The sequence below is a fragment of the Sphingomonas sp. genome, from assembly GCF_036388435.1.
Classification (GTDB): Bacteria; Pseudomonadota; Alphaproteobacteria; order Sphingomonadales; family Sphingomonadaceae; genus Sphingomonas.
This window is the reverse complement of sequence record NZ_DASVRV010000048.1, coordinates 55,530-102,981: the sequence shown is the minus strand read 5'-3', so window position 1 is coordinate 102,981 and position 47,452 is coordinate 55,530. Positions and strand designations below refer to the sequence as shown.

Below are 47,452 nucleotides of genomic sequence, written 5' to 3'. Positions count from 1 at the left end.
GAGCCGACCCGCCGGGAGCGCGGATCGCGCGCTCCCGGCGTGACGGCGCCCCGTTGCCTCCCCCTGGCTCCCGGCCTATCTATCGGGAAAGCAACGAGGGAAAATCCGCGCATGACCATCTTCGACGACCGCGAGCGTGCCCATGAGGCGGAGTTCGCGCGGACGGGGGAGATGGCGTTCCGCGTCGCCGCGCGCCGGAACAAGCTGGTGGCGCACTGGGCCGCCGGGCTGATGGGGCTCACCCCGGCCGAGACGGACAGCTATGCCAAATCGGTCGTCCAGGCCGATTTCGAGGAGGCGGGGGACGACGATGTCGCGCGCAAGCTGATCGGCGATCTCGCCGCCGCCGGCGTTGAAGTGGACGACGCCGAAGTCCGCCGCGCGCTGGACGAGCAGATGGTCGAGGCGCGTCGCCAGTTGATGGAGGCCCGTTGATCCCATGCCCATGGCCGCATCCGACATCGAACTGATGATCCGCACCGCCATTCCCGACGCCCAGGTCGAGATCACCGACCTGGCCGGGGACGGCGACCATTATGCCGCGCGCGTCACCGCGGCGAGCTTTGCCGGGCTGTCGCGCGTCCAGCAGACGCGCGCCGTCTATGCCGCCCTTGGCGATCGCATGGGGACGACCCTACATGCGCTGCAACTGACCACCTCCGTCCCCAAGGACCGATGACCATGACCGACGAAGCCCAGACCCGTATCGACTCGCTCGTCAAGGCGAATCCGGTCGTCCTGTTCATGAAGGGCACCGCGTTGTTCCCCCAATGCGGCTTTTCCAGCCGCGCCGTCGCGATCCTCCAGCATCTGAACGTCGATTTCGAGACGGTCGACGTGCTCCAGGACCAGGGCATTCGCCAAGGCATCAAAAGCTACAGCGACTGGCCGACCATCCCCCAGCTCTATGTCGGCGGGGAGTTTGTCGGCGGGTCGGACATCATGATGGAGATGTACGAATCGGGCGAGCTGAAGACCCTTTTCGAGCAGCGGGGGTTCGAGCAGCAGGGCGCCGCGACGGCCTGAGCGCCGGGTGAGGGTGGGTCGACGCGAGACCGGAAAAAAGCGGTCGACCCACCCTGCTGAGGCTGCAAGCGCTCGGCTTCCCCCAACGATGCACCCACCGTGCCAGCGCCGGCGATGCGTGCTTTTCCGCCCCATGCGACAGTTAATGGTCCGCCTGGGCCAGTCGCCGGTGTAAAGCCTGGCGACAGATCCTCGACCCCCCTTGACTACATACGTGATCGGCGGCAATTACGGCCGTAGTCACTATGGGAGCGAGTTTGTGGCCGAACGGATCAGCGATGCCGAGCACGCGGTCATGGAGGTGCTCTGGGACGAGTCGCCGCTGACCGCGCAGGAAGTGGTTGAGCGTGTCGATCCGGGGCGTGGCTGGAGCGCGAACACCGTCAAGACGCTGCTCGGGCGGCTGCTGACCAAGACCGCCATCTCCGCGCAGGAGGATGGCCGCCGCTATCTCTACCGCCCTCAGGTCGAACGCGGCGACTATGTCGCGGGCGAGTCGAAGCGGCTGATGGACCGGCTGTTCGGGGGCAAGCTCACCCCGCTCGTCGCGCATCTCGCCGAGCGTGACCAGTTGAGCGACGCCGACATCGCGGAAATCGAGGCGCTTCTCCGGGATCTGAAGAAGTGACCGGCTGGGCGATCGACGCGGTGCTCGCCTCCGCGGTGCTGATGGCCGCGGTGCTGCTGCTCCGCGCGCCGGTCCGCCGGCTGTTCGGCCCCACCGTCGCCTATGCGCTCTGGGCGCTGCCCGTGCTGCGCCTGGCGCTGCCGCCCTTGCCCGAGCGGAATGAGGCGACGCCGATCAGCCAGGCGGGCGAACTCGTCGTTCAGCTGGTCGCCGCGCCCGTCGCGACAACGGAAAGCGCAGTCGGCGGGAGCATCGCCCTGTTGCTGTGGATCGCCGGGTCGGTCGCGTTCCTGCTCTGGCATCTCGTCCGCTATGCGAGCTTTCGCGCGCATATCCTGCGCGGTCACCAAGGTCTGGCGCGCATCGGCCGGGTGCGGGTGGTGTCGAGCGGCGCCGCGCCCGGTCCGCTCGCCTTCGGCGTGCTCCACCCGCATGTCGCCATGCCCGCCGATCTGGCGCACCGGTTCGACGCCGACGAGCAGGCGATGGCGCTGGCGCATGAGCTGGGCCATCATGCGCGCGGCGACCTGCTCGCCAACTGGGTCGCGCTGGTCGTGCTGGCGGTGCATTGGTGGAACCCGGTCGCCTGGATCGCCCACCGCGCCTTTCGCGCCGACCAGGAGCTGGCGAACGACGCCCGTGTTCTCGGGCGGAGCGGGCCCGACGCCGCCCATGCCTATGCCCGCGCGATCCTGAAGGCGGCGGGCGGTCGCGATCATCCGGTCGCCTGTCACCTCCATTCCGTCGCCGACCTGAAAGGACGCATCCGCATGTTGAAAGCCGGACCCACCTCGCCGCGTCGCCTGATGACCGGGATCGCCACGGTCGCGCTGGTCGCCACGGCCACGCTGGCCATGACGGCCTCGGGCACCCGCGCCGCCGCCGCCGTCAAGGAGCGGGTCGGCGACACGATCGGCGTCGACCTAGCAGCCGCCGAGCTCGACTTGGCGGCGCTCCGCATGCCGGTCCCGCCCGCGCCGCCGCTGCCCGCCATCGCGCCCGCGCCGCTCGCGCCGGCGATTCCGCCGTCGGCGCCCATCCCGGTCGCGCCCGCCGCTCCGGCCATGCCCGCCGTCGCGGCGATCCCGCCCATGCCGCCGCTCCCGGCCGTCGCACCCGTGCCACCCGTTCCGCCGACCCCTCTGGTGCCACCCGTCGCGAGCGATCGGCAGTTCGTCGTCGTTCGTGACCGGGACGGCCGCGCCGCGCGCCGGGTGATCACCGTCCATAACGGTCATGTGACCGACCTGTCCTCGCTCACCACGGTACGCGGGGCGCGCTGCGGCGGCGGCGATCGCCCGGTGGTCCGCCACGAGACCCGGGGCGGGCACCGCGTGACCGTCATCTGCAACGACCGGATCAGACGCGTCGCCGAAGCGGCCGCCGAGCGCGCGGAAGCGGCCGCCGAGGCCGCGGCCGAAGCGGCGGTCGACGCGCGGAGCATCGAGCGCGACGCCCTGCGCGGGGCACTGGAAGGCCTGCGCGGTGCGCGCGCCTCGATCGCGGGCAACCCCCATCTGAGCGGCGAGCAGCGCCGCCGCGCGCTGGCGGGGCTTGAGCAGGGTCTGCGCGAACTCCAGAAAGGCCTGGACAAGACCCGCTGACCGAAGGCGCGCGCGGGAAGGGGAGTTGCGCGGGCGGGCATATCCCGCCACATCGCCGCCCATGCCCGCTCCCCCGACCGGCCCCGACATCGGCCCGCCCACGGGTCGGGCGATCCAGCTCGAACCGCTGGTGGTGCGGGTGCTCGCGCCCAATCCATCGCCCTTCACTCACACGGGCACACAGACGCACATCGTCGGCACCCGTGACCTGGCGGTGATCGACCCCGGCCCCGATGACCCGGATCACCTGGCCGCGCTGCTCCGCGCGATCGACGGTCGGCCGGTGGCGGCGATCGTCGTCACCCATCATCACCGCGACCACAGCCCCGCCACCCGGCCGCTCGCGGCGGCGACCGGTGCCCCGATCGTCGGCGCCGCGCCGGTGCACGTCACCGACGACGGCCCGCGCGCCGATGCGGCGTTCGACCTGGATTACGCCCCGTCGCGGGTGATTCCGGATGGGGAGACGGTGGCTGGGGAGGGGTGGACGCTGCGCGCGCTGGCGACGCCCGGCCACACCTCCAATCACCTCGCCTTCGCGCTGGCGGAAACGGGCGCGTTGTTTTCCGGCGATCACGTCATGGGCTGGTCGACCAGCGTCGTCTCGCCGCCCGACGGGAACATGACCGATTATATGCGCAGCCTGGAGCTGCTGCTCGCGCGCGAGGACCGGGTCTATTATCCCGGCCATGGCGAGCGGATCGACAATCCCCGGCGCTGGGTGCGCGGGCTGCTGGGCCACCGCAAGCAGCGCGAGGGGCAGATATTGCGGTTGCTGGGCGAGGCATCGCTCGACGTGCCCACGATGACCCGGCGCATGTATGTGGGTCTCGACGCCCGCCTGCTGCCGGCGGCCGAGCGGTCGGTGCTGGCCCATCTTCTGGACCTGCGGGACAGGAACATGGTGGCGAACGAACGCCCCGAGGTCGTGACTTGGCGCAGGGTCTGAACAGGGTCGGCGTGCAGAAGGCGCTGGCCGTCATCGGCGCCGTCGCGCTCCTGCTGCTCGGGGTGTCCGCCTATCGGTGGTGGTATCCGCGGGCCGTCCAGGTCGAGCGGAACGACGGCCTGGCGATCGCGCGTGTCGTCGACGCCAAGCTGAGCGACACCACGGACCTGCGGGTCTCCGTGCTTGCCGGCACGATCGCGACCGATATCCGCGACGTGCGGGTCGGCGGTGTCCTCCAGTCGCGGCGCACGGCCAAGCTGCCGTTCACGGCGGATTATTTCGTCGACCTGTCGAAGCTGGAGCGACGCGATTTCCTGTGGAACGGGAAGGACCGTCTGCTCACGATCGTGGTGCCCGACGTGCGGGTGGCCGCCCCCAATATCGACGAGACCAGGGCGTTCGACGTGCGCACCACCGGCGTGTTCGTGACCCGCGGGGCGATGGAGACGATGGCGCGGCGGGCGTCGAATTCGGCGCAGCGGATCGCCCGTGCCGAGGCCGGCAAGCCAGTTCATATCCGACGCGCCCGCGACCAGGGACGCCGCGCCATCGCCGGCCTATTCGAGCGTCCGCTCCGGGTCGCGGGCATCGACGCGACGGTTCGGGTCCGGTACGCAGGCGAGGCCACTCGAAACGACGACCAGTGGGACCTAAGTAGGTCGCTTGAAGAGATTTTCGCCGAAGGACGCGAATGACCGCCATCGACCTGAACCTGACCGGCCTCGACCTGCGCGCCGAGATCGACCGCCTGCGCCGCGAGCGCAACGCGGTGATCCTGGCGCATTACTACCAGAAGCCCGAGCTTCAGGACCTGGCGAACTATGTGGGCGACAGCCTGGACCTCAGCCGCCGCGCGGCGGAGACCGACGCGGACGTGATCGCGTTCTGCGGGGTGCGCTTCATGGCGCAGACGGCCAAGATCCTGTCGCCCGACAAGATCGTCGTCCTGCCCGACATGGATGCGGGCTGCTCGCTGGAGGACAGCTGCCCGCCCGAGCAGTTCGCGGCGTTCCGGGCTAAGCACCCCGACCACATCGCGCTCACCTATATCAATTGCTCGACCGAGGTGAAGGCGCTGTCCGACGTCATCGTCACCTCCTCCTCGGCCGAGAAGATCCTGTCGCAGATTCCCGCCGACCAGCCGATCATCTTCGGCCCCGACCGCAATCTGGGCGGCTATCTGGTCCGCAAGACCGGACGCGAGATGCTGCTCTGGCCGGGCGTGTGCATCGTCCACGAGGCGTTCAGCGAGACCGAGCTGATGAAGCTCCAGGCGGAGTATCCGGGCGCCCCGGTCGCGGCCCATCCCGAATGCCCGGCGGTTATCCTGGACCATGCCGATTATGTCGGATCGACGCGCGGTATCCTGGAATATGCCAATGCCATGCCGGGCGACACGCTGATCGTCGCGACCGAGCCGCACATCATCCACCAGATGCAAAAGACGATGCCGGGCAAGCATTTCATCGGGGCGCCGGGCGCGGACGGCAACTGCAACTGCAATATCTGTCCCTACATGGCGCTCAACAACCTGGAGAAGCTCTACCTCGCGCTGCGCGACCTTTCGCCGCGCATCGAGATCGAGGAAGGGCTGCGGCTGCGCGCCAAGAAGAGCCTCGACGCGATGCTGGCCATGGCGAGCGGGACGGTCGGGCAGGGCGATCTCGGCCCGGTCCGCGTGACCGGCGACTGAGACCGGGGACCGCCGATGATCCCCGATTTCGATCTCGATCGCTTCGTCCGTGCTGCCCTCGCCGAGGATCTGGGCGATGCGGGCGACATCACTTCCGCCGCGGTGATCCCGGCCGATGCGATGTTTGACGGCGTGATGGACAGCCGTGACCCGATCACGGTCGCGGGGCTGTTCCTGGCCGAGGCGTTCTTTCGCCACCTCGATCCCGAGGTGCGCATCGAGCGGCTGGTCGAGGACGGCGCCCGAGTGCCGGCGGGGTGCGACCTGCTCCGCCTGCGGGGCCGGGCCCGCGCGCTACTGACGGCCGAGCGGTCCGCGCTCAACAGCGTCCAGCACCTGTCGGGGATCGCCACGCTGACCGCCGCGCATGTGGACGCGATCGCGGGGACTGGGGCGACCCTGCTCGACACGCGCAAGACGATCCCCGGCCTGCGGCTGCTGGAGAAATATGCGACCCGCACGGGTGGCGCCCGCAATCACCGCATGGGGCTGTGGGACGCGGCCATGATCAAGGACAATCACGTCGCGGTCGCGGGCGGCGTCGCCGAGGCCGTGCGGCGCGCGAAAGCGGCGGGAATCGCCGACATCATCGTCGAGGTCGACCGGCTGGACCAGATCGCGCCCGCGCTGGAAGCCGGCGCGACGCACCTGCTGCTCGACAACATGCCGCCGGCGGTGCTGGTCGAGGCGGTCGCGCGCGTGGACGGTCGCGTCCCGACCGAGGCGTCCGGGGGCGTGACGCTGGCGACGATCCGCGCCATCGCCGAGACGGGGGTGACCTTCATCTCGGTCGGGCGGCTGACCCAGTCGGCGCCGGCCGCCGATATCGGTCTCGACTTCACGGTCTGACCGCGTCACCACGACCGCAGGGAAGGGTTTAATGAACAAGCCGCCGTCGATCACACGCTTTGAGCAATTCTGGTTCGCATCGACCCTGTTCTGGCTCGTCGGCACGCGCCTGGCCTGGGACCGGACGCAGCATGCGCTGCAACTCGACCAGCGAACGATCCCGGTCGCGGGCTGGGCGCAGTGGTTCATCATCGGGCTGGTGGCGGTGACGACGCTCATGCTCTGGTATCTGGTGGCCCGCCGGGGGAGCAGGGTGGCCAAATGGCTCGTCGTGCTGCTCGCGGTGATCGGCGCCGGCCGGCTGCTGCTGACGCTGTTCACGCTCCTCGCGTCGGCCAACCCGCATCCCTTGTCGCAGGGCAGCTTCATCCTCTCCGCCGCGCTGACAATCGCGTCCGCGGCGATGCTGTTCCGCGATGACGCGCGGATCTGGTTCGGCGAGGCGTTGTTCGAGGAGGACCCCGCATGATCCGTCTCGCCCTGGCCGCGGCGGCTTCGCTCACGCCGGCAGCCGTCGGTGCGCAGGCCTATAGCTGCGCGGTCCCGGCGGGCATCCAGCCCGTACGCGCCGACCTGCCGAGCCGCGACCAGCCGCGCCGGGTGCTGCCCATCGCGAGCTATACGCTGGCCATTACCTGGGCCCCGCAATATTGCCGGGAGCGCGGCCGCGACACATCGTTCCAATGCGGTCGGGGTAACCGGTTCGGCTTCACCCTCCATGGGCTGTGGCCCGACGGGGCGGACAAGGAATGGCCGCAATATTGCAGATCCACCGCGCTCGTTCCGCAGCCGGTGATACGCCGGAACCTGTGCGCGACGCCGTCCGCGCAGCTCATCCAGCATGAATGGGCCAAGCACGGCACCTGCATAGCCGGGTACGACCCGGCGCGCTATTTCGGCCGGGCGACCGCGCTCTACGGTCGCCTGCGCTATCCCGACATGGAGACGCTCTCCCGCCGGACATCGACCGCCGGCGCATTCGCGGCGGCGATGGCGCGCGCCAATCCGGGCCTGCGCCCGGACATGATGCGCGTGACGGCGACGCGGCAGGGCTGGCTCGACGAGGTCTGGGTCTGCCTCGACAGGGCGTTCCGCTATCGCCGTTGCCCCGCACACCAGGGTGGCCTCGCGGCGAACGCGGCGCTCAGGGTGTGGCGCGGCCCTCGATGATCGCGGTCGCGGGGTGATGCTTGTCCAGATGCCGTTTCAGCATCCGCAGGTTGCGGGTGTTGGAGCGGAACAGGAAATCGGCGACGTCGCCCACGAACGGCACCAGTCCGATCATCGTGTCCAGGCCGACATTGCCCGCCATCCGCGCGATCTTGAACTTGGACAGCCCCAGATTGCGCGCTTCCCACACCATCCAGGCGCCTAGCCCCGCGCCGGCGAGATCGCCGACGAGGGGCACGAAGCCAATCAGCGTGTCCAGCCCGACCGGGCGATTGATGCCGGGCACGACGAACAGCCGCTCGAGCAGTTTCTCCATCGCCTCGATCCGCATCCGCACCGAGGCGGGGTCGCGACCGAGCTTCAGCCGGTCGAAAAAGGCGGGATCGATGCGGCGTTCCATCTCGCCTATCTGGGATCGGTACGCAGCCGGTTCAACGGATGCCAAGCCCGACCATTGGGGCGCCATTGTCCCAGCCGGGGCCCCACCAGCGACCAGCGGAGCGGGCGGGCGATCGGAATGAATGCGACATCGGCGTCCAGCAGTCGATCGGCCGCCGCGATCTCCCGTCCACGGGCGGCGACGTCCGGGGCGTCGCGCGCAGCGGCCAAGGCCGCGCTCGCATCGGGGCTGCAGGGGGTGCAGGCATTGGCGAGATACCAGCGCGCGCTGTCATAGGGCGCGACCCGATCGACCAGCCGCAGTTCGGCGGGCGACGTCCAGCCGGCCCGTTCGGGTATGATGCCGATCGCAAGGAGCGACGCAGCGATCCGGCCGTACAGGATCGTCGCGCCGGGCCCGTCCGGAAGGGCAATCCGCAGCCGCACGGGTCGGGCATGGTTCCGCACCAGCGCCCGCGCGGCGCCGCGGCGCTGATCGAGCGTCAACAGGGTCCAGGCCGGTACGGTCGGCGGCGTAGCGCTGTCCAGCCGTTCCGGCAGGATGCGATCGACCGGCTCCCAGGCCGGCGCGACCGCGGCGGTGATCGCGGATCGATCCAGGGCCTGCGAGATCGCCGCCCGGTTCTCCGCCTCGGCAAGGAAGCCGTCCCGCGAGATCACCGCCATCCCGAACAGCCCGACCGCCGGATCGACGCGGATATCGGCCGGGCGAATCTCGGCGGCCGACACCAGCGGCCATGACGCAAAGGTCCCGCCGCTCACCAGATCGGCGCGGCGCCGGCTGAAGCGCGCCACCGCCAGCGCGGCACGCTCCGATATCAGGCGGACATGGTCCGCCGGCCGGGTGGCCGCTGGAGCGTCCGGGTCGACGCGCGCCGGGTCGGCCGCCGGGCGGAGCAGCGGATGCGGCTTGTCGGCGATCAGCCGCAGCGGCCCCGTCCCGCCGATCCGCGATCGGACCACGGCCATTTCCGGCTGGGCGAACAATTTGAGCAGGTCGGGCCGTTGCCGGTCGAGCCGGACCTCCAGCACCTGCGGGGTCATCGCCACCACCTCGTCGACCGCGGTCAGATAGGGGCGCAGCGGGTTGGACCGCGCGGTCAGGCGGCGGGTGAGGGCGGTCGCCACCTGGCCGGCGGTGACGGGGGTGGCGTCCGGCCACTCGGCCGGGCGGAGACGAAAGATATAGCTCCTGCCCTCGTCGATGACGATCCAGCGTTCCGCGAGGCCCGGCTCGATCTGTCCCGCGGCATCGAAGCGAACCAGCCCCTGCTCGGTCGCGTCGGCGAGGAGGCGGATCGACAGGTCGGCGGTGCCGGGGGCGGACTGGCCCGTGATGGCGCTGACGATGACGGGGCCGGTGTCGGCGGACCGGTCGCAGGCCGCGAGTGCCAGGGCCAGAAGCGTGGTGCGGACGGCGGGAGTATATCCCCAGTCCCCTAAAACCCGCAGAAAACCGTGCTTTACCTTTTCCTCACCATCAATGTTCGTCCCTCCGTCTTGTACCTCTTTTCCTGCCATGCAATCAAGGGGCGGCAGGGCGGGGGGTCCGTCAGAGGCAAGAGGAAGAGACATGGTGCAGGCGGTAAGCGTTCCGGGTGAGGCGAGCAACGAGCTGGAGCTGGAGCTGGAGGACGGGGTGACCTTCGTCGACTATATGGGTTGCGGGGTGTTCGTGGTGGATCAAGTCGACAGCTTCACTCAGGCGGCCCAGCAGGTCGTCCTGACGCGGGCGGACCTGGAGCGCATGCTGGCCTGGAAGGGCTGAGCGTCCTCCGATGGAAAAAGAACCCCCAGGACCCCAGGCTACCTTGCGGCGGCGTGGAGAACTGGGGGTAGGCGTAGGGCGGCTAGAAGGGACGGCGGCGGTACAGCGGGGCCTGGTCGGCCGCGTCGGGGACGGCCTGGGGCTCCAGGTCCGCAATGTCGATCGGGGGGAGCGGGTCAGTGCTAAGTCCGGCGGCCTGGAGGATGCCCACCTTGGCCACGTTCCCGGCTCCCCGGTCGATGGTGCCCCGTAGAGCCGTGTCGGAGCGGGTCCGGCTGGAGAGGGCTCCCATCGCGGCCCGAACGTCCTGAGGGGCCGTAGGGGTCAACAGCTCCGCCATGCGGTCCTGGACGTCACCACGGAAGGCGAGGGTGCCGCGCGGGTTGCCTTTCAACAGCACGGAACTGAGGGCCCCAAGGATGCGGCCCTGAGACAGCTTGCGGGTCACATCGACCGCCGTGCCAGCATGATCCATAAGGGAGTCCTGAGCGTCCGTTTGGTGCCCTGGGGATCGCACAGCGGCAAAGGTGCGCCATGCTTGGTCTTCACCTTCCAAGCGATCGTCTAGGCGGCTGAGGACGCCGGGGCGGCCCGACACGGCCTCGATGGCCTGGAGCTTGGCCGTATCGCCAGAGCCGGATGCCAGCCCGGCCCCGGAGAGGCCCAGCGGTTGGCGGACGGCCTGGGCCACGTTGGCGGCGGGCTTGAGGCTCGCTTGGGTAGCGGCGTCCGCCAAGGCGGTACGGGCCCCGGCCATCCATCCCTCCTGGGCATGGTTGGGCATGGCGCGGCGCTGGGCGTCGATCTCGGGCCCGCTGAGCTTCCCGATGCTCGCGCCACGCTCCAGGGCATCGCGTAGAGCCATCTCGTCCGCATAGTTCGCGGTGACATCCCGGTAGGCCGGGTTCTGAGCTGAGAGGGCACCCTGGAGGTCCTGAGCGCGGGCGTTAATGTGAAGCGAGTTGCTGTTGTTCGTCACCCGGCCGGTGATCGGGTTGACCTCCGCAGCAGCCCGGCCGCTATCCCGCATGGCCCGCACGACCTGGTCGAAACCCTCAGTCGAGAGCGTGTCCAGGCCGCTGATGTTGCCTTGCGGGTCGAGCTGGAACCCAAGAGCGTTCGGGTCCCGCTGGGCATTGCGGATATTCTTCACGGCCTGGGGAAGGGCGTCCTGGAACGCCGGAGTTCCCATGATGGCCCGGATGTCAGGCGTCACCACCATGGGCTGAGCGTAGGCGGCGGCGTAGCCTGGGCCTGAGGCATTGGAGGCGCGGCGGCGGATGGCGTCCACCTCCGCTACTGGGTCGATGATGGGGCCCAGCGCCTGGGCAACGTGGCCGCGTATGCGGGAGCCTGCCTGGGCCTGCCGGGCCGCTAGTTCACCACGGGCGCGGGTTGCCATCGTGCCCTGCCCTTGAAGGGCCCAGGCAGCGGTGTCCCGGAGCCGGTCGGTGACATCGGCGGGCATGGCGGGGACGCTCAGGGCACCACGTCGGGCCACCTCCGTAGCGATCGTGTCAGGTGTGGCGGGAACCGTTCCGCGCCCCATTCCCGTCGCGATTACGGCGTCCTGGAGTTCCCCATTGATGATGCGTTCCGCCTGGGCGTGGGCGGCAACGCTGGGCTCCAGAAGCGGCTTGCGGGTGATGTGGCGCGGCAGGTTCTCCACGCCAGTCAGAAAGCCGTTCACGCCGGGGATGTTGCGCCGGGCGGCCGATACGCTGTCGCCAGCCTTCTGGGCCACCGGGGCCGCCGCGCCCCCCAGGACACCACCGACAAGGGCCGCGCGTCCGGCGTTGGCTAGCCGCCCCTCCCCGGTATCGTTCAAGGCCCCGGAGAGGGCACCGTATCCGGCCCCGTTGGCGGCACCGTTCAGGACTCCGGCTTCCCAGGTTGCCCCTTTGGCCACGCGGGCCATGGGCAGGGCGAAGCTGGAACCGAACCCTAGCCAATCGGCGACGCTAGCTATCTGGGGATGATCGATCTCCAGACGGGCCTGGTCCTGTTCATAAGCCGCCGCCTCTTCGCTGTAGGCCTGAGACGGGTCCCAGGAGGTCATTCCAAACCTGGCGGCTATCGTGTTGCCCAAGGCCCCGCCAGCGCCTGCTAGGGCCTTCCCCGAGCCGGGAATGAGTCCATCCATGAACTCGCCAGCGGTGGCGCTGATCGACTCCAGGGCGGTGTTAGGAGGCGGTGTGGGGGACGGCGGGGCCGGGGAGTCGGGGGCTTCGCCGTAGCGGACGGACGCGGCGACCTGGGGTTCGCGGGCCCGGTTGGCGATAAAGGCCTGAGCTTCCGCGTCCGTGATGTCGAACCCGCGCGACCGCACGAAGCCCTGAAGAGACGCGGCGGTGGATCGGGGGTCCCTCGCCAGTTCGATATACGTGGCTTCGTCCTCAGGGGACATGCGGGCACCCTGGAGGTCCTGGACGGTGACGCCTTCGGAGCCCAGGTAGGTGGCGATCTCGCGTTCGGTCGCGCGGGCGACGATCATGCGGCCCACGTTGGCCTTCACCCTAGTGAGGTCGGGCATGGTCGGTTCGGAGGCACTCACGCGGCAGCCTCCAGGCCCCATCGCGCCCGGAAGGATGCCTGGTCCCCTTCGGGGTCATGCGGCGGGAGCGCCGGGTCGTCATCGAACAACGCCGGGTCGGTGAGGTCCACCGCATTGCGGTAGACGGTAGGGTGATGGCGGCTGAGTTCCTGCCACGGAAAGTAGGAGTTCCAGTGGGTGAGTGGCCGCACGGGGAGCGTATTGTCTGCCAACAGCGTCAGCTCTAGGCGCGGGAAGCCGTGAAGGTCGGCGAGCTGGTTGGCTTCCCGCCGGACCCAGGCGTCCAGCATCCGGTCCAACGGAGCCGGGAGCTCCTTCGCGATCGTCGCGACCCCAAGGGGTGACACGGCGGTGAGACGGACGGGGCCGGTAGGGGACGGGAAGGTCTTCAGGTCCAGGTGGGCACAGTCGATACGGGAGAGGGAGGCCCGATCGGTGCGGCGGTGGTTTGCGGCGAAGATGTCGGTGGCGGCGAACCACGCGGTATCGGGGGATAGGAGGACGCGAACGGGCGTCTTTCGGTAGCGCAACGAGATGTTCAGGGGGGATTGCTCCGGTCGGGCGTTGCAAGCGCCGGATGGGGAGGCTCCACCCGTGTAGCTTTAAGCCCCGGCATGAAGGCTTGCAACACTTCAAGACCGGGGCGGCGGGACGGGCAGGTAGGCCGTGGAAGGCCTATAGGTCGCACTAAGGGGGCAGGCGCTGGCGAGCCGGACTCTGCTATAGGGAGCACTCATCGGGTCCAGTTGCCGGAGCCCAGCGCGGGCTACATGAGACCCGGCGGAGCCCGGAGGGCCCCCTGGAAGGCCGGTATGGGACCCGAGCGGCTGGGGAGGCGCATGGGACCCTGGAGGCGCACATGGGACCCGTCGAAAGGCGGGAGGGGACCCGCGCGGGACGGCATGGGACCCAAGATAATCGGGCGGTGTTCCGGCGTTCTCCAGGGAACCGTTGCGGCACTCAGGGTCCGATTGGCGGCGGCATTGTTCGAGCGAAGCCGCCAGTTTTGAGCGCGATCGGCGAAGGCGCTTTGGGTCCCCCGGCGGGGTGGGGAGGGGACCCAACGGGGGCCCATCGACAAAGGTCATGGGATTTTAAAGGGATAGGGAAAGGGGCGGCCGACGGGCCGTGCCGCGCTGGGGATGGGCAGTACGGCCTGGCAGGGCGGTCGGGGCGTCTAGGCCATTCAGGTCCGGCCGGGCGCGTGATGGGCAGGCGGGGACATTCAGGGCCATTCGGGAGTGTGTCGGCCCGATAATACACCTCTGCCGTTGTAAGGGCGGCGTGGGACCTAGGCCCCTCCAGTCCCCGTGCCGTCCACAGTCATTTGAGGTTCCGCAGGGCGCGACCTGGGCCTGCCTGGCTCCAGCGGGGCCGCTATCACGACCACCTGGTCCGGGGAGGCCACATAGTACCGGCCGCCCGTGCCGTCCTCCAGAGCAACCCAAGCGCCGCAGTGGCCCGCGTCCTCCACGATGACCGGATGCGCCGCGCCGGGGAGCGAGACGCGCACTAGGTGGCCCGTGTCGATCCCCATTCGGATCACGGACACCATCGTGTCCTGCCAACCGCCTTGCGGTGCGCTGGGGTGTCTGTCGTTCGCCATGCGGCAGAACGTAAGCGGGAGCGGCTCCCGGCGTCTATGGGCGCGGCAGGATTTTACCGTCCCACCTTGGCCCAGGCTGTCCCGAAAGTTGTACGTTGTGAGTCAGGCGGCGGCGGGGCCCGCAAGATGCCTCACAAGATATGTTGACACGGTTGTGAGATGGTCTCATAAGGACAGCATACCTTGTGAGGCGAAAGGGCCAGAGCGATGAGCCGGATTTCCTATTACCGTGTCAGCACCGGGGACCAGAGCGTGGAAGCTCAACGTCATGCGCTGGGCGGCGGGTTCGACCGGGAGTTTGAGGACGTAGGTGTCAGCGGGGCCGTGCGGGCTGAGGACCGGCCGGGCTTCGCTAAGCTCCTCCAGTTCGTCAGGGAGGGGGACACCCTCTATCTCTACTCAATCGACCGGCTGGGCCGTGATGCCCTGGACGTCCAAGCGATGGTCCGCCATTTGCTTGACATGGGCGTCACCCTGGACGTGCGAGGCCTTGGCGTGATCGGTCGGGGCGTGGGGGAGCTGGTCGTGGCCGTACTGGCCCAGATGGCTGATATGGAACGGCAGCGGATCAAAGAGCGGTGCGAGAGTGGCCGGGCGGCGGCGCGGGCGTCCCTGGCGGTTACCGGCAGGACCCATAAGGGCAAGGCGAGCCTGGGGCGGCCCACGGCGGCCGATGCCACTGAGGTTGCCGCGTGGCGCAAGGCGAACGCCGCCAGCATCCGGCAGACCGGGGAGCACTTCGGTATCAGCAAGGCCACGGTGGCGCGATACTGCGGAGCGTAGGGGGCTTCACAGGGTCTCAGGGTATGCATATTGCATAGGCGAATTGCATAAGGATCGTCCGTGTACGTCATCGACCCGCCGAACCGGTCCGCCATCCGGTGGGAAGCCGCCCAGCTTGCGGCCCAGGATGCGGGCGGGTCTCTCGACAGCTCGCCAGACCAGCTTGACCGGGAGGACATCCACGAAGCTCCGAACCTCTTCCAGCCGCGTTTCGATAGCATCGCCTATGCGCCGGGGCGGAGCGGTGCGCACGTTGCGGAGCTGGCCCGCATAGCGAAGCGCGGAACGCCTCTCGACCCGGTCACAGTGGTGGCTTTCGGGGACCGCTGGTATCTGGTCGACGGTCACCACAGACTAGCTGCATATGGTGAGGCAGGCTGGGCTAAGCCGGTGCCCGTCCGCGCTGTCGGGTCCGCTCTCCGGGGACAAGAGCGAGTCGACTGGGCTATCGCGCTCAGCATCGCGGATAACGCGAAGAACCGGCTGAATATCAGCACGGCTGACAAGGCCGACGCCGCGTGGCTTGCCATCGCCCGGAAGGCCGACAGGTCTAAGGCGGACATGGTCGCAACCTACGGCATCTCGGATGGGCTGGTAGCGGACATGCGCCGCGTCCGGGGGGACCTGGAAGCGGCCGGGATGCCCCCGGCGGCCTGCACGGGCTGGCGGGCAGCCAAGCGGGAGCGGGACCGCCTTAGGGACGATGCAGGCCCAGGGGCACCGGGCGACTTCGGAGAGATGCGGAGACGGCAGGCCGCCAAGCGGCTTCAGCCCGTCATGGAAATGCGCCTCCCCCCGGATCAACTGGCAGAAGCTCTGGAGCAATTCTCCCCAGGCATCGTGGAGGCCATGGCGGCGGCGCGAAGGTTGGCTGGCGTCGGGGCCGAATGACTGGAGCCGCGAGCGTCACGCCGACCGCGAAACTCTAGAATGGAACATCGTCGTCTTCCAGATCAACGAACCCCGATGCGACCTCAAGTCCCCACCAAGGTACTGGCTTCCTGTAGAGGCGAGGGTCCGTTGAGCGGGCAACGACTAGTTGCATCGCTTTCACGTCCGTGTACGGCGTCCAGTCGTTGGTGCAGCACCTATCAGGTCCGGGATCATATTGCGGATACTTCGCTTTGATCCAAGAAGTAGTTGTATAGAGACCGATATTCACCAAGCTCAGCGCCTGTAAATGAGCCATGAGCGCGCCCGAGAGAACAAGCTTTTGACTGAGCGTCAACTTTCCCGGCCGTTCATAATAGTTCCAGGGGGAGGGTAGTCGAGCCTCGATTGCCCCCACCAAATCGAGTATGGGCTGTAGCTCCGTTGGGTTGGGGTCCAGTTCGCAGTCGAGAACCGCTACTCCTGACGTTTCAAGCTCGTCTATAACCGCGCGAATACTCACTACACGCCGAAGCCCAATGGCCTCCTCAGAGTTTATCTCCTCGGGGTCAGAGACCAGGCTACTCAGCGGCATCTCCAGAGCGGAAGCAAAATCATTGAGAGTTTCAAGGCTCATATTCAGCCCTGCCTCCGCCCGTTGAACTGTTCTCTCGGACACGCTACTTAGAATTGCCAACTTCTCTTGCGTCATACCCATACTTTCCCGCACTTGGCGTAGTCGCTTTGGGTCGTGTTTCAAGATTGCATCCTCTCTGGTTTGCTAGCCCTGTATCGCTGAAACAATGCTGACATGGGGACGTCACCGGAGCGACAATAAGGCGACAAGCTTACGACAGGAAGACGACATTTTAGAGCTGACGCACGACAGCGAACCGCCGATCGCGACAGTTGGACGATACCGGGGCGACACCATTGTCTCGCTTAGAGGCTTCCACCCGTCTCGCTACGCCTTGGAAACTAGATATCGTGGAAGCTGGGCCACGGCTTCCGCTAAGGTCGCGATCGGGACCCTTCCGTAAGTCTGCCCTACCGTCTTCGCGGCGTGGCCCTGGAGGGCGTCGGCAACCCGTTCGGGCACCCCGGCCTGGAGGGCTTGCGTCTTGAACCGATGCCGCCACCCGTGGTTCGGGGAGACGTTCGGGTCCGTGATGCCCACAGTGCCGCGCACCCACTGGCCCAGGCGCTCGCCCACCTTCCTGACGTGGCGGTTGGTGTCCGCGTGTACACGCTGGCGGGAGGGATCGTAGAACAGCGGTCCGGCCCCCAGGCCCCCCACAAGCTCCAGGAATCCTTGTTCGATCAGGTGAGCATGTAGCGGGACAATGCGGGCCTCCTGGGCCTTCACGGTCCCGGCCTCAGGCGTGATACGGATGGTCCACACCCCCTCTATCTGGGCCACGTCTTCGCCCCTGAGCTGGCTTAACTCATTCACCCGCGCCCCGGTGTAGGCGCATAGCCAAGGTATCCACCGGCGGGCCCGTGCGTAGGTCTCAGCGACGTTGGCGTGAACGGGCGCGAAGGTGGCGGCAAGGATACGCTGAGCCTCTTCGTCGGTGAAGTCGCGCTCCCGCAGCTTGGGCCTCTTTGCTCCCCGGACCACGATGCCTAGCGCGACGTTGGTGGACAGCCTCCGTTCCTGGACGGCCCAGTTCAACATGGCCTTCACTGATCCGATATACTTCCCGCGAACGGTTCCGGCTTGCCGGACACTTCCGTCCCTCAGGGGCTCGACTAGTAGCAGGTCCCGCCACCGCAATAGGTCGTCGGCCGTTAGCCGTAGGGCGTCGTCATGGCCCAGAAAGGCCACAAGGTTCTCCACCGCCCGCCTCCAGTCCTGGGCCGTGATGGGTTTCAGAACGGCGGCGGCATAGGCATCGAACGTGGCCAGCAACGGGACGCGCAGGTCGGCCTTAGAGGGCCCTGAGGCGAGCGGCGGGGGCGGGGAGGGCGTCGGGACCACCTCCCCGGCAAGCCGGGCCTGGGCTACCTCGCTAACCCGAATGGCGGTATCGTTCAGCTCCCGGCATAGGGCCTGGAAAGCCGCGTGGTCGTTCGGGTCCACCGCTAGGCCCTGGGCCGCTAGCAGCTCCCGCGCCGAGTCGCCCCATTCCTCTTCGATCGCTTCCAGGTCGCCAGAGCCGCGCCAGAGCTTGAAGTCGGGGAGCTTCCACTCCCATCCCGCCTGGACCCGCCGGGCACCCTCAGGACCCTTCGCCCAGCGGTCCCGTTCGTCGTGCTCTAGCCATTCGATCTCGAATATCTTGCCCAGGTAGGCCACCGTCGGGGCGTCCAGGGCGTCATAGGTCCCGGACGCCAGCTTGCGGGCCTTGGCGGTGGTCGCATCGAACTGGGCAAGGGCGAGGCCGTAGCGGGCGTGGAAGTCGGGGGAGCTGGCGTCTCTGGTGCCCAGGGACACTTTCAGTTCCCGCGCCGCGCCGGGGATGAAAGCCCGAAGCTCAGGCGGGTAGGCACGGCGGAAGCTCAGGCGGCCTGTCTTCGGGTGCGACTGTACGTGCTTCACGACTATTCCCATCGGGGCTTTTGTACCTCCACCATGTGCCTTGGTGAGGTGGAAAGCCACGGAAAACTGCCGTTTCTGAGGGTTGTCAGGCCCTTAGAAGGGTGTGGGTGCGGACGGCGGGACTTGAACCCGCACTCCAGAGGAAACCGATTTTAAGTCGGCAGCGTCTACCGATTTCGCCACGTCCGCCCACCACCGAGGGACAAGCCCATCGGGACGGACAAATCAACTCACACGTTGAGCCGCGCGCGCATTTCCTTGCCGGGTTTGAAATAGGGAACGCGTTTGGCCTCGACCTCGACATGCTCGCCGGTGCGCGGATTTCGGCCCGTTCGGGCGTCGCGCGGACGGGTGGAGAAGGCGCCGAAGCCGCGCAATTCCACCCGGCCATTGGCCGCCAGCCGCGCGGAGATCGTGTCGAAGAAGCAGCCGACGATCGCCTCGATCTCGCGCGTCGACAGGTCGGGATGTTCTTCGCACAGGCGATCGACGAGTTCCGACCTGATCATCTTCGAGAGCCCCCTTCAGCCGAGTCGATGGCTACGTCGTTGCTATCGCGCAACTTGTCGGACGGAAAGGTCCGATACGATGCTCAAATAAGAAATGTAGATTAAAGTCATGGCGGGGCCGGAGCGTATGGTGCTCCGGCCCCGCCATCGCCTCAATTACCCTCGCGAGCCTTGAGCGCGGCGCCCAGGATGTCGCCCAGCGACGCGCCCGAGTCGGACGAGCCGTACTGCGCCACGGCCTGCTTCTCCTCGGAGATCTGCATCGCCTTGACGGAGAAGGTCGGCTTCTTGGACCGGTCGAAGCCCGTCACCATCGCGTCGAACTTCTGGCCGACCTGGAAGCGCTCGGGGCGCTGCTCGTCGCGGTCGCGGCCGAGATCGGTACGCTTGATGAAACCGGTGACCCCATCGTCGCCGACCTGCACCTCGAGACCCGCGTCGCGGACCTCGAGCACGGTGACCGTGGTGACCTGATTCTTGTTAACGCCCGCACCACCGGCCGCGGCGGCGCCGCCCACCACGGGGGCGCCGCGCTCGAGCTGCTTCATGCCGAGCGAGATGCGCTCCTTCTCGGCGTCGATGTCGAGCACCACGGCCTGAACGGTCTCGCCCTTACGATGGAGGTTGAGCGCGTCCTCGCCCGAGACGCCCCAGGCGATGTCGGACATGTGGACCATGCCGTCGACGTCGTTGTCGAGGCCGATGAACAGCCCGAATTCGGTCGCATTCTTGACCTCGCCCTCGACGGTCGAGCCGATCGGATGGGCCGCCATGAACGCGTCCCAGGGGTTGTTCTGCGCCTGCTTGAGGCCGAGCGAGATGCGACGCTTCTCGCCGTCGACCTCCAGCACGATCACGTCGACCTCCTGCGAGGTGGAGACGATCTTGCCCGGATGGACGTTCTTCTTGGTCCAGCTCATCTCGGAGACATGGACCAGCCCCTCGATGCCGGCCTCGAGCTCGACGAACGCGCCGTATTCGGTGATGTTGGTGACGCGGCCCGTCAGCTTGGCGCCGACCGGATATTTGACCGACGCGGCATCCCAGGGATCGCTTTCCAGCTGCTTCATGCCGAGCGAGATGCGCTGCGTGTCCTTGTTGATCCGGATGATCTGGACGCGAACGGTGTCGCCGATGTTGAGCACCTCGGACGGGTGCTGGACGCGCTTGTAGCTGAGATCGGTGACGTGGAGCAGACCGTCGATGCCGCCCAGGTCGACGAACGCGCCGTAATCGGTGATGTTCTTGACGATGCCCTCGATCACCTGGCCCTCGGCCAGCGACTGGATCAGGCCCGAACGCTGCTCGGCGCGGGTTTCCTCGAGGATGGCGCGGCGCGAGACGACGATGTTGCCGCGCTTGCGATCCATCTTCAGGATCTGGAAGGGCTGGGGCAGGTCCATCAGCGGGGTGACGTCGCGCACGGGGCGGATATCGACCTGGCTGCCCGGCAGAAAGGCGACGGCGCCCGACAGGTCGACGGTGAAGCCGCCCTTGACGCGGCCGAAGATCACGCCCTCGACACGGGCCTGCTTGGCGAATTCGGTTTCCAGCTTGTCCCAGGCGGCTTCGCGGCGGGCGCGGTCGCGGCTGAGCATGGCTTCGCCGTGCATGTTCTCGACCCGGTCGACATAGACCTCGACCTCGTCGCCGACCTTCAGATCGGCCTTCTGCCCGGGCGCGGCGAACTCGCGGAGGGGCACGCGGCCTTCCGACTTGAGGCCCACATCGATGACGGCGAGATCATTCTCGATCGCGGTCACGGTGCCATGGACGACGCGTCCCTCGAAGCTGTCGGCACCGCCGAACATGTCGTCGAGCATCGCGGAGAAATCGTCGCGGGTGGGCATAACCTGGGTCGGGGCTTGGGTTGCCATAAAGGTCTTCGAATCCTCAGTATATTTGTCCGGCCAACCGGTTGGGTCCGGTGGTCTTGGCCTGATAACCACCGCGACGACCCCATGCCGGCGCGGCGTCCGGGAAGGATGGTGCGGTTGGAGGAAGACCCGCATGGAATGCGAAAAGGGCGCGTGAGAACGAATTCTCCGCGCCGACCTCCGCGAGCACCTGCCCGCCGGACGGGGACCGCATAGCCGAACGGGGGCGAAGGGGCAAGGCGGGGCCGGTCGGATGGAAGCCGATCGCCGTCCGGCATCGGGAGCCGCCGATCGAGCGATCGGGCGGTCGTCGCTAGACCGGCTCGTGCTTCGGCATCGTGTGGACGGACCGGGCGACGCGCTCGGTCAGGCTCTCCGGCACCGCGCGAAGAATGGCGCGCATGATCGCCTGGACCGGCCTGGGGCCATGGGCGCCCATCCGTCCTTCGGCCGATCGCCGCACGATCGCGCGGACCCGCTCGAGCCTGAGCCGCTCGAACGCCGCGAGCATCCGATCGGGGGGCGTGTGCGCGGCGATCGCGCCCAGGGCCGCGGCGTCCTCCAGCGCCTGACACGCGCCTTGGCCCAGATTGGGCTCCATCGCGTGCGCGGCATCCCCCACGCCGACGATGCGCCCGCGCCCCAGCGCCTTCGGCGCTGGCCGGGCGCTGATCGCGAACGGGATGAGCCGATCGGGTGCGGTCGCCGCTATCGCCTCGATCACGCTTCGCGGCCAACCGATCGCTCTGCGACTGACATAGCCATGGTCGGGCGCCGCCTGATCGATCCGCTGGTCGTGCATGTAGAACCAGTAGCGGCGGCGCTCCGGCAGTTCGAACACGCCGAAGCGCTCGTTCGTCCTCCAATATTCGGACGCGGCGCCGTTCAGGCCGGGGCCGTAGGTCGGATCGGACAATGCCACGACGCCACCATAGCCCCTGAAGTCGGGCCGCGGCCGTCCCGGTACGCCCGCGAGGGTCGACCAGATGCCGCCCGCGTCGATCACCAGGTCGGCCGCGACCCGTCGGCCGTCGGCGAACCGTGCCACGGCTCCGGATCGGTCCTGATCCACACCGTCCACCGTGTCGTCGAGATGAAGCGGGATCGTGCCCAACGCGTCGGCCAGCCGGCCCTGCAGCGCCGAGCGCGTCACCATGAGCGCAGGCCCATGAACCGCTCGCGGCCCGATGATCGGCCTGCCCCGACGATCCGCCACCAGCATGGACCGGAGCGGCGCACCCGATGCTGCGACGGACGCGAGGACACCCAAGGCGTCGAGCGCCGCCGTCGCGTTCGGCCACAAGCTGAGCGCGGCGCCGAGCGGCTCCATCGACGATGCTCGTTCGTGGACCGACACGCTCCACCCGGCGCGCGCGAGCGCGACGGCCGAGGCGAGCCCGGCTATGCCTCCCCCAAGAACTAGCGCCCGTCGCATGGCCGACCCCCCGTGGAGCGATGTAACATAGGCCTGGCGAGCCGCATGATCATTTCCGCGTTCGGCGGCCGCGCGAGTCCGCCGATTATGCCGGCTGTGCCGAACCCGGAAGGCTGTCATGCGGCACTAGGCGCCCGCGGTCCGTCCCCGCACCCGCCCCTCCACCAGCGCGATCGCGCGGGCGATGGCGGCTTCGACCGTCAGATTGCTCGTGTCGAGCGAGGCGGCGTCGGCGGCCTGGGTCAGGGGCGCGGTCGCGCGCGCGCTGTCGCGGGCGTCGCGGGCGCGGATGTCGGCGAGCACCTGTTCATAGGTGAGCGACTGGCCGCGTTCCGCCAGCTCGGTGTGGCGGCGGCGGGCGCGGACGGCGGCGTTGGCCTTGACGAACAATTTCACGTCGGCGTCGGGGGCGATCACCGTACCGATATCGCGCCCGTCGAGCACGGCGCCGCCGGGCTGGTTGGCGAAGCGCTTCTGCCGCTGGAACAAGGCCGCGCGGACCAGCGGATGCGCCGAGACGATCGAGGCGAGCTGGCCGACCGCGTCGTCGCGCAGGGCGGGGTCGGCAAGCGTGCGGTCGTCGAAATCGCAGGCGGCGACGGCGTCGGCTTCCTTCGCCGGGTCGAGGTCCAGCCGGCGGACATGGTGGGCGACGGCGCGGTAGAGCAGGCCGGTGTCGAGATGCGGCAGGCCGAAATGACGCGCGAGCGCGCGCGCCACCGTGCCCTTGCCCGAGGCGGCGGGGCCGTCGACGGCGATGATCAAGCGGAACGCTCCTGCGCGGTTGCGGCTTCGAGAGTGGAAAAGAAGTCGGGATAGCTGGTCGCGACGGGCGCCACGTCGTCGAGCGAAACCGGTGCGCGGGCATGGAGCGCGGCGACGGCCATGCTCATCGCGATGCGGTGATCCAGCCGGGTCGCGACCGTGCCGCCGCCGGGGATGGCCGCGCCGCCGCTGCCCGCGACCGTCAGCCCGTCCTCATGCTCCTGGACGGCCACGCCGTTCGCGCCGAGCGCGGCGGCCATGGCGGCGATGCGGTCCGATTCCTTGACGCGCAGTTCGTGCGCGCCGCGCGCCACCGTGCGGCCATCGGCAAAGGCGGCGGCCACGAACAGGGCGGGATATTCGTCGATCATCGACGGGGCCAGATCGGCGGGCACCGCGATCGCGCGCAGCGGCGCATGGCGGACGCGGAGATCGGCGACGGGCTCGCCGCCGACGATGCGGGCATCGCTTTCGGTGATGTCCGCGCCCATCAGCCGCAGCGCGGTCAGAAGGCCGGTGCGGGTCGGATTCATGCCGACGCCGCGTACGAGCAGGTCGGAGCCGGGGACGATGCTGGCCGCGACGAGCCAGAAGGCGGCGGAGGACGGGTCACCCGGAACGACGATGTCCTGGGGGCGAAGCTCGGCCTCGCCGGTGAGCGAGATGACGCGCCCCTGCGGCGTTTCCTCGACCGTCACCTCCGCGCCGAAGCCGGCAAGCATCCGTTCGCTATGGTCGCGCGTCGGGATCGGCTCGACCACGCGGGTGATGCCGGGCGTGTTGAGCCCGGCCAGCAGGATCGCGGACTTCACCTGGGCCGAGGCGACGGGGAGCGTATAGGCGATCGGCACCGCCGGGCACAGGCCGCGCACCATCAGCGGCAGCGTCGTGCCCGGGCTGGCGGCGATGTCGGCGCCCATTCGCCCGAGCGGCTCGGCGACGCGCGCCATGGGGCGGCGCGACAGGCTGGCGTCGCCCACGAACGTCGCGGTGATCGGGTGGGTGGCGACCAGCCCCATGAGCAGCCGGGTCGAGGTGCCGCTATTGCCCATGTCGAGCGCGCGCTCCGGCTGGAGCAGCCCGCCGACGCCGACGCCGTGGACGGTCCAGCTACCCGGCCCGATACGGTCGATCGTCACGCCCATGGCGCGCAGCGCGGCGGCGGTGGCGAGCACGTCCTCGCCCTCCAGCAGGCCGGTGATGCGGCTTTGGCCCACCGCGAGCGCGGACAGGATCAGTGCGCGGTGGCTGATCGACTTGTCGCCGGGCACGGCGATCCCGCCCCGCAAGGGGCCGCTCGCGCGGATGGTTCGGGGGATGCAGACGTGGGGCATAGGGGGCGGGCGGCGCTTTGACAGTCAGGTTGCGCCATGGCAAGGCGCCCTCCATCTGGGCGGCCATCCTCCCGAAAACCCGATCCGAAAGGCACCCTGGCATGATCCAGCCGGAATGGGGCACGAAGCGTACGTGCCCGAAATGCGCGACGCGTTTCTATGATCTCGGCAAGGCCGACCCCGTCACCTGCATCGAATGCGCGAATACTTTCATGCCGGAGACGATCCTGAAATCGAAGCAGCCCATGGCGTTCGAGATCGTCAAGGCCGATCCCGCCAAGGACGCGGTGCTCGCCGGCGGTGAGGAGGATCCCGATATCCTGGCCGCGGACGAGGGCGAACCCTCGGCCGACGACGAGGTCGATCTGGGCGGCGACGACGATCTGGGCGTCGAGACGACCAGCGAGGACGACGACAGCTGAGCGGCGGGCGGGCGGTGACGTGCGCGTCACCGCTTGCCAAGGGGAAGCGGCCTCGCTAGGGGCGCTTCTCCCGGACCCGGATGCGCCCCTTCGCGGCGCGTCGCGGTACGATGTGGGGCCGTAGCTCAGCTGGGAGAGCGCTGCAATGGCATTGCAGAGGTCAGGGGTTCGATCCCCCTCGGCTCCACCACTTCGTCCTGAAATGTGGCCGGACGTCGGTCTTTCGACCTGGCGTTCGAGAGCGTCCCTAGTCGGCGCGAGCGATTCCTCCGACTTTTCTGGACCGGCCGATCGCGTCGTGCATAGTCGACGCATGGCGCAGCACCCCGGCATCTTTCCGACCTTTTTCCTGTCCGGCTTCGAATGCTCGACCTTCGTGTGGAAGGACCGGGGCCGCCGCGACCTGTCGGCCGAGATCGGGCATTATGCGAAAGCCGACGAGGATTATGCGATGCTCGCCGAACTCGGCATCGGCGTGGCGCGCGAAGGCCTGCCCTGGTCGCTGATCGACACGGGCGGGGGCGGGAGCGAGTACGACTTCGCGCCCGTCGAGCCGTTTCTCCAGGCGCAGCGCCGCCACGGCGTGCTGCCGATCTGGGATTTGTGCCATTACGGCTTTCCGGATGGGCTCGATCCCCTGTCCGATGCTTTTCCGGCGCGCTTCGCCGCGTTCGCGCGCGCCGCGGCCCGCCACGTCGCGGCGCGTGCGCATCATGGGCCTTTATGCTTCACCCCGATCAACGAGCCGACCTTCTGGGGCTATATGGGCGGGGAGTGGGGCTGGGCGGCGCCCTTCGGCCGTGACGCGGACTATCGGCGCCGGTTCACCGCCGCGCTCGCTCGCGCCGACATCGCGGCGGTGAAGGCGATCCGCGAGGATTTCCCCGACGCGCGCATGGTCCATGTCGACCCGTTGATCTGGGTCGTCCCACCCCGCGATCGGCCCGACCTGGCCGAGGCGGCGCGGCGGGAAAGCTATGACGACGCCTATCTGGCCTGGGACATCATCGCCCGGCTGAAGCGACCCGAACTCGGCGGAAGCCCGGAGGTGATCGATATCCTGGGCTTCAACAATTACAGCTTCGGCCAGATGGAATATCGCGCGGGCGGTCCGCACGCGGCGCTGGCGCCCGGCGACGATCGGATCCGGCCGCTATGCGACCTGGTCGAGGAGGCGTGGCGCAGATACGGGCGCCCCTGCGTGATCGCCGAGACGTCCGGGCTGAAGGGCGGGCGGCCCGATTGGCTGAACGATGTGGTGAGCGAAGGACTGGCGGCGGTGGCGCGCGGCGTCGACCTTCAGGGCATCTGCCTGTTTCCCGCCGTCGACATGCCCGACTGGCATAATGGCGCGTGGCTGCACAACGACATCGCCGATGTGGAGCGGCAGCCGGACGGGACGCTGCGACGCGTGCCCTTCGCACCCTATGTCGAGGCGCTACGCCGCTGGCAGCGCAAGCTGAACCGCGCGACGGCCCTCGATGCGGACCCGTATGACGCGGTCGTGGACCTGGGCGACGTGAAGCGCGTCGCGAGCGAGTCGGCGCCCGCGCCCGACGCCGATTGGCACTGATGATCGGTCGTCAGAGCCCGAAGGGGCAGGTGTCGTCCGCTGCCGCCTGGTCCGGCTGGTCGGACACGGGCACGGGCAGGGGCGTGACGGCGCCTGTCGTGTCGAACCACACCAGGGCATCGAACTGGGCAGGCAGACTGGCCGACGAATAATGGCTCCACCGTTCCGTATCCGGGCGGTAGATCACGCCGATGAAGCGCTCCAGCCGCTGTTCCATCAGCGCGTCGCGCAATTGGTCGTGCACGCCGTCGCGCAGATCGAGCAGGAAGCGCGCCACCCCGCTGTCATGCGCGAGGCGTTCGTAGCTGTCCGGGCGTGACGGATTGACGTGCTTGACCTGCATCGGCGCGTCCCAGTCGTCCGCCGCCGCCACCGTTCCGGCATGCGTGCCGAAGCCGATCAGGCAGGCCTGTTCGCCGTAATTCTCCCGTGCCAGCTGGCCGAGGTTCAGCTCGTCCCTGGACTCGCCCATATCGGTGAAACGCGCATCGCCGATATGGCTGTTATGCGCCCAGACGACCGCCTTCGCATTTTCGCCCTTCGACCGCATCAGCAGATCGAGCGTGTCGAACATATGTTCGTCGCGCAGGTTCCAGCTCGCGGCCGAGCCATGGTACATGGCCCGGTAATAGGCCTCCGCATTGGCGACCAGCCGCGCATTCTGCGCAGCGTCGAGGAAAGCGTCGCTACCGGTGGCGGCATAGTCGCGTTGCCGCGCGAACAGGTCGCGCAGCGTCGCCACGACCCCCGCCTCGCACCGGGCATGGCCCTCGCGCAGCGCGAGGCGGCCATAGACCGCGGGGTCCTCCCGCCACGGCTTGAGACAGCCATATCGCTGGCGCGCGGTCGCGGCGGCGTCGGGATCGACCCCGTCGAGATAGTCGATGACCGCGCGGATCGAGGCGTTGAGATTATAGAGGTCGAGGCCGTGGAAGCTCACCCGTGCCGCCGGCGCGAGCGCTTCGTTGTGCCGCCGGAGCCAGCGCACGAAGCCGGCGAACTCGACATTGCGCCACATCCAGGTCGGGAAGCGGGTGAAGGGAGGCTCGCCATCGACGCGCGGCGCCTCGTGGCGGACGTGTCGATCGATCGCGGCCGCGTCGGGCCAGTCGGCCTCGACCGCCACCATGGTGAAGCCATGTTCCTCGATCAGCCGCCGGGTGATGGCCGCTCGCGCCCGGTAGAATTCGGACGTGCCGTGGCTCGCCTCCCCGAGCAGGACCAATCTGGCGTCGGCGAACCGGTCGAACAATCGGCCGAACGCGGGATCGTCGATGTCCGGCAGCGGCTCGGCCGCACCGGCGATCAGGGTCGAGATGCCGGCGTCCGCCGATGTTCGACCCGATTCCAGGGTGGGTTCTGGTAGTCCGGCCATCGCAGCGCTCCTTCAAGGGGCGAGAACGTGCGGGTCGTGATTAGGTTCTGGCCTATTTCGGCACGGTCCAGCGATCCGGGCGCGCGGTTCCGATGTCGGGGAAAGTCGGACATGACGACGCCATATCGGCCGCTGGTCCTGGATCTGGAACGCCGCGAGAATGCGGTCGGCCGTGGTTCGGAACGGGCATGGGCGTTCAGGCGACGGCGGCGGCGATCAGCCTCCCCAGGCGGGCGTGGATGACGTTGGATTCGCGCAGGTCGAGCGGGGTGTCCGCGATGTAGCTCGCGACGAGCAGCGGTTTTCGCGCGGGCGGCCAGAGGATCGCCACGTCGTTGTCGTGACCCCGCCCGCTGGCGCCGGTCTTGTCGCCGACGCGCCAGCGCTTCTGCAGGCCCGCGCGCAATCGGCGGTCGCCCGTCTTGTTGGCGACGAGCCAGCGCGTGAACCGGTCGCGCGACCCGGGGGCGAGCACGGTGCCGAGCGTCAATCGCCCGAACAGGTCGAGCATCGCGTCGGGCGTGGTCGTGTCGCGCGGATCGCCGGGGCGGACATCGTTGAGCTCGGGCTCGATACGGTCGAGCCGGGTTCGGTCGTCGCCGAGCGTACGGACGAACGCCGTGATCCCGGCGGGGCCGCCGACCGCGGGAAGGAGCAGGTTCGCGGCGGCGTTGTCGCTGCGGGTCATCGTCGCGAGACACAGCTCCGCGACCGTGGCCTGACCGCCGGCCCGCGTCTCCGAAAAGGGCGAGTTGGGGACTAGGTCCCGCGCGCCGATCGGCACGCGTCGGTCGAGCCGCTCGCGACCGCGGTCGACCTTGGCGAGGATCGCGGCGGCGAGGATGAGCTTGAAGGTGCTGCACATCGCGAAACGCTCGCCGCCGCGCGTCGCGAAGCGCGCGCCCGTGCCGGTGTCGAGGATCGCCACGCCGAGCCGCCCGCGCGAGGCCTCCTCCAATGCCAGTACTCCGCGCCGGAACGCGGCGCCGCCGAATGCCGGGGCGGGCAGGCGAGCGAGGAGCGGGGCGGCGCCGACAAGGAAACCACGCCGTATCATCATCCGCATCGCCATCCGTCCTATCCGGGACCGTGATGCCCCGCCCTCACGCTCGGGTCCAGTTGCGCCTATATGGCCGGAGCGGGGACGGGCCGGGAGGTTGGCGATGAGTGACGAGACACGATCGGACCCGCCGCGGCGCATTTATCGTCACCGCGTATCGACGCGCCTGTGGCACTGGATCAACGCGGTCGTGCTTACCGTGATGCTGATGAGCGGCTTGATGATCTTCAACGCGCATCCGCGGCTCTATTGGGGGCAATATGGCGCGAACACCGATCGCGCCTGGCTGCAGATCGGGCCGACCGCGACCGGCGGGCAGATGGTCATCGGGTCGACGCGCATCCCGACCACGGGCGTGCTGGGGCGGTGGACGGACCGCGACGGCGTCGAGCGCACCCGCGCGTTTCCGTGGTGGGCGACAATCCCGTCCGGGTACAGCCTGGCGGCCGCGCGGCGCTGGCACCTGTCCGTCGCGTGGATCTTCGCCGTCCTGACCCTCGCCTATCTGCTGTGGAGCGCGGTCAACCGCCATATCCGCCGCGACCTGCTGCCCACGCGCGCGGAACTGACACCGGCCAGCATAGGCAAGGACGTGGTCGATCACCTGCGGCTGCGCTTCCACCCGACCGACGGGAGCGCGCATTACAACGTGCTCCAGAAACTGACCTATGGGCTGGTGTTGTTCGTGCTGCTGCCCGTCGTGATCCTGACCGGGGTGAGCATGTCGCCCGGGTTCAACGCCGCCTGGCCGTGGATGCTCGACCTGTTCGGGGGGCGGCAGTCGGCGCGGTCGCTCCACTTCCTCTGCACGGCGGGGCTGCTGGGCTTCATCGTCGTGCACCTGGTTCTGGTGTTGCTCGCCGGGCCCGTCAACGAGATACGCTCGATGGTGACGGGCTGGTTCCATGTCGCCCAGGTAAAGGAGGGCGGGGCATGATCACGCGGCGCGGGCTCGTCGGTTCGCTGGGGCTGGGCGCGGGCGGATTGATGCTGTCGGGCTGCGACCGGATCGCGGCCACGCCCGCCTTTCGCGGGTTCGCGGCGGGGGCGGAGGGACTGACGCAGGACTTCACGCGGCTGGTGTCCAACCGCGGGGCGCTCGCGCGCGAGTTCACGAGCGCCGACCTGTCGCCGGTGTTCCGCGCGAACGGCACGTCGGACCCGGCGGCGGCGGATTACCGTGCGCTCGCCGCCGGGAACTTCGCCGATTACCGGCTGCGCGTGGACGGGCTGGTGCGGCGGCCGCTGTCGGTGTCGCTCGACCGGTTACGGCAACTACCCGCGCGGACCCAGATCACGCGGCACGATTGCGTCGAGGGATGGAGCGCGATCGGGCGGTGGACGGGGACGCCGCTGCGCGGGTTGCTGAACGAGGCGGGGCTGCTGCCCCAGGCCAAGTACCTCGTCTTCCACTGCGCCGACGATTACGGCGCGGGCAAATATTATGAGAGCATCGACCTGGTCGACGCCTTCCATCCCCAGACGATCCTCGCCTGGGGGCTGAACGGGCGGACGCTGCCGATCGCCAACGGGGCGCCGCTGCGGCTGCGGGTCGAGCGGCAGCTCGGCTATAAGCACGCCAAATATGTGATGCGCGTCGAGGCGGTCGCCAGCCTGGCCGGCATCGGCGCGGGCAAGGGCGGTTATTGGGAGGATTCGAACGATTACGCCTGGTATGCGGGCATCTAGCGCGGCCTGATCGGTGCCCCGAGCGGGTCGCCCCCGCTCAGGCCGGAATGATCGGCGCCGGTGCCCGACCCGGGTTCGCCGCGACCCGCCCCCGTGCCGAGCATCTCGCCGCCCGACGGGGTGGTGCCGACCGCGCCGCGCGCACCGCTCGCGTCCGCCAGGCTGCCGTCCGCCGAGCCGAGCACCGCCGCCTCGGCCGCGATCTCGCTGTCCGCGATGCCGGCCAGGCTGTCGGGGCGGGGCGTCGCATGAGGATCGCGGACCGGAGCATCGACCTCGCCGCGCCGGCTGTCCAGGGTGCCGCCGCTGGGCTGGCCGGCGCCGGCAATCGTCCCGCCGCCACTCGAGCCGCCGGTGCCGCCGGGGTCCTCGCCCGCCTGTTCCCCCAGGGGCCGCAGGTCGAGTCCGCCGCCGCGCTGATCGGTCATGATGTTTCTCCTTCGCGCCCTCAACGCACGACGGCCAAAGCCGTGCCGAATAGGGACGGGACGGGCTTAACCACCTTTAACACTGGTCGAAATCGTAAACGGGGCGTTAACGTCCTCGCCATGACCAGACGATTAGTCCTGACCAACGAAGCCGCCGGCCACCCCCTTCGCCGGGCCCTGCCGCCGCCCGTCACGCCCAAGGCCGCGCCCGACGAGGATCGCGACTGGAAGCTGTTCCTGCTCAGCTTCTCCGCCTTCTTCACCTGCTTCTACAGCTTCATCTTCTAGTCGCAGGCGCGGTGGAGCTTTACCGCGATCCAGGCGGCGAACACGCACATGGCCGCGACGAGCAGCAATAGCTGCCCGGCGGTCACCCCCATCGCCATCATCGCGGCGACCGCCATCGACCCGATCGTCATCGCCCCCGAATTGACGACGTTGTTCGCCGCCACGGTGCGCGCGGTCTGGTCCTTGGCGACGGTGGTCGTCAGAAAGGCGTAGAGGGGCACCACGAACATGCCGCCGAAAATCGCCACCGCGAGCAGCGAGACCAGCACCGTGCCGGCGTGGGGCTGGGCGATGAACGTGCCGATGCCGTAGAGCCGGCCGTCCGTCGTCGGGGTCCAGAGCCGCACCGCCGCCCAGAATGCGATCACCGCGATCCCCATCGCGATCACCGACGCGGGCGAGTAGCGCGCGGAGATCGCGCCCTTGAGCAGCAGGTTGATGACCACCGATCCGATCGCGACCCCGATCGAGAAGACCGCGAGCACCAGGCTGGCGACGCCGGCGTCGGCGGTGAGGACGTTCTTCACCAGCGGCGGAAAGGCGATGATCAGGACGGAGCCGATCGTCCAGAAGAACGAGATCGCGCAGATCGCCAGGAACAACCGGCGGATGTGCATCGTCGCCGCGATCAGCCGCCAGGATGCCCGCAGCGGATTCCAGTCGATGACGAGTTGTGGCCCCAGCCGGGGCGCGGGCGGGATCTGGCGCGCGATCAGGTAGCCGCCGATCGCGACCGCCAGCGTCATGCCCGCCACGATCAGCGTCGATCGGTAGATGAAGCCGGCGACGATGGTGCCCAGCAGGATCGACAGGTACGTCCCCGCCTCGACCAGCCCCGTGCCGCCGAGCACGTCCTTGTCGTCGAGATGCTGGGGGAGGATCGCGTATTTGATCGGGCCGAAAAAGGTCGAATGGATGCCCAGCCCGGTGACCGCGACGAGCATGAGCACCAGGGGCAGCGTCACCGCACCCGTGCTGGCGAGCAGCAGCCCCGCGCAGCCGACCAGCATGATGCCGATCTCCGCCAGCTTCACCACGCGGATGATGCGGGTCTTGTCGTTCGAATCGGCGAGCTGGCCCGCCAATGCGGACAGGAGGAAGAAGGGCAGCACGAACAGCCCGGCGGCGAGGGCGTTGAAGAAGCCTTCCTGCCGTTCGTCGGCGAAGATCTGATAGGTCGCGAACAGGACCATCGAGGTCTTGAACAGATTGTCGTTGAACGCCCCCATGAACTGGGTGGTGAACAAGGGCAGGAACCGGCGCCGTTTGAGTAGCCCGAGCGCATTGATCATAAGGTGACGGCTGGCCTCGAACTGCCTCGGATAAAGGGCGGCATAGCCCAGCGGGGGACGCACGCCAACGTCAAAGCCCGCGGGCGGTCGGGCGGGGTTTCGCGCGGACGACCGGGGCGCTACGGTCCGGGTCAGATGTGGACGCTTCCCAACCTGCTGACCCTGTCGCGGATCGTCGCGCTGCCGCTGCTGGTCGCGCTGTTGTGGTGGCGCGAGTGGGAGCTGGGGTTCGGAATCGCGTTCGTCCTCTACTGCGCGATGGGGATCACCGATTATTTCGACGGCTATCTGGCGCGCGCGCAGGGCGCGGTGTCGCGGCTGGGGGTGTTCCTGGACCCGATCGCCGACAAGATCATGGTCGCGGCCGTCATCCTGATGCTGGCCGGAACGCAGGTGATCACGGGCATCCACCTGGTCGCCGCGCTCGTCATCCTGCTGCGTGAGATCGCGGTGTCGGGCCTGCGCGAGTTCCTGGCCCAGGTACAGGTGTCGGTGCCGGTGTCGCAGCTCGCCAAGTGGAAGACGACGCTGCAGCTGGTGGCGCTGGGGGCGATGATCCTGGCGGGGGCATTGCCGCAGGAAGGCTGGATCGCCGCCGTCGGGCTGGTCAGCCTGTGGGGCGCGGCCGTGCTGACGCTGATGACGGGATGGGATTATCTGCGCGTCGGCCTGAAGCACATGGACTGAGCGCCGGATGCGGATGCTGTATTTCGCCTGGGTACGCGAACTGGTGGGGGTGGACGAGGAGCGCGTGTCGCCCCCGCCGGAGGTGGTGACGGTGGCGGACCTGGTCCGGTGGCTGGCGGCGCGGAGCGAGGGCCATGCCCGTGCCCTTGCCGATCCCGCGCGGTTGCGCGCCGCGGTCGATCAGGCCTTCGTGCCGCTGGACGCGGCGGTTCGCGGCGCGGGCGAAGTGGCGTTGTTTCCGCCGGTGACGGGCGGGTGATCCATATTCGGGTATCGCCCGAGGCGATCGACGTCGCGGCCGAGCTCGCGCGGGTCGAGCTGGCGGGGGTGGGCGGGATCGCCAGCTTTTCCGGGCTGGTCCGGGCCGATGACGGGGTCGAGTTGCTCGAGCTGGAACATTATCCCGGCGTGACCGAGGCGATGCTGGCCGGCCTCGCGGGGGAGGCGATCGCGCGCTGGACGCTGAAAGCGGCGAGCATCGTCCACCGGGTCGGGCCGATGCGGCCGGGGGCGCGGATCGTGTTCGTCGCGACGGCGGCGGCCCACCGGGGCGCGGCGCTCGAGGCCTGCGCCTTTCTGATCGACCGGCTCAAGACCGACGCGCCCTTCTGGAAACGCGAGACGCGGGGCGGGGAGCGACGCTGGGTCGAAGCGCGCGACGGCGACCAAGCCGCCGCCGCGCGCTGGGACAATTAGGGCAGGGTCGGGACGAGCACGCCGTTGACGACGTGGACGACGCCGTTCGACTGGCGGACGTCGGCGGTCTCGACATAGCTCTTGTTGCCGCCCTGGTCCGTCAGGGTCACGGCGCCGTTCTCGACGCGCGCGGTCAGCGGCGCACCCGCGACGGTGGTCAGCGTCGCGGTGCCGCCGCCCGCGCTGATCTGCTGCTGCAGCTGCGCGGCCGAGACGTTGCCCGACACGACGTGATAGGTCAGCACCTTGGTCAGGGACGCCTTGTTCTCGGGCTTGAGCAGCGTGTCGACGGTGCCGGGGGCGAGCCGGCCGAACGCTTCGTTGGTCGGCGCGAACACGGTGAAGGGGCCGGGGCCCGACAGGGTATCGACGAGCCCGGCCGCCTTGACCGCCGCCACGAGCGTGGTGAGGTTGGGCGCGTTCGACGCGTTCTGGACGATGGTGCGATTGGCGAGCATCGCCGCGCCGCCGACCGAAGGGTTGGCGCCGGCCGAGGCGGAGGCGCTCATCGATCCCGCGGTCGTCGTGGACGTGTCGCTGGTGGAGGCGGGGCCGGCGGTGTCGGCATTCATCGGAGCGCAGCCGGCGATCGCGATCGAACCGGCGATCGCGACCAGGGAAAGGCGGGGATAGGACATGAGTCTCTCCTGAAAGGTGGGACCATGGCGGCCCCCATGCGACGATCGCCGCACATCCGAAGATACGTTCCCCTGCCGAAATGGTTGCGCGCGGTTAATTTCCGAGGCGTGAGCGGCAACTTGATAGGAGGGTGACCGTCGTCGGCGCTGCGGCCGGGGCGGTTCACATCATCGCGCGCACAAAGCCGTATCCACTGGTCGCGATCAGCACGACGCCGACCAGGATCAGCAGCACCCTGGTCGACACGCGTTTCGCGATCACCGCGCCGAAGGGCGCGGCGGCGACCCCGCCGACGATCAGCCCGACCGTAGCGAGCGCGAAGGCCTCCATCCCCAGATGGTAGATGAAGGTCGCCGACACGGTGATCGTCAGAAAGAACTCGACGGCGCTGACGGTGCCGATCACCCGGCGCGGCTCGACCCCCTGGACCAGCAGGTTGGAGGTGACCACGGGCCCCCAGCCGCCGCCGCCGACCGCGTCGAGGAACCCGCCGACCAGCGCCAGCGGCTCGACCACCTTGGGCTTGGCGGCCTTGGGCGGGAACAGGATCCCGCGCGCCAGCAGATAAACGCCGATCGCGACCAGATAGCCCAGGATGTACGGCTTCACGACGTCGCCGTCGAGGTTGATGAGGACATAGGCCCCGGTCACCCCGCCGATGATACCGGGCAGCAGCAGCCGCAGGAACAGCTTGCGGTCGATATTGCCTGCCAGCGCGTGGCTGATCCCGGAGGCGGCGGTGGTGAAGACTTCGACGATATGGATGTTGGCCGACGAGCGGGCGGGCGGCAGCCCGAGTATCCCCACCAGCAGCACGTTGCACACGACGCCGAACGCCATGCCGAGCGCGCCGTCGACCAGTTGCGCGGCGAAGCCGATCGCGACGAAGGGCAGGATCGCGGACCAGTCGAAACTTGCGAGATGGCTCATCCACGTCCTTTCCCTTGCTGCCCGTAGCGCCCCCGATCATTCCCACAAGGGAGGTGGAGTTTAGCCGGGTAAAGCCCGAAGCGGGGCGTGCTGGAAATCGCGCGCGACGCGTCCTATTTGGGCGGCAAGGGAGCATTCATGTTCAGGCGGCTGGTCAGCTATCTCGATTCGATCCGGGCGCGCGATCCGGCGCCGCACAGCCGTGCCGAGGTGCTGACCTATCCGGGAGTCTGGGCGCTGGGGTGGCACCGCCTCGCGCACCGCCTGTACCGGAGGCGGCTGTTCTTCCTCGCGCGGTGCGTCAATCACTGGTCGCGCGCGACCACCGCGATCGACATCCATCCGGGCGCCGTGATCGGGCGCAATTTCTTCATCGACCACGGCTTCGTGGTGATCGGGGAGACGGCGCGGATCGGCGACAACGTCACCATCTATCAATGCGTGACGCTGGGCGGGACCAGCCCCGACAACGGCGTCGCGGGCAAGCGGCATCCGACGCTGTGGGACGGGGTGATCGTCGGATCGGGCGCGCAGGTGCTGGGGCCGATCGTCGTCGGGCCACGCGCGCGGATCGGCGCCAATGCGGTGGTGACGCGCGACGTGCCCGAGGGTGCGGTGATGGTGGGCATTCCCGCGCGCCCGACCATGGTCGACGGGGGCGCGGCGCCGCCGCCCAAATTCGTGCCCTATGGCACCCCCTGCGCCGAGATGTTCGACCCGCAGACGCAGAAGGTCGAATTGCTTCGGTGCGAGCTGGAGCAGATGCGCAAGCGGCTGGACGCGCTGCTCGGCGACGAGGATCGGGGCGGGCAAGAGCGGGATCGGGCCTGATGGGAGTCGTCACCCCCTTCCCGCTCGCGCGGGGTGCGCCCACGCAGATCGGGTTCGACCGCGCCGAGCTGACGCGCATCCTGGATATCTATGGCCGGATGGTCGCGGCGGGGATGTGGCGCGATTACGCGATCGAGCTGGGGCGTGACGCCGCCGTCTTCGCCGCGTTCCGACGCGCGGCCGAGCGGCCCGAATACCGGGTCGAGAAACGCCCCGACCTGCGCGGCAGGCAGGGTATGTGGGCGCTGGTCGGGGAAGCCGGGGCGGTGCTGAAGCGGGGCCATGAACTCGCATCGGTCCTGGCCCCGCTGGAGCGGCGACTGCTCAAGCTCGTTGACTAGGCGGTCGCGTGAGCCGTGGTCGGGGGCAGGCGTCGCCCCAGATCGCCCAGCGTTCCCACGACCAGCGCGCGCATCGGATGCCAGAAGGCGGACAGCGTCAGCAGCGCGGAGCCGATCACGAAGGCGGTGAGCGCCCAGCTCAACTCCACCGCGCCTGCGGTGCGGAACAGCGCGATCATCGCGTAGAGCACGTAACCGAGCCCCGAGACGAGCAGCGCGCGCCGATCGATCGCCAGCGCGATAAAGGCGAAAACGAGATAGAGCGCGAGCACCACCAGCGCGGTCGCGACGGTCACTTCCGAGTCGAACACGCCGAGCAGCTTGAAGATCGGATGCGCGATCATCGGCGCCGCGGCGAGGTGGAGCCAGAAAGCGACGTCGGACCGGCGCGTCCGCCGCTCGCGGTCCGACAAGTCCCAGCGCATGGCCAGCGCGAAGACGCCGAGACCCGCCACCAGAAATAGTGGCCAGATCGCATCGCTATCCATCGGCACGACCGCCAGGAACAGGCCGAGAAGGACGCCCGCCGCGGCGACCGCGCCCGCCGCGACGGTGATCGGTACGCCGAACCGGCGCCAGTGGAGCCAAGCCGCAGCCGCCGTGACCGCCGCGATCCCGGCGCCGATCAGCGCGCCGACCCGCTCGGACAGGTCGGGTTCGATATCGACCAGCAGCCCGAACTGCGCGCCGGCGATGCCGAACACGAAGGCGAGGAGCAGCAGGATGCTCGGCAAGGCCATGCGGCGGCGCGTGGTGAAATATTCGGCGAGCAGCCACGCGACGCCCGCGACCCCGATGCCCGCCAGCGCCTTGGACACGACCCCGCCGATCTGCGTCACCGCCGCGAGCAGCAGGACGATCGCGATCGACACGAAGATGTCGTTGAACCCGGTGATCAGCCGGAAATGCTCCTCGTCGACCGCGGGCGCGGCGCGCGAGGTGGCGATGTGGTCCCGTAGGCCGCGCGCGGCGTCGGGCGACAGGGCTCCGGCGGCGACCGCGCCGTCGATGTCGGATTCGCTGTACATGGCTGCTCCCCAGTTGACGCGCTCAGCCTAGGCCGAGTGTATCGCTTGATCAATACACCTTCATCCGCCCGCCGCGAGACAGGCCGATCCCGCCCGTTCGGCCCGATCGATCCGGTAGCGCAGCGACTGAAGCCGTTCCCGCGCGACGGGGATGCCCGCGACGATGGGCGTGGTGATCGGGATCACCCGACCGCTCCCGCCTTTTCCGACCGGCGGGGAATAGACATAGATCGTGCCGCCCGTGGTCGCGGCCGCCGCCTCGTAAAGGCGGCAGGCGCGGTCGGCGTCTTCGGGCACGCCGTTTCCGTCCTCGAACATCCGGCCGAGTTCCAGCTGCGCCGCCTTGCTCCCGGCCTGCGCGGTGCGCGCGAGCCGCTGGAGCCGTTCGATCCCGCGGTTTCCCGGCGGCGTCCGGAGGTCGAGGCCCATATAGCTGCCGGGTGCCGAGCAGGCGGAGAGCAGCAACGGCAGCGCGAACGGCCTCAACCCCCAAGCTTCCGCCCGATCAGCATCGCCTGCTCCGCGCCCGATCTGGGCACGATCTCGCCCGTGCGGTCGGTGATCTCGTCCCAATGCGCCGCCACCCCCTCGGGCGAGAGATCGGCACCGTCGAGCCGCGCGCCCGGCGTCAGCGTGACGTAGGAGGATTGGAACACGCCGGCGCCGGCACCGACGATGACGCCCGACGGCGCGTCTTCCGAAACCAGGTAGAGCGCGGCGGGAACGACCTTTTCGGGGGCGAATGCCTCGAAAGCGGCCTCGGGAAACAGGTCGGCGGTCATGCGCGTGCCCGCGGTCGGCGCGATGGTGTTGACGCGGATGTCGTTCTTCGCACCTTCGATGCCCAGCGTCTTGGCGAGGCCCGCCAGCCCCAGTTTGGCCGCGCCGTAATTGGCCTGGCCGAAATTGCCGAACAATCCGGTCGACGACGCGGTCATCAGCACGCGGCCGTAATTCTGCTCGCGCATCACGTCCCAGCACGCCTTGGTGGCATAGGCGGAGCCGAGCAGGTGGACGCGCACCACGAATTCGAAGTCGCTCGGCTCCATCTTGGCGAAGCTCTTGTCGCGCAGCACGCCGGCATTGTTGATGAGGATATGGACGCCGCCCCAACGCTCGCGCGCGGCGGCGACCATCGCGACCATCTGGTCATAGTCGGCGACGTTGCCGCCATTGGCCATCGCCTCGCCGCCCGCCGCCTCGATCTCCTCGACGACCCGGAGCGCGGCGTCGGACTGGCCGGTGCCGTCGCGCGCGCCGCCCAGATCGTTGACGACGAGCCTGGCGCCACGCCGGGCGAGTTCGAGCGCATAGGCGCGGCCGAGACCACCGCCGGCGCCGGTGACGATGGCGACACGGCCGTCGAAGCTGATGGACATGAAAAGGGCGCTCCTTCGAAAAGAAGCGCCCTTTCTAGATACCAGGGTGTCGAGCGCAACCGCCCCGACCAAGCGGCGCCTCAGCGGCGGCGACGCGCCCGGTTGCTGCGCGACGTGCTGCCCTGGATACAATCGTCATACTGACCCGCGCGGCAGACCGGCGGGTTCGGATTGGCCGCCTCCGGAGTGGCGATCGGTTGCGCGGCGACCCCCGCCCCGCCCATCATGCCGCCCGTGCCCGGCGACGCCATCATCGGCGAGCCGGCCATAGCGCCGGGCTGACCGCTCATGGCCTGACCCTGCGTCGACTGACCCTGCATCGGCTGGCCCTGCATCGGTTGGCCCTGCGCAGCCGGATCGTTGGTGGTCGACTGCATCGTCGATCCCGCGCTGCCGGTCGCGGCCGGATCCTGGGTCGACATGCTGTCGGTCGTAGTGGTGGTGGAGCCGGTCTGGCCCTCCGTGGTCTGGCCCGACATGGTGGTGGACGACTCGGTGCCGGTCTGCGGCGTGCCGGTGGTCGTGCCGCCGGCCGTGCCGCCGGTCGTTTGGGCGAGAGCCGGCGCCGCGATGAAGGCGGCCGCGGCGAGAAGGTAATGCTTCATCAGAGTCTCCTGATTTCGAGCGCAAAGTCGCGTTCGCGCAAGGGAGTGAACGCATTAGACACCGGTTGGGTCCTCGTTTCGCAGCCGCACCGGTTCCGCCCGGCTCAATTTCCCGTGTCCAGGGCATAACCCGCCGAGCGCACCGTGCGGATCACGTCGGCGCATTCGCCGATGTTGATCGCCTTGCGCAGCCGCCGGATATGCACGTCGACGGTGCGCGATTCGATGTCGCTGTCATGGCCCCAGACCGCGTCGAGCAGCCGTTCGCGCGAGAAGACCCAGCCGGGATGCTCCAGAAAATGCTTGAGCAGCCGAAACTCGGTCGGCCCGAGCGGGATTACCTGCCCGGCGCGGCGGACCTTGTGGCCGACCGTGTCCATCTCGATGTCGGCATAGGTCAGCGCCTCGCCCGCCAGCGCGGGTCGGACGCGGCGCAGCACCGCGCCGACGCGCGCCACCAGCTCGCGCGGGGAGAAGGGCTTGGTGACGTAATCGTCGGCGCCGGTCTCCAGCCCGCGCACCCGGTCCTCCTCCTCTCCGCGCGCGGTGAGCATGATGATGGGCACGTTCTGGGTTTCGGGCGTGCGGCGCAGGCGGCGGCAGACCTCGATCCCCGACAGGCCTTCGACCATCCAGTCGAGCAGAACGATGTCCGGGGTCGATTCGCGCGCGAGCAGCAGCGCCTCCTCGCCATCGGGGGTGCGGCGCACCTCGAAATCCTCGCGGGTGAAGTGGAAATGGAGCAGTTCGGACAAAGCGGCGTCGTCTTCGACCAGCAGCATCTTGGCGCGGGGCATGGGTCAGGCCTTTCCGTTGCTCGGGAGAATGGGGTGGAGCGTCATGCCGGCGTCCCGTTCAGGCGCTCGGCGATCTGGGTGCCGGTGGCGGCGAAATAGACCATCTCGGCGACGTTGCCGGCATGGTCGCCGATGCGCTCCAGATTCTTGGCGACGAACAGCAGATGGGCGACCTGGCTGATCGTGCGCGGATTCTCGACCATGAAGGTGACCAGGGTGCGGAAGATCGAATCGTAGAAATCGTCCAGCGCGGTGTCGCTGCGGCAGACGCGCACCGCCGCCTCCGCGTCGCGCGCGGCGAAGGCGTCGAGCACGTCATGGACCATGCTACTTGCCATCCGACCCATGGCGGGCAGGATCGAGATGGGCTCGATCCGGGTGCCGTCCTGGCTGCCTTCCTCGATCATGGGCACGCGCTTGGCAATGTTCTTGGCATAGTCGCCGATCCGCTCGACGACGCTGGCGATCTTGAGCGCGGCGACCACTTCGCGCAGGTCGTTGGCGAGCGGCGCGCGCAGGGCGATGATGCGGACGGCGAGGCGCTCCACCTGCGCCTCAATCACGTCGATCGCGGCGTCGTCGGCCTTGACCTGCGCCGCGAGCACCTGGTCCCCGCGCTGGAGCGCCAGCATCGCCCGCGCGATCGCATCCTCGGCCAGCCCGCCCATCTGGGAGATGAGGCCGCGGAGCTCGCCGATGTCGGCGTCGAAGGCCTTGACGGTATGTTCGTTCATGATCGGGGTCCTCAGCCGTACCGGCCGGTGATGTAGTCCCGCGTACGGTCCTCGCGCGGGTTGGTGAAGATCTCGGTGGTCGCGCCATATTCGACGAGCCGGCCGAGGTGGAAAAAGGCGCAGCGCTGGGACACGCGCGCGGCCTGCTGCATGTTGTGGGTGACGATCGCGATCGCGTATTGGCCTTTCAACGCGTGGATCAGTTCCTCGATCTTGGCGGTGGCGATCGGGTCGAGCGCGGAGCAGGGTTCGTCCATCAGGATCACCTCCGGGTCGACGGCGATGGCGCGGGCGATGCACAGGCGCTGCTGCTGGCCCCCCGACAGCGCGGTGCCGCTCTCGGTCAGCCGGTCCTTGACCTCGTCCCACAGCCCGGCCCGCCTGAGCGAGGTCTGGACGATGCCGTCGAGGTCGGCGCGACTGGCGGCAAGGCCGTGGATGCGCGGGCCGTAGGCGACATTCTCGTAGATCGACTTAGGGAACGGATTGGGCTTCTGGAACACCATGCCGACGCGGGCGCGGAGCTGCACCACGTCCATGCGGTTCGAATAGATGTCCTCGCCGTCGAGGCGGATGTCGCCCTCCACGCGCGCATTGGCGACGGTGTCGTTCATACGGTTGAGCGTGCGCAGGAAGGTCGACTTGCCACAGCCGGACGGGCCGATCAGCGCGGTCACGCGGTCCTGGTCGATGTCGATCGACACATCGTCGATCGCCTTGGTCGCGCCGTACCAGACATTGACGTGGCTGGCGGTGATCTTGGGGGGATGGTTGCTCACCAGCGTGTCTCGAATCGGTTGCGGAGGTGGATGGCGAGGCCGTTCATCGCGAGCAGGACGACGAGCAGGACGATGATCGCCGCCGAGGTCTTCTCGACGAAACCGCGCCCGACCTCGTCGGACCACAGGAAGATCTGGACGGGCAGCACGGTCGCGGGCTGGGTGACGCCGCCGGGCGGCGCGGCGATGAAGGCGCGCATCCCGATCATGAGCAGCGGCGCCGTCTCGCCCAGCGCGCGCGCCATGCCGATGATCGTGCCGGTCAGCACGCCGGGCAGGGCGAGCGGCAGGACGTGGTGGAACACCACCTGTATCGGCGACGCGCCGACGCCCAGCGCCGCGTCGCGGATCGAGGGTGGCACGGCCTTGATCGCGCCCCGGGCGGCGATGACGATCACCGGCATCGTCATCAGCGCCAGCGTCAGCCCGCCGACCAGCGGGGCCGATCGGGGCAGGCCGAAAGTGCCCAGGAACAAGGCCAGCCCGAGCAGCCCGAAGATGATCGACGGCACGGCCGCCAGATTGTTGATCGACACCTCGATCAGGTCGGTGAACCGGTTCCGGGGCGCGTATTCCTCCAGATACAGCGCGGCGAGCAGCCCGATCGGAAAGGCGAGCGCGAGGGTCACCGCCATGGTCAGCAGCGATCCCTTGAGCGCCCCCCAAATCCCGGCGCGGGTCGGGTCGGTCGAGTCGGAGGCGAACAGGAAGTCGCGGTTGACCCCGGTCGAGAGCAGCGCGCCCGACCGCAGCGACGCGACCACCGCCTCGGCCGCGACGGTGCCGTCGCCCTTGGCGGCCACATCGATCGGACTGGCGACGGGCAGGTCGAGCACGACGCGCCGCGCCAGCATCGATGGGTCCTCCTTCACCGCCTCGCGGACGCGGACCCAGGCACCGTCGGACAGGATGCGGGTGCCCAGATCGGGGCCGAACGCATTCACCGCCGCGTCGTCGACCAATCCCTCCAGCCCCGCGCCCGCGAGCGCCAGGTCGGCGCCCCGGCCCTGGAGCCGCGCGGCGTCCAGGCCGAGGGGGCGCCGGGCGAAGTCAATCGGCATAGCCACGCGCGTCTCGACGAACCCGCTTGCGCCCCCGAGGAGCATCGACCCGAGCAGGAAGACGAGGAACCCGCCCGACAGCAGCACCGCAGCCAGCCCGAGCAGCCGGAAGCGGCGCTCGGCGCGGTAACGGCGACGCACGCGGTTCTGCATCGCGGGCTGCGACCAGTCGGTCGGCCGCCGGGCGGCGATGGCGACCGCGTCAGTCATAGGCTTCACGATATCGGCGCACGACCGACAGCGCGATCATGTTGAGGAGGAAGGTGATCGCGAACAGGGTGAGGCCCAGCGCGAAGGCCGCCAGCGTCTTGGGGCTGTCGAACTCCGCCTCGCCGGTCAGCAGGTCGACGATCTGGCGGGTGACGGTGGTGGTGCTCTCGAAGGGGTTGAGCGTCAGCGTCGCGACGCCGCTGGCCGCCATGACGACGATCATCGTCTCGCCGATCGCGCGGCTGACGCCCAGCAGCACCCCGCCGATCACGCCGGGCAGCGCGGCCGGAAGCAGCACGCGGCGGATCGTCTCGGACGGGGTCGCGCCCATCGCCAGGCTGCCGTCGCGCATCGACGAGGGGACGGCGGCGAGCGAATCGTCGGCGAGCGACGAGATGAACGGGATGATCATGATCCCCATCACCGACCCCGCGACCAGCGCCGATTCGGACGAGGCGTTCTCGATGCCGATGCCGACCGCGAAGTCGCGCACGGCGGGGGCGACCGTCAGCGCGGCGAAATAGCCATAAACCACGGTCGGCACCCCCGCGAGCATCTCCAGAAGCGGCTTGACCCAGCTGCGCACGCGCGGCGTCGCATATTGCGTCAGGTAGATCGCGCTGAGCAGCCCGAAGGGCAGCGCCACCGCCATCGCGATCACCGCGCCGATGAAGAAGGTGCCCCAGAAGAGTGGCACGGCCCCCAGCGACGCGCCCGGATCGCGCGGGTCGATGACCTGCGGGCTCCAATGCGTACCGAACAGGAAATCGGTGACGGGCACGCGCGCGAAGAACCGCGCGGCCTCCCACACCAAAGACACGACGATGCCCAAAGTGGTCAGGATCGCGACCAGCGACGCGGCGAGCAGCGCCGCCATGACGATGCGTTCCGTCCGGGTGCGCGCGGCGAAGTCGGGGCGGACGCGGGTGAACGCGAACCCCCCGGCGCCCAGCGCCAGCAGCAAGGCCAGCGCGGTCGCGATCCAGTCATAGCGCGACTGCGCGGCGGCATAGGCGGGCTCGAGCAGGCGGGCGAGCGGGTGGAAGGCGCCGTACGCGGACCCGCCGGCGAGCCGGCGCGCTTCGGACAGGATCGCGGCGCGGTCGAAGCCGGGCGGGGGTAGCTGGGCGGCCACGGGGGTGGCGAGCACCGCGTCGGTGACGAGCGCGGGCGAGGTCAGCGACCAGATGCCCAGGAACAGCAGCGGCGGCAACAGGCACCAGAGCGCGACATAGGTCGCGTGATGTCCCGGCAGCGAGCTGAACCGGCGACCGCCCACGCGGAACGCCGCCGCGCGCGCGCGCGCCGACAGCCAGCCGACCAGCGCCAGACCGGCGAGGAGCAGCAGGAGCGCCCCGAGCGACATCAGCTCAGGGTCGCCGGATCGAGCGGGCGCTCGGTCGCGATCGCCGCCGCCGAATCCGCGCGGACGGGGGCGGGCGCGGCGATCAGCCCGCGCCGCGCGAGCGGGCCTCCGGGCTGCCAGCCCGCGGCGTAGAGCCCGAGAAAGCGGCGGAGTCCCGGAACCGCGTCGAGATGATTGCGCTTGACGTAGAGATAGAGCGGCCGCGATCCCGGATAGCTGCCGTCCGCGATCGCCGCATAGGTCGGGAGCACGCCCGCGACCGGCACGCCCTTCACCGACGCCGCATTCTCCTCGAGATAGCTGTAGCCGAACACGCCGATCGCGGTCGGGTTGGCGGTGAGTTTCTGGACAATGAAATTGTCGTTCTCGCCCGCGTCGACATAGGCGCCGTCCTCCCGCACCCGGGCACAAAGCGCGCGGTGCGCGTCGGGATCGGTGCGGGCCAGTGCCTTCGCAGCAGGGTCGGCGGCTTCGCAGCCCGGCACCATGATGAGTTCGACCAAGGCGTCGCGGGTGCCGCTGGTGCCGGGCGGGCCGTATATGCTGATGGGGATGGCGGGCAGGCGCGGGTCGATATCACTCCAGCGGTGCGCGTTGTTGGGCCGTCCACCCGGCGTGGCGGCAAGCGCGCGGTAGATCTGCGCCGGACTGAGCGCCAGGCGCGGCCCGTTCAACGCCTCGGCGAAGACGACCCCGTCCAGGCCGATCCGCACCTCGATCACCGGGCCGACGCCGCTCGCCTGGCATCGCCGATATTCGCCCAGCGTCAGGCGGCGCGAGGCGTTGACGATGTCGGGATAGGCCGCGCCCAGCCCCGAACAGAACAGGCGGATGCCCCCGCCGGTGCCCGTCGCCTCGATCACCGGGGCCGCGGCGTCGGGATCGCCCGCGACGAACTGCTCCGCGATCAGCGTGGTGAAGGGATAGACCGTCGACGATCCGACCGCCCTGATCTCCGCGCGCGCGCCCGAGCCGCCGCCGCGCGCCTGATCGTGGCACGCGGGAAGCGACAGGCATGAGAGGAACAGGGCGGCGAGTGCGCGCAAATACAGGATTTCCGGGTAGCGGGCGACCGGACGGACCCCGCGTCGCGAGCGGTTCTAACACCGCCACTTCACGTCCGTGTGACACTTTGCCTACGAAATTGTGACAGTCTCGTCGGCGGGGGGCAGCAGAACGGCGACCGTGGTTCCGATCCCGGCCTTGCTGACGATGTCCAGGCGCCCGCGATGACGCTCGACGATGTGCTTGACGATGGCGAGGCCCAGGCCCGTGCCGCCCAGTGTCCGGCTGCGTCCGGCATCGATCCGGTAGAAGCGCTCGGTTAGGCGGGGAATGTGCTCGGGCGCGATGCCGTCGCCCTCGTCGGTCACGGTCAGACGGACCATGCCGCCGTCGCGCCGAAGCGCGACCGCGACCGGTGTTCCCGACCGCCCATATTTCAGCGCGTTCCCGATCAGGTTGTGGAGCATCTGCGACAGCCGCGCCCGGTCGCCGCAGATGAAAGGCACGTCAGGGTCGACGTTCAACGTCACCGCGTGACCCCGGTCGTCGCCCATGTCGAAGATCTCGGCGCGAACTTCGGCGATCAACTGCGCAAGATCGATCGAGGCGTCGGGCAGCTGGTGCTTCTCCGCTTCGATCCGCGACAGCGAGATCAGGTCCTCGACCAGACGCTGCATCCGCCGGGCCTCGTCGAACATCACCTTCAGGAAGCGTGCCCGGACATCGGGATCCTCCCCGGCCTCGTCCGCCAGCGTCTCGATGAAGCCAAGGATCGAGGCGAGCGGGGTGCGCAGCTCGTGGCTGGCATTGGCGACGAAGTCGATCCGCATCCGTTCGGCGGCGTAAGCGCCCGTGCGGTCGATGAGCTGAACGATCCGGAACGGGCCGGCTTTGCCCACGCGCATCTCCCAGCGGCGGTCGATCGAGCCCAGCCCGACCAGTTCGATCGGCCGTTCCTCCGGTCCGAAATCGGCGGAGGCGAGGCGCGCGGCGGCGGCGGGGTGGCGGATCGCGACGCGTACATCGTCGCCGACGATGTGCCGGCCGAGTTCGGCGAGCGCGGCACGGTTCGCGAACACCACCTGGCCGCCGCGGATGAGCAGCACCGGCTGGACCACCGAGTCGAGCAGTTGATCGATCAGCTCGGGCGAGTCGTTCGATACCGGTTCGGCCGCCGCCGGCGGTTCCGCGCGCTCCAGCCCGCCGAGCAACACCGCGCCGACCGCGCCGACCCCGGCGATCAGCGCGGACTGCAGGCTGTCGCCGACCACGCCCGCGACGACCGCGGTGACGAGCGCCAGGACGAGCGCCCAGACGAGACGAGGATCGGGGCGGGCCGGCATCGCGCCTTCCTTACGCGAAGAAGGTGCGCCGTGCGAAGGGCGCCCGTGCCGTTTCGGTACGAGCGCCGCGCTTGCGGTGCCTTCACGCTTGTGAAAGGGCTCGGCGGTTAGAAGGACCTCGATGACCGAACGCTCCGACGACGCCGCCGAGGAAGCGGACGCGAGCCCGACCCGCCGGCGCGTGCTGATCCTGGGCGCGGTCGGGGCATCGGCGGTGGTGTCGATTCGCCCCGCGCTGGCGCAGACCGCCGGCTCCGTCCTCAACTGCCAGATCCCAGTGCCCGATCCCAGCCGCGCGGGCGGCTATATCGCGGGTGACGGCAAGGTCGTCGCGTCCGGCACGAAGAACGCCTTTCCGCCCGCATCGCGCCCGTTCAAGGGCGAGGAGGTCCGGCGGGCGATGAACGGCGGCACGCTGCCGGGCACGGATTACGAGCGCAGCCGGGCTTATATGAACTATATCCGCCGGCTGCAGCGTGGCACGAGCGGGTTCACCTGCTTCGCATCGCTCCAGATGCCCAGGTGAGGTGGGC

The 47,452-nt window shown here is 69.0% G+C and carries 53 protein-coding genes and 2 tRNA genes; 26 read left to right on the top strand and 29 right to left on the bottom strand.

All coding sequences use genetic code 11. The annotated features are described in order from the left end of the window. Window positions 1–111 precede the first annotated feature (111 nt). The 11 genes from VF592_RS12100 to VF592_RS12050 all read left to right on the top strand — a co-directional run bounded on the left by VF592_RS12100 (window position 112) and on the right by VF592_RS12050 (window position 7,919). Entirely contained in the window at window positions 112–435 is a 324-nt protein-coding gene (locus VF592_RS12100; protein ID WP_331005879.1) for a DUF1476 domain-containing protein, read from the top strand. 4 nt (window positions 436–439) lie between these two features. Continuing rightward, the gene (locus VF592_RS12095) at window positions 440–679 is read left to right on the top strand and encodes a BolA family transcriptional regulator (protein ID WP_331005878.1); all 240 of its coding nucleotides are present in this window, start codon (window positions 440–442) and stop codon (window positions 677–679) included. 2 nt (window positions 680–681) lie between these two features. Then, window positions 682–1,026, top strand: a complete 345-nt coding sequence (gene grxD, locus VF592_RS12090; RefSeq protein ID WP_331005877.1) for a Grx4 family monothiol glutaredoxin — start codon at window positions 682–684, stop codon at window positions 1,024–1,026. 259 nt (window positions 1,027–1,285) lie between these two features. Continuing rightward, window positions 1,286–1,654, top strand: coding sequence for a BlaI/MecI/CopY family transcriptional regulator (locus tag VF592_RS12085; protein WP_331005876.1), 369 nt, complete (start codon window positions 1,286–1,288; stop codon window positions 1,652–1,654). After that, window positions 1,651–3,258, top strand: a complete 1,608-nt coding sequence (locus VF592_RS12080) for a M56 family metallopeptidase (RefSeq protein ID WP_331005875.1) — start codon at window positions 1,651–1,653, stop codon at window positions 3,256–3,258. The genes VF592_RS12085 and VF592_RS12080 overlap by 4 nt, the downstream gene beginning before the upstream one ends. 61 nt (window positions 3,259–3,319) lie before the next feature. Then, complete coding sequence (locus VF592_RS12075) at window positions 3,320–4,207, top strand: MBL fold metallo-hydrolase (protein ID WP_331005874.1); 888 nt, start codon at window positions 3,320–3,322, stop codon at window positions 4,205–4,207. Continuing rightward, window positions 4,192–4,902: a DUF4230 domain-containing protein gene (locus VF592_RS12070; RefSeq protein WP_331005873.1), complete on the top strand. Its 711-nt coding sequence runs from the start codon at window positions 4,192–4,194 to the stop codon at window positions 4,900–4,902. Before VF592_RS12075 ends, VF592_RS12070 begins: the two co-directional genes overlap by 16 nt. Continuing rightward, a complete protein-coding gene (nadA, locus tag VF592_RS12065) occupies window positions 4,899–5,900 on the top strand; it encodes a quinolinate synthase NadA (protein WP_331005872.1) in 1,002 nt (333 codons plus the stop codon). The genes VF592_RS12070 and nadA overlap by 4 nt, the downstream gene beginning before the upstream one ends. A 15-nt stretch (window positions 5,901–5,915) precedes the next feature. Continuing rightward, window positions 5,916–6,749, top strand: coding sequence for a carboxylating nicotinate-nucleotide diphosphorylase (nadC, locus tag VF592_RS12060; protein WP_331005871.1), 834 nt, complete (start codon window positions 5,916–5,918; stop codon window positions 6,747–6,749). Window positions 6,750–6,780: 31 nt separating this feature from the next. Next, window positions 6,781–7,218, top strand: coding sequence for a hypothetical protein (locus VF592_RS12055; protein ID WP_331005870.1), 438 nt, complete (start codon window positions 6,781–6,783; stop codon window positions 7,216–7,218). Beyond that, entirely contained in the window at window positions 7,215–7,919 is a 705-nt protein-coding gene (locus tag VF592_RS12050; protein ID WP_331005869.1) for a ribonuclease T2 family protein, read from the top strand. Before VF592_RS12055 ends, VF592_RS12050 begins: the two co-directional genes overlap by 4 nt. On the opposite strand, the gene VF592_RS12045 is transcribed toward VF592_RS12050, so the two are convergent. Together VF592_RS12045 and VF592_RS12040 are read right to left on the bottom strand one after the other, a co-directional pair. Continuing rightward, complete coding sequence (locus tag VF592_RS12045) at window positions 7,894–8,319, bottom strand: DUF4112 domain-containing protein (protein WP_331005868.1); 426 nt, start codon at window positions 8,317–8,319, stop codon at window positions 7,894–7,896. The genes VF592_RS12050 and VF592_RS12045 overlap by 26 nt on opposite strands. 5 nt (window positions 8,320–8,324) lie before the next feature. Continuing rightward, a complete protein-coding gene (locus VF592_RS12040; protein WP_331005867.1) occupies window positions 8,325–9,839 on the bottom strand; it encodes an ABC transporter substrate-binding protein in 1,515 nt (504 codons plus the stop codon). Window positions 9,840–9,891: 52 nt separating this feature from the next. Here VF592_RS12040 and VF592_RS12035 point away from each other — a divergent pair, with 52 nt between their 5' ends. After that, entirely contained in the window at window positions 9,892–10,086 is a 195-nt protein-coding gene (locus VF592_RS12035) for a hypothetical protein (RefSeq protein ID WP_331005866.1), read from the top strand. Window positions 10,087–10,168: 82 nt separating this feature from the next. On the opposite strand, the gene VF592_RS12030 is transcribed toward VF592_RS12035, so the two are convergent. Together VF592_RS12030 and VF592_RS12025 are read right to left on the bottom strand one after the other, a co-directional pair. Beyond that, window positions 10,169–12,601 (bottom strand): hypothetical protein, encoded by a 2,433-nt coding sequence (locus VF592_RS12030; RefSeq protein ID WP_331005865.1) that lies wholly within the window; start codon window positions 12,599–12,601, stop codon window positions 10,169–10,171. Between the two features lie 35 nt (window positions 12,602–12,636). Further along, window positions 12,637–12,939, bottom strand: coding sequence for a hypothetical protein (locus tag VF592_RS12025; RefSeq protein ID WP_331005864.1), 303 nt, complete (start codon window positions 12,937–12,939; stop codon window positions 12,637–12,639). A gap of 1,514 nt (window positions 12,940–14,453) precedes the next feature. On the opposite strand from VF592_RS12025, the gene VF592_RS12020 reads away from it, so the two are divergent. Continuing rightward, complete coding sequence (locus VF592_RS12020) at window positions 14,454–15,029, top strand: recombinase family protein (protein ID WP_331005863.1); 576 nt, start codon at window positions 14,454–14,456, stop codon at window positions 15,027–15,029. A 60-nt stretch (window positions 15,030–15,089) separates the two neighbouring features. After that, window positions 15,090–15,920, top strand: coding sequence for a ParB/RepB/Spo0J family partition protein (locus VF592_RS12015; RefSeq protein ID WP_331005862.1), 831 nt, complete (start codon window positions 15,090–15,092; stop codon window positions 15,918–15,920). A gap of 34 nt (window positions 15,921–15,954) precedes the next feature. Here the strand turns inward: VF592_RS12015 and VF592_RS12010 are convergent, their stop codons facing one another. The 8 genes from VF592_RS12010 to aroA all read right to left on the bottom strand — a co-directional run bounded on the left by VF592_RS12010 (window position 15,955) and on the right by aroA (window position 24,361). Beyond that, entirely contained in the window at window positions 15,955–16,629 is a 675-nt protein-coding gene (locus VF592_RS12010; protein ID WP_331005886.1) for a helix-turn-helix transcriptional regulator, read from the bottom strand. 234 nt (window positions 16,630–16,863) lie between these two features. Further along, window positions 16,864–18,441, bottom strand: coding sequence for a tyrosine-type recombinase/integrase (locus tag VF592_RS12005; protein ID WP_331005861.1), 1,578 nt, complete (start codon window positions 18,439–18,441; stop codon window positions 16,864–16,866). Window positions 18,442–18,549: 108 nt separating this feature from the next. Next, a tRNA-Leu gene (locus VF592_RS12000) sits at window positions 18,550–18,630 on the bottom strand. A gap of 41 nt (window positions 18,631–18,671) precedes the next feature. Then, a complete protein-coding gene (locus VF592_RS11995; protein WP_331005860.1) occupies window positions 18,672–18,950 on the bottom strand; it encodes an integration host factor subunit beta in 279 nt (92 codons plus the stop codon). A 152-nt stretch (window positions 18,951–19,102) separates the two neighbouring features. Beyond that, the gene (rpsA, locus tag VF592_RS11990) at window positions 19,103–20,827 is read right to left on the bottom strand and encodes a 30S ribosomal protein S1 (protein WP_331005859.1); all 1,725 of its coding nucleotides are present in this window, start codon (window positions 20,825–20,827) and stop codon (window positions 19,103–19,105) included. Between the two features lie 313 nt (window positions 20,828–21,140). Next, window positions 21,141–22,262, bottom strand: coding sequence for an FAD-dependent monooxygenase (locus tag VF592_RS11985; RefSeq protein WP_331005858.1), 1,122 nt, complete (start codon window positions 22,260–22,262; stop codon window positions 21,141–21,143). 126 nt (window positions 22,263–22,388) lie between these two features. Continuing rightward, the gene (cmk, locus tag VF592_RS11980) at window positions 22,389–23,027 is read right to left on the bottom strand and encodes a (d)CMP kinase (protein ID WP_331005857.1); all 639 of its coding nucleotides are present in this window, start codon (window positions 23,025–23,027) and stop codon (window positions 22,389–22,391) included. After that, window positions 23,024–24,361 carry a 3-phosphoshikimate 1-carboxyvinyltransferase gene (gene aroA, locus VF592_RS11975; RefSeq protein ID WP_331005856.1) on the bottom strand — a complete coding sequence of 446 codons (1,338 nt, stop codon included), beginning with the start codon at window positions 24,359–24,361 and terminating at the stop codon, window positions 23,024–23,026. Before aroA ends, cmk begins: the two co-directional genes overlap by 4 nt. 101 nt (window positions 24,362–24,462) lie before the next feature. Here aroA and VF592_RS11970 point away from each other — a divergent pair, with 101 nt between their 5' ends. From VF592_RS11970 to VF592_RS11960, 3 genes are all read left to right on the top strand, one after another. Beyond that, window positions 24,463–24,783, top strand: a complete 321-nt coding sequence (locus VF592_RS11970) for a TIGR02300 family protein (RefSeq protein ID WP_331005855.1) — start codon at window positions 24,463–24,465, stop codon at window positions 24,781–24,783. A 114-nt stretch (window positions 24,784–24,897) separates the two neighbouring features. Further along, a tRNA-Ala gene (locus VF592_RS11965) sits at window positions 24,898–24,973 on the top strand. 123 nt (window positions 24,974–25,096) lie between these two features. Further along, on the top strand, window positions 25,097–26,356 hold the full coding sequence (locus VF592_RS11960; RefSeq protein WP_331005854.1) for a hypothetical protein: 1,260 nt from the start codon (window positions 25,097–25,099) through the stop codon (window positions 26,354–26,356). A gap of 10 nt (window positions 26,357–26,366) precedes the next feature. On the opposite strand, the gene VF592_RS11955 is transcribed toward VF592_RS11960, so the two are convergent. Both VF592_RS11955 and bla read right to left on the bottom strand, forming a co-directional pair. Then, window positions 26,367–27,731, bottom strand: a complete 1,365-nt coding sequence (locus tag VF592_RS11955; RefSeq protein WP_331005853.1) for an erythromycin esterase family protein — start codon at window positions 27,729–27,731, stop codon at window positions 26,367–26,369. Window positions 27,732–27,927: 196 nt separating this feature from the next. Further along, window positions 27,928–28,797 carry a class A beta-lactamase gene (gene bla, locus VF592_RS11950; protein WP_331005852.1) on the bottom strand — a complete coding sequence of 290 codons (870 nt, stop codon included), beginning with the start codon at window positions 28,795–28,797 and terminating at the stop codon, window positions 27,928–27,930. Window positions 28,798–28,894: 97 nt separating this feature from the next. On the opposite strand from bla, the gene VF592_RS11945 reads away from it, so the two are divergent. Both VF592_RS11945 and VF592_RS11940 read left to right on the top strand, forming a co-directional pair. Next, window positions 28,895–29,728 carry a cytochrome b/b6 domain-containing protein gene (locus tag VF592_RS11945; protein WP_331005851.1) on the top strand — a complete coding sequence of 278 codons (834 nt, stop codon included), beginning with the start codon at window positions 28,895–28,897 and terminating at the stop codon, window positions 29,726–29,728. Then, window positions 29,725–30,480, top strand: coding sequence for a molybdopterin-dependent oxidoreductase (locus tag VF592_RS11940; protein WP_331005850.1), 756 nt, complete (start codon window positions 29,725–29,727; stop codon window positions 30,478–30,480). Before VF592_RS11945 ends, VF592_RS11940 begins: the two co-directional genes overlap by 4 nt. Here VF592_RS11940 and VF592_RS11935 read toward each other — a convergent pair. Continuing rightward, a complete protein-coding gene (locus VF592_RS11935) occupies window positions 30,477–30,908 on the bottom strand; it encodes a hypothetical protein (RefSeq protein WP_331005849.1) in 432 nt (143 codons plus the stop codon). The two genes, VF592_RS11940 and VF592_RS11935, sit on opposite strands and share 4 nt — an antisense overlap. A 120-nt stretch (window positions 30,909–31,028) precedes the next feature. Here VF592_RS11935 and VF592_RS11930 point away from each other — a divergent pair, with 120 nt between their 5' ends. After that, window positions 31,029–31,196, top strand: coding sequence for a hypothetical protein (locus tag VF592_RS11930; RefSeq protein ID WP_331005848.1), 168 nt, complete (start codon window positions 31,029–31,031; stop codon window positions 31,194–31,196). Here the strand turns inward: VF592_RS11930 and VF592_RS11925 are convergent. Continuing rightward, on the bottom strand, window positions 31,193–32,488 hold the full coding sequence (locus VF592_RS11925; RefSeq protein WP_331005847.1) for an MFS transporter: 1,296 nt from the start codon (window positions 32,486–32,488) through the stop codon (window positions 31,193–31,195). The genes VF592_RS11930 and VF592_RS11925 overlap by 4 nt on opposite strands. A gap of 135 nt (window positions 32,489–32,623) precedes the next feature. On the opposite strand from VF592_RS11925, the gene pgsA reads away from it, so the two are divergent. From pgsA to VF592_RS11910, 3 genes are read left to right on the top strand one after another with little or no spacing between them, the layout of a single operon-like run. After that, on the top strand, window positions 32,624–33,175 hold the full coding sequence (gene pgsA, locus VF592_RS11920; RefSeq protein WP_331005846.1) for a CDP-diacylglycerol--glycerol-3-phosphate 3-phosphatidyltransferase: 552 nt from the start codon (window positions 32,624–32,626) through the stop codon (window positions 33,173–33,175). Between the two features lie 7 nt (window positions 33,176–33,182). Next, window positions 33,183–33,434 carry a molybdopterin converting factor subunit 1 gene (moaD, locus tag VF592_RS11915; RefSeq protein WP_331005845.1) on the top strand — a complete coding sequence of 84 codons (252 nt, stop codon included), beginning with the start codon at window positions 33,183–33,185 and terminating at the stop codon, window positions 33,432–33,434. Continuing rightward, window positions 33,431–33,871: a molybdenum cofactor biosynthesis protein MoaE gene (locus VF592_RS11910; protein WP_331005844.1), complete on the top strand. Its 441-nt coding sequence runs from the start codon at window positions 33,431–33,433 to the stop codon at window positions 33,869–33,871. Before moaD ends, VF592_RS11910 begins: the two co-directional genes overlap by 4 nt. Here VF592_RS11910 and VF592_RS11905 read toward each other — a convergent pair. Together VF592_RS11905 and VF592_RS11900 are read right to left on the bottom strand one after the other, a co-directional pair. After that, the gene (locus VF592_RS11905; protein ID WP_331005885.1) at window positions 33,868–34,380 is read right to left on the bottom strand and encodes a fasciclin domain-containing protein; all 513 of its coding nucleotides are present in this window, start codon (window positions 34,378–34,380) and stop codon (window positions 33,868–33,870) included. The two genes, VF592_RS11910 and VF592_RS11905, sit on opposite strands and share 4 nt — an antisense overlap. A gap of 292 nt (window positions 34,381–34,672) precedes the next feature. After that, window positions 34,673–35,440, bottom strand: a complete 768-nt coding sequence (locus tag VF592_RS11900; protein WP_331005843.1) for a sulfite exporter TauE/SafE family protein — start codon at window positions 35,438–35,440, stop codon at window positions 34,673–34,675. Between the two features lie 138 nt (window positions 35,441–35,578). On the opposite strand from VF592_RS11900, the gene epsC reads away from it, so the two are divergent. Together epsC and VF592_RS11890 are read left to right on the top strand one after the other, a co-directional pair. Further along, complete coding sequence (gene epsC / locus VF592_RS11895; protein ID WP_331005842.1) at window positions 35,579–36,271, top strand: serine O-acetyltransferase EpsC; 693 nt, start codon at window positions 35,579–35,581, stop codon at window positions 36,269–36,271. Then, window positions 36,271–36,612 (top strand): DUF2794 domain-containing protein, encoded by a 342-nt coding sequence (locus VF592_RS11890; RefSeq protein WP_331005841.1) that lies wholly within the window; start codon window positions 36,271–36,273, stop codon window positions 36,610–36,612. Before epsC ends, VF592_RS11890 begins: the two co-directional genes overlap by 1 nt. Here the strand turns inward: VF592_RS11890 and VF592_RS11885 are convergent. From VF592_RS11885 to VF592_RS11835, 11 genes are all read right to left on the bottom strand, one after another. Then, window positions 36,609–37,640: a hypothetical protein gene (locus VF592_RS11885; protein WP_331005840.1), complete on the bottom strand. Its 1,032-nt coding sequence runs from the start codon at window positions 37,638–37,640 to the stop codon at window positions 36,609–36,611. The genes VF592_RS11890 and VF592_RS11885 overlap by 4 nt on opposite strands. Window positions 37,641–37,700: 60 nt before the next feature. Next, window positions 37,701–38,126 (bottom strand): hypothetical protein, encoded by a 426-nt coding sequence (locus VF592_RS11880; protein WP_331005839.1) that lies wholly within the window; start codon window positions 38,124–38,126, stop codon window positions 37,701–37,703. Beyond that, on the bottom strand, window positions 38,123–39,019 hold the full coding sequence (locus tag VF592_RS11875) for an SDR family NAD(P)-dependent oxidoreductase (RefSeq protein ID WP_331005838.1): 897 nt from the start codon (window positions 39,017–39,019) through the stop codon (window positions 38,123–38,125). The genes VF592_RS11880 and VF592_RS11875 overlap by 4 nt, the downstream gene beginning before the upstream one ends. A gap of 80 nt (window positions 39,020–39,099) precedes the next feature. Continuing rightward, window positions 39,100–39,624 (bottom strand): hypothetical protein, encoded by a 525-nt coding sequence (locus VF592_RS11870; protein WP_331005837.1) that lies wholly within the window; start codon window positions 39,622–39,624, stop codon window positions 39,100–39,102. A 104-nt stretch (window positions 39,625–39,728) separates the two neighbouring features. Next, a complete protein-coding gene (phoB, locus tag VF592_RS11865) occupies window positions 39,729–40,421 on the bottom strand; it encodes a phosphate regulon transcriptional regulator PhoB (RefSeq protein ID WP_331005836.1) in 693 nt (230 codons plus the stop codon). 41 nt (window positions 40,422–40,462) lie between these two features. Next, window positions 40,463–41,155: a phosphate signaling complex protein PhoU gene (gene phoU / locus VF592_RS11860; RefSeq protein ID WP_331005835.1), complete on the bottom strand. Its 693-nt coding sequence runs from the start codon at window positions 41,153–41,155 to the stop codon at window positions 40,463–40,465. Window positions 41,156–41,166: 11 nt separating this feature from the next. After that, window positions 41,167–41,934, bottom strand: coding sequence for a phosphate ABC transporter ATP-binding protein PstB (pstB, locus tag VF592_RS11855; RefSeq protein ID WP_331005834.1), 768 nt, complete (start codon window positions 41,932–41,934; stop codon window positions 41,167–41,169). Beyond that, a complete protein-coding gene (gene pstA / locus VF592_RS11850) occupies window positions 41,931–43,205 on the bottom strand; it encodes a phosphate ABC transporter permease PstA (RefSeq protein ID WP_331005833.1) in 1,275 nt (424 codons plus the stop codon). Before pstA ends, pstB begins: the two co-directional genes overlap by 4 nt. Next, window positions 43,198–44,571 carry a phosphate ABC transporter permease subunit PstC gene (gene pstC, locus VF592_RS11845; RefSeq protein WP_331005832.1) on the bottom strand — a complete coding sequence of 458 codons (1,374 nt, stop codon included), beginning with the start codon at window positions 44,569–44,571 and terminating at the stop codon, window positions 43,198–43,200. The genes pstA and pstC overlap by 8 nt, the downstream gene beginning before the upstream one ends. Beyond that, entirely contained in the window at window positions 44,571–45,617 is a 1,047-nt protein-coding gene (locus VF592_RS11840) for a substrate-binding domain-containing protein (RefSeq protein ID WP_331005831.1), read from the bottom strand. The genes pstC and VF592_RS11840 overlap by 1 nt, the downstream gene beginning before the upstream one ends. Before the next feature lie 90 nt (window positions 45,618–45,707). Further along, entirely contained in the window at window positions 45,708–46,919 is a 1,212-nt protein-coding gene (locus VF592_RS11835) for an ATP-binding protein (RefSeq protein WP_331005830.1), read from the bottom strand. 121 nt (window positions 46,920–47,040) lie between these two features. On the opposite strand from VF592_RS11835, the gene VF592_RS11830 reads away from it, so the two are divergent. Then, window positions 47,041–47,445 (top strand): hypothetical protein, encoded by a 405-nt coding sequence (locus VF592_RS11830; RefSeq protein ID WP_331005829.1) that lies wholly within the window; start codon window positions 47,041–47,043, stop codon window positions 47,443–47,445. The last annotated feature ends 7 nt before the right edge of the window (window positions 47,446–47,452 follow it).

Coding starts and splice junctions, on each gene's coding strand:
- VF592_RS12100 (WP_331005879.1), top strand. CDS start 112: ATGACCATCTTCGACGACCGCGAGCGTGCCCATGAGGCGGAGTTCGCG.
- VF592_RS12095 (WP_331005878.1), top strand. CDS start 440: ATGCCCATGGCCGCATCCGACATCGAACTGATGATCCGCACCGCCATT.
- grxD (WP_331005877.1), top strand. CDS start 682: ATGACCGACGAAGCCCAGACCCGTATCGACTCGCTCGTCAAGGCGAAT.
- VF592_RS12075 (WP_331005874.1), top strand. CDS start 3,320: ATGCCCGCTCCCCCGACCGGCCCCGACATCGGCCCGCCCACGGGTCGG.
- nadA (WP_331005872.1), top strand. CDS start 4,899: ATGACCGCCATCGACCTGAACCTGACCGGCCTCGACCTGCGCGCCGAG.
- nadC (WP_331005871.1), top strand. CDS start 5,916: ATGATCCCCGATTTCGATCTCGATCGCTTCGTCCGTGCTGCCCTCGCC.
- VF592_RS12055 (WP_331005870.1), top strand. CDS start 6,781: ATGAACAAGCCGCCGTCGATCACACGCTTTGAGCAATTCTGGTTCGCA.
- VF592_RS12050 (WP_331005869.1), top strand. CDS start 7,215: ATGATCCGTCTCGCCCTGGCCGCGGCGGCTTCGCTCACGCCGGCAGCC.
- VF592_RS12045 (WP_331005868.1), bottom strand. CDS start 8,319: ATGGAACGCCGCATCGATCCCGCCTTTTTCGACCGGCTGAAGCTCGGT.
- VF592_RS12040 (WP_331005867.1), bottom strand. CDS start 9,839: ATGGCAGGAAAAGAGGTACAAGACGGAGGGACGAACATTGATGGTGAG.
- VF592_RS12035 (WP_331005866.1), top strand. CDS start 9,892: ATGGTGCAGGCGGTAAGCGTTCCGGGTGAGGCGAGCAACGAGCTGGAG.
- VF592_RS12020 (WP_331005863.1), top strand. CDS start 14,454: ATGAGCCGGATTTCCTATTACCGTGTCAGCACCGGGGACCAGAGCGTG.
- VF592_RS11995 (WP_331005860.1), bottom strand. CDS start 18,950: ATGATCAGGTCGGAACTCGTCGATCGCCTGTGCGAAGAACATCCCGAC.
- rpsA (WP_331005859.1), bottom strand. CDS start 20,827: ATGGCAACCCAAGCCCCGACCCAGGTTATGCCCACCCGCGACGATTTC.
- VF592_RS11985 (WP_331005858.1), bottom strand. CDS start 22,262: ATGCGACGGGCGCTAGTTCTTGGGGGAGGCATAGCCGGGCTCGCCTCG.
- aroA (WP_331005856.1), bottom strand. CDS start 24,361: ATGCCCCACGTCTGCATCCCCCGAACCATCCGCGCGAGCGGCCCCTTG.
- VF592_RS11970 (WP_331005855.1), top strand. CDS start 24,463: ATGATCCAGCCGGAATGGGGCACGAAGCGTACGTGCCCGAAATGCGCG.
- VF592_RS11960 (WP_331005854.1), top strand. CDS start 25,097: ATGGCGCAGCACCCCGGCATCTTTCCGACCTTTTTCCTGTCCGGCTTC.
- VF592_RS11955 (WP_331005853.1), bottom strand. CDS start 27,731: ATGGCCGGACTACCAGAACCCACCCTGGAATCGGGTCGAACATCGGCG.
- bla (WP_331005852.1), bottom strand. CDS start 28,797: ATGCGGATGATGATACGGCGTGGTTTCCTTGTCGGCGCCGCCCCGCTC.
- VF592_RS11945 (WP_331005851.1), top strand. CDS start 28,895: ATGAGTGACGAGACACGATCGGACCCGCCGCGGCGCATTTATCGTCAC.
- VF592_RS11940 (WP_331005850.1), top strand. CDS start 29,725: ATGATCACGCGGCGCGGGCTCGTCGGTTCGCTGGGGCTGGGCGCGGGC.
- VF592_RS11935 (WP_331005849.1), bottom strand. CDS start 30,908: ATGACCGATCAGCGCGGCGGCGGACTCGACCTGCGGCCCCTGGGGGAA.
- VF592_RS11930 (WP_331005848.1), top strand. CDS start 31,029: ATGACCAGACGATTAGTCCTGACCAACGAAGCCGCCGGCCACCCCCTT.
- VF592_RS11925 (WP_331005847.1), bottom strand. CDS start 32,488: ATGATCAATGCGCTCGGGCTACTCAAACGGCGCCGGTTCCTGCCCTTG.
- pgsA (WP_331005846.1), top strand. CDS start 32,624: ATGTGGACGCTTCCCAACCTGCTGACCCTGTCGCGGATCGTCGCGCTG.
- moaD (WP_331005845.1), top strand. CDS start 33,183: ATGCGGATGCTGTATTTCGCCTGGGTACGCGAACTGGTGGGGGTGGAC.
- VF592_RS11905 (WP_331005885.1), bottom strand. CDS start 34,380: ATGAGCGCCTCCGCCTCGGCCGGCGCCAACCCTTCGGTCGGCGGCGCG.
- VF592_RS11900 (WP_331005843.1), bottom strand. CDS start 35,440: ATGAGCCATCTCGCAAGTTTCGACTGGTCCGCGATCCTGCCCTTCGTC.
- epsC (WP_331005842.1), top strand. CDS start 35,579: ATGTTCAGGCGGCTGGTCAGCTATCTCGATTCGATCCGGGCGCGCGAT.
- VF592_RS11890 (WP_331005841.1), top strand. CDS start 36,271: ATGGGAGTCGTCACCCCCTTCCCGCTCGCGCGGGGTGCGCCCACGCAG.
- VF592_RS11885 (WP_331005840.1), bottom strand. CDS start 37,640: ATGTACAGCGAATCCGACATCGACGGCGCGGTCGCCGCCGGAGCCCTG.
- VF592_RS11875 (WP_331005838.1), bottom strand. CDS start 39,019: ATGTCCATCAGCTTCGACGGCCGTGTCGCCATCGTCACCGGCGCCGGC.
- VF592_RS11870 (WP_331005837.1), bottom strand. CDS start 39,624: ATGAAGCATTACCTTCTCGCCGCGGCCGCCTTCATCGCGGCGCCGGCT.
- phoB (WP_331005836.1), bottom strand. CDS start 40,421: ATGCCCCGCGCCAAGATGCTGCTGGTCGAAGACGACGCCGCTTTGTCC.
- phoU (WP_331005835.1), bottom strand. CDS start 41,155: ATGAACGAACATACCGTCAAGGCCTTCGACGCCGACATCGGCGAGCTC.
- pstA (WP_331005833.1), bottom strand. CDS start 43,205: ATGACTGACGCGGTCGCCATCGCCGCCCGGCGGCCGACCGACTGGTCG.
- pstC (WP_331005832.1), bottom strand. CDS start 44,571: ATGTCGCTCGGGGCGCTCCTGCTGCTCCTCGCCGGTCTGGCGCTGGTC.
- VF592_RS11835 (WP_331005830.1), bottom strand. CDS start 46,919: ATGCCGGCCCGCCCCGATCCTCGTCTCGTCTGGGCGCTCGTCCTGGCG.
- VF592_RS11830 (WP_331005829.1), top strand. CDS start 47,041: ATGACCGAACGCTCCGACGACGCCGCCGAGGAAGCGGACGCGAGCCCG.